General features: G+C 67.9%; 55 protein-coding genes and 1 riboswitch. Of the genes, 18 read left to right on the top strand and 37 right to left on the bottom strand.

Features of this window, described 5'->3' with window-relative positions; translation table 11 throughout:
* Nucleotides 1-194 precede the first annotated feature (194 nt).
* Complete coding sequence (locus FHW85_RS20520; protein ID WP_168649501.1) at nt 195-1,409, bottom strand: beta-ketoacyl-[acyl-carrier-protein] synthase family protein; 1,215 nt, start codon at nt 1,407-1,409, stop codon at nt 195-197.
* An 8-nt stretch (nt 1,410-1,417) separates the two neighbouring features.
* Nucleotides 1,418-1,669 carry a phosphopantetheine-binding protein gene (locus tag FHW85_RS20515; RefSeq protein ID WP_167257806.1) on the bottom strand — a complete coding sequence of 84 codons (252 nt, stop codon included), beginning with the start codon at nt 1,667-1,669 and terminating at the stop codon, nt 1,418-1,420.
* A gap of 277 nt (nt 1,670-1,946) precedes the next feature.
* Between FHW85_RS20515 and FHW85_RS20510 the strand changes: the two genes are divergently transcribed.
* Both FHW85_RS20510 and FHW85_RS20505 read left to right on the top strand, forming a co-directional pair.
* Entirely contained in the window at nt 1,947-3,014 is a 1,068-nt protein-coding gene (locus FHW85_RS20510) for a GNAT family N-acetyltransferase (RefSeq protein WP_343203719.1), read from the top strand.
* Entirely contained in the window at nt 3,001-3,891 is an 891-nt protein-coding gene (locus FHW85_RS20505; RefSeq protein WP_243868216.1) for an arginase family protein, read from the top strand. The genes FHW85_RS20510 and FHW85_RS20505 overlap by 14 nt, the downstream gene beginning before the upstream one ends.
* Nucleotides 3,892-4,765: 874 nt before the next feature.
* Here FHW85_RS20505 and FHW85_RS20500 read toward each other — a convergent pair.
* The 6 genes from FHW85_RS20500 to FHW85_RS20475 are packed head-to-tail and all read right to left on the bottom strand — an operon-like array spanning nt 4,766 to nt 11,078.
* Complete coding sequence (locus FHW85_RS20500) at nt 4,766-7,939, bottom strand: PilC/PilY family type IV pilus protein (RefSeq protein WP_168649500.1); 3,174 nt, start codon at nt 7,937-7,939, stop codon at nt 4,766-4,768.
* 32 nt (nt 7,940-7,971) lie between these two features.
* Nucleotides 7,972-8,511 carry a PilX N-terminal domain-containing pilus assembly protein gene (locus FHW85_RS20495; protein WP_168649499.1) on the bottom strand — a complete coding sequence of 180 codons (540 nt, stop codon included), beginning with the start codon at nt 8,509-8,511 and terminating at the stop codon, nt 7,972-7,974.
* Nucleotides 8,512-8,513: 2 nt separating this feature from the next.
* The gene (locus FHW85_RS20490) at nt 8,514-9,554 is read right to left on the bottom strand and encodes a PilW family protein (protein ID WP_168649498.1); all 1,041 of its coding nucleotides are present in this window, start codon (nt 9,552-9,554) and stop codon (nt 8,514-8,516) included.
* Between the two features lie 14 nt (nt 9,555-9,568).
* Entirely contained in the window at nt 9,569-10,132 is a 564-nt protein-coding gene (gene pilV / locus FHW85_RS20485; protein ID WP_168649497.1) for a type IV pilus modification protein PilV, read from the bottom strand.
* Nucleotides 10,129-10,611 carry a GspH/FimT family protein gene (locus FHW85_RS20480; RefSeq protein ID WP_168649496.1) on the bottom strand — a complete coding sequence of 161 codons (483 nt, stop codon included), beginning with the start codon at nt 10,609-10,611 and terminating at the stop codon, nt 10,129-10,131. The genes pilV and FHW85_RS20480 overlap by 4 nt, the downstream gene beginning before the upstream one ends.
* A 2-nt stretch (nt 10,612-10,613) precedes the next feature.
* The gene (locus FHW85_RS20475; RefSeq protein ID WP_168649495.1) at nt 10,614-11,078 is read right to left on the bottom strand and encodes a type IV pilin protein; all 465 of its coding nucleotides are present in this window, start codon (nt 11,076-11,078) and stop codon (nt 10,614-10,616) included.
* Between the two features lie 644 nt (nt 11,079-11,722).
* On the opposite strand from FHW85_RS20475, the gene FHW85_RS20470 reads away from it, so the two are divergent.
* Complete coding sequence (locus tag FHW85_RS20470) at nt 11,723-13,318, top strand: hypothetical protein (RefSeq protein WP_246866833.1); 1,596 nt, start codon at nt 11,723-11,725, stop codon at nt 13,316-13,318.
* A 60-nt stretch (nt 13,319-13,378) separates the two neighbouring features.
* On the opposite strand, the gene FHW85_RS20465 is transcribed toward FHW85_RS20470, so the two are convergent.
* The 12 genes from FHW85_RS20465 to crcB all read right to left on the bottom strand — a co-directional run bounded on the left by FHW85_RS20465 (nt 13,379) and on the right by crcB (nt 24,787).
* Nucleotides 13,379-14,590 (bottom strand): DegT/DnrJ/EryC1/StrS family aminotransferase, encoded by a 1,212-nt coding sequence (locus FHW85_RS20465; protein ID WP_168649524.1) that lies wholly within the window; start codon nt 14,588-14,590, stop codon nt 13,379-13,381.
* Nucleotides 14,587-15,039 carry an EamA family transporter gene (locus FHW85_RS20460; RefSeq protein ID WP_208399892.1) on the bottom strand — a complete coding sequence of 151 codons (453 nt, stop codon included), beginning with the start codon at nt 15,037-15,039 and terminating at the stop codon, nt 14,587-14,589. Before FHW85_RS20460 ends, FHW85_RS20465 begins: the two co-directional genes overlap by 4 nt.
* Before the next feature lie 4 nt (nt 15,040-15,043).
* Complete coding sequence (locus FHW85_RS20455; protein ID WP_167257799.1) at nt 15,044-15,409, bottom strand: EamA family transporter; 366 nt, start codon at nt 15,407-15,409, stop codon at nt 15,044-15,046.
* Between the two features lie 8 nt (nt 15,410-15,417).
* Nucleotides 15,418-16,260, bottom strand: coding sequence for an alpha/beta fold hydrolase (locus tag FHW85_RS20450; protein ID WP_167257798.1), 843 nt, complete (start codon nt 16,258-16,260; stop codon nt 15,418-15,420).
* A 160-nt stretch (nt 16,261-16,420) separates the two neighbouring features.
* Nucleotides 16,421-16,903 carry a hypothetical protein gene (locus FHW85_RS20445; protein ID WP_168649494.1) on the bottom strand — a complete coding sequence of 161 codons (483 nt, stop codon included), beginning with the start codon at nt 16,901-16,903 and terminating at the stop codon, nt 16,421-16,423.
* A 295-nt stretch (nt 16,904-17,198) separates the two neighbouring features.
* Nucleotides 17,199-17,975, bottom strand: coding sequence for a biotin/lipoate A/B protein ligase family protein (locus FHW85_RS20440; protein WP_168649493.1), 777 nt, complete (start codon nt 17,973-17,975; stop codon nt 17,199-17,201).
* Complete coding sequence (locus tag FHW85_RS20435; RefSeq protein WP_167257795.1) at nt 17,972-18,262, bottom strand: biotin--protein ligase; 291 nt, start codon at nt 18,260-18,262, stop codon at nt 17,972-17,974. Before FHW85_RS20435 ends, FHW85_RS20440 begins: the two co-directional genes overlap by 4 nt.
* Nucleotides 18,263-18,313: 51 nt before the next feature.
* Nucleotides 18,314-20,554 (bottom strand): DNA topoisomerase IV subunit A, encoded by a 2,241-nt coding sequence (gene parC / locus FHW85_RS20430; RefSeq protein ID WP_168649492.1) that lies wholly within the window; start codon nt 20,552-20,554, stop codon nt 18,314-18,316.
* A 605-nt stretch (nt 20,555-21,159) separates the two neighbouring features.
* Nucleotides 21,160-22,029 carry a TraB/GumN family protein gene (locus FHW85_RS20425; RefSeq protein ID WP_243868214.1) on the bottom strand — a complete coding sequence of 290 codons (870 nt, stop codon included), beginning with the start codon at nt 22,027-22,029 and terminating at the stop codon, nt 21,160-21,162.
* A gap of 31 nt (nt 22,030-22,060) precedes the next feature.
* Nucleotides 22,061-23,101: a proline iminopeptidase-family hydrolase gene (locus FHW85_RS20420; protein WP_168649490.1), complete on the bottom strand. Its 1,041-nt coding sequence runs from the start codon at nt 23,099-23,101 to the stop codon at nt 22,061-22,063.
* 75 nt (nt 23,102-23,176) lie between these two features.
* Nucleotides 23,177-24,295 (bottom strand): cyclopropane fatty acyl phospholipid synthase, encoded by a 1,119-nt coding sequence (gene cfa, locus FHW85_RS20415; RefSeq protein WP_168649489.1) that lies wholly within the window; start codon nt 24,293-24,295, stop codon nt 23,177-23,179.
* Between the two features lie 105 nt (nt 24,296-24,400).
* On the bottom strand, nt 24,401-24,787 hold the full coding sequence (gene crcB / locus FHW85_RS20410) for a fluoride efflux transporter CrcB (RefSeq protein ID WP_168649488.1): 387 nt from the start codon (nt 24,785-24,787) through the stop codon (nt 24,401-24,403).
* Between the two features lie 71 nt (nt 24,788-24,858).
* Nucleotides 24,859-24,965, bottom strand: a riboswitch (Fluoride riboswitch).
* Nucleotides 24,966-25,081: 116 nt separating this feature from the next.
* Here crcB and FHW85_RS20405 point away from each other — a divergent pair.
* The gene (locus FHW85_RS20405) at nt 25,082-26,305 is read left to right on the top strand and encodes a multidrug effflux MFS transporter (RefSeq protein ID WP_168649487.1); all 1,224 of its coding nucleotides are present in this window, start codon (nt 25,082-25,084) and stop codon (nt 26,303-26,305) included.
* Nucleotides 26,306-26,389: 84 nt separating this feature from the next.
* On the opposite strand, the gene FHW85_RS20400 is transcribed toward FHW85_RS20405, so the two are convergent.
* The 5 genes from FHW85_RS20400 to FHW85_RS20380 all read right to left on the bottom strand — a co-directional run bounded on the left by FHW85_RS20400 (nt 26,390) and on the right by FHW85_RS20380 (nt 29,574).
* Entirely contained in the window at nt 26,390-26,896 is a 507-nt protein-coding gene (locus FHW85_RS20400) for a hypothetical protein (RefSeq protein ID WP_168649486.1), read from the bottom strand.
* A gap of 85 nt (nt 26,897-26,981) precedes the next feature.
* A complete protein-coding gene (minE, locus tag FHW85_RS20395; protein WP_167257787.1) occupies nt 26,982-27,266 on the bottom strand; it encodes a cell division topological specificity factor MinE in 285 nt (94 codons plus the stop codon).
* Nucleotides 27,267-27,271: 5 nt separating this feature from the next.
* Nucleotides 27,272-28,087 (bottom strand): septum site-determining protein MinD, encoded by an 816-nt coding sequence (gene minD / locus FHW85_RS20390; protein ID WP_167257786.1) that lies wholly within the window; start codon nt 28,085-28,087, stop codon nt 27,272-27,274.
* An 81-nt stretch (nt 28,088-28,168) separates the two neighbouring features.
* Nucleotides 28,169-28,960, bottom strand: coding sequence for a septum site-determining protein MinC (minC, locus tag FHW85_RS20385; RefSeq protein ID WP_167257785.1), 792 nt, complete (start codon nt 28,958-28,960; stop codon nt 28,169-28,171).
* Nucleotides 28,957-29,574: a GNAT family N-acetyltransferase gene (locus FHW85_RS20380; protein WP_167257784.1), complete on the bottom strand. Its 618-nt coding sequence runs from the start codon at nt 29,572-29,574 to the stop codon at nt 28,957-28,959. The genes minC and FHW85_RS20380 overlap by 4 nt, the downstream gene beginning before the upstream one ends.
* Before the next feature lie 259 nt (nt 29,575-29,833).
* Between FHW85_RS20380 and FHW85_RS20375 the strand changes: the two genes are divergently transcribed.
* From FHW85_RS20375 to FHW85_RS20345, 7 genes are all read left to right on the top strand, one after another.
* Nucleotides 29,834-31,057 (top strand): sensor histidine kinase, encoded by a 1,224-nt coding sequence (locus tag FHW85_RS20375; RefSeq protein WP_167257783.1) that lies wholly within the window; start codon nt 29,834-29,836, stop codon nt 31,055-31,057.
* Nucleotides 31,058-31,178: 121 nt separating this feature from the next.
* Nucleotides 31,179-31,820, top strand: a complete 642-nt coding sequence (locus FHW85_RS20370) for a response regulator transcription factor (RefSeq protein ID WP_026635939.1) — start codon at nt 31,179-31,181, stop codon at nt 31,818-31,820.
* Between the two features lie 225 nt (nt 31,821-32,045).
* A complete protein-coding gene (locus FHW85_RS20365; protein WP_167257782.1) occupies nt 32,046-33,392 on the top strand; it encodes a polyketide cyclase in 1,347 nt (448 codons plus the stop codon).
* 178 nt (nt 33,393-33,570) lie between these two features.
* A complete protein-coding gene (locus FHW85_RS20360; RefSeq protein WP_167257781.1) occupies nt 33,571-34,524 on the top strand; it encodes an ABC transporter ATP-binding protein in 954 nt (317 codons plus the stop codon).
* The gene (locus tag FHW85_RS20355; protein ID WP_167257780.1) at nt 34,521-35,255 is read left to right on the top strand and encodes an ABC transporter permease subunit; all 735 of its coding nucleotides are present in this window, start codon (nt 34,521-34,523) and stop codon (nt 35,253-35,255) included. The genes FHW85_RS20360 and FHW85_RS20355 overlap by 4 nt, the downstream gene beginning before the upstream one ends.
* Nucleotides 35,252-37,147, top strand: a complete 1,896-nt coding sequence (locus tag FHW85_RS20350) for a GldG family protein (protein ID WP_167257779.1) — start codon at nt 35,252-35,254, stop codon at nt 37,145-37,147. The genes FHW85_RS20355 and FHW85_RS20350 overlap by 4 nt, the downstream gene beginning before the upstream one ends.
* A 79-nt stretch (nt 37,148-37,226) precedes the next feature.
* Nucleotides 37,227-38,081 carry a cytochrome c oxidase assembly protein gene (locus FHW85_RS20345; RefSeq protein ID WP_167257778.1) on the top strand — a complete coding sequence of 285 codons (855 nt, stop codon included), beginning with the start codon at nt 37,227-37,229 and terminating at the stop codon, nt 38,079-38,081.
* A gap of 62 nt (nt 38,082-38,143) precedes the next feature.
* Here the strand turns inward: FHW85_RS20345 and FHW85_RS20340 are convergent, their stop codons facing one another.
* Nucleotides 38,144-38,614 (bottom strand): copper chaperone PCu(A)C, encoded by a 471-nt coding sequence (locus tag FHW85_RS20340; RefSeq protein ID WP_168649485.1) that lies wholly within the window; start codon nt 38,612-38,614, stop codon nt 38,144-38,146.
* Nucleotides 38,611-39,228, bottom strand: coding sequence for an SCO family protein (locus tag FHW85_RS20335; protein ID WP_168649484.1), 618 nt, complete (start codon nt 39,226-39,228; stop codon nt 38,611-38,613). Before FHW85_RS20335 ends, FHW85_RS20340 begins: the two co-directional genes overlap by 4 nt.
* Nucleotides 39,229-39,300: 72 nt before the next feature.
* Here FHW85_RS20335 and FHW85_RS20330 point away from each other — a divergent pair, with 72 nt between their 5' ends.
* Complete coding sequence (locus tag FHW85_RS20330; protein ID WP_167257775.1) at nt 39,301-39,678, top strand: DUF423 domain-containing protein; 378 nt, start codon at nt 39,301-39,303, stop codon at nt 39,676-39,678.
* 5 nt (nt 39,679-39,683) lie between these two features.
* Here the strand turns inward: FHW85_RS20330 and FHW85_RS20325 are convergent, their stop codons facing one another.
* From FHW85_RS20325 to FHW85_RS20305, 5 genes are read right to left on the bottom strand one after another with little or no spacing between them, the layout of a single operon-like run.
* On the bottom strand, nt 39,684-40,463 hold the full coding sequence (locus FHW85_RS20325; protein WP_168649483.1) for a CPBP family glutamic-type intramembrane protease: 780 nt from the start codon (nt 40,461-40,463) through the stop codon (nt 39,684-39,686).
* Nucleotides 40,464-40,477: 14 nt separating this feature from the next.
* Complete coding sequence (locus FHW85_RS22455; RefSeq protein ID WP_168649482.1) at nt 40,478-40,858, bottom strand: DUF3887 domain-containing protein; 381 nt, start codon at nt 40,856-40,858, stop codon at nt 40,478-40,480.
* A gap of 42 nt (nt 40,859-40,900) precedes the next feature.
* A complete protein-coding gene (locus FHW85_RS20315) occupies nt 40,901-41,098 on the bottom strand; it encodes an Arc family DNA-binding protein (RefSeq protein ID WP_167257772.1) in 198 nt (65 codons plus the stop codon).
* Between the two features lie 11 nt (nt 41,099-41,109).
* Nucleotides 41,110-41,982, bottom strand: a complete 873-nt coding sequence (locus tag FHW85_RS20310; RefSeq protein WP_167257771.1) for an SPFH domain-containing protein — start codon at nt 41,980-41,982, stop codon at nt 41,110-41,112.
* Nucleotides 41,983-42,041: 59 nt separating this feature from the next.
* The gene (locus FHW85_RS20305; RefSeq protein ID WP_168649481.1) at nt 42,042-43,574 is read right to left on the bottom strand and encodes a transglutaminase-like domain-containing protein; all 1,533 of its coding nucleotides are present in this window, start codon (nt 43,572-43,574) and stop codon (nt 42,042-42,044) included.
* A gap of 247 nt (nt 43,575-43,821) precedes the next feature.
* Here FHW85_RS20305 and FHW85_RS20300 point away from each other — a divergent pair, with 247 nt between their 5' ends.
* Nucleotides 43,822-45,336 carry an FMN-binding glutamate synthase family protein gene (locus FHW85_RS20300; RefSeq protein ID WP_168649480.1) on the top strand — a complete coding sequence of 505 codons (1,515 nt, stop codon included), beginning with the start codon at nt 43,822-43,824 and terminating at the stop codon, nt 45,334-45,336.
* An 84-nt stretch (nt 45,337-45,420) separates the two neighbouring features.
* Here the strand turns inward: FHW85_RS20300 and FHW85_RS20295 are convergent, their stop codons facing one another.
* The 4 genes from FHW85_RS20295 to FHW85_RS20280 form a co-directional block, all read right to left on the bottom strand.
* Nucleotides 45,421-46,125: an arginyltransferase gene (locus FHW85_RS20295; protein ID WP_167257768.1), complete on the bottom strand. Its 705-nt coding sequence runs from the start codon at nt 46,123-46,125 to the stop codon at nt 45,421-45,423.
* A 102-nt stretch (nt 46,126-46,227) separates the two neighbouring features.
* Nucleotides 46,228-46,620: a hypothetical protein gene (locus FHW85_RS20290; RefSeq protein WP_168649479.1), complete on the bottom strand. Its 393-nt coding sequence runs from the start codon at nt 46,618-46,620 to the stop codon at nt 46,228-46,230.
* 22 nt (nt 46,621-46,642) lie between these two features.
* A complete protein-coding gene (gene tesB, locus FHW85_RS20285) occupies nt 46,643-47,506 on the bottom strand; it encodes an acyl-CoA thioesterase II (protein ID WP_167257766.1) in 864 nt (287 codons plus the stop codon).
* An 82-nt stretch (nt 47,507-47,588) separates the two neighbouring features.
* On the bottom strand, nt 47,589-48,155 hold the full coding sequence (locus FHW85_RS20280) for an N-acetylmuramoyl-L-alanine amidase (RefSeq protein WP_168649478.1): 567 nt from the start codon (nt 48,153-48,155) through the stop codon (nt 47,589-47,591).
* A gap of 64 nt (nt 48,156-48,219) precedes the next feature.
* On the opposite strand from FHW85_RS20280, the gene FHW85_RS20275 reads away from it, so the two are divergent.
* The 3 genes from FHW85_RS20275 to FHW85_RS20265 all read left to right on the top strand — a co-directional run bounded on the left by FHW85_RS20275 (nt 48,220) and on the right by FHW85_RS20265 (nt 51,485).
* Nucleotides 48,220-48,780 (top strand): alpha/beta hydrolase, encoded by a 561-nt coding sequence (locus tag FHW85_RS20275; protein WP_168649477.1) that lies wholly within the window; start codon nt 48,220-48,222, stop codon nt 48,778-48,780.
* Complete coding sequence (gene rlmKL / locus FHW85_RS20270) at nt 48,777-50,972, top strand: bifunctional 23S rRNA (guanine(2069)-N(7))-methyltransferase RlmK/23S rRNA (guanine(2445)-N(2))-methyltransferase RlmL (RefSeq protein ID WP_168649476.1); 2,196 nt, start codon at nt 48,777-48,779, stop codon at nt 50,970-50,972. Before FHW85_RS20275 ends, rlmKL begins: the two co-directional genes overlap by 4 nt.
* 144 nt (nt 50,973-51,116) lie before the next feature.
* Complete coding sequence (locus FHW85_RS20265; RefSeq protein ID WP_167257762.1) at nt 51,117-51,485, top strand: hypothetical protein; 369 nt, start codon at nt 51,117-51,119, stop codon at nt 51,483-51,485.
* Between the two features lie 66 nt (nt 51,486-51,551).
* On the opposite strand, the gene FHW85_RS20260 is transcribed toward FHW85_RS20265, so the two are convergent.
* Nucleotides 51,552-51,998 (bottom strand): DUF6491 family protein, encoded by a 447-nt coding sequence (locus FHW85_RS20260; RefSeq protein WP_167257761.1) that lies wholly within the window; start codon nt 51,996-51,998, stop codon nt 51,552-51,554.
* 236 nt (nt 51,999-52,234) lie between these two features.
* On the opposite strand from FHW85_RS20260, the gene egtB reads away from it, so the two are divergent.
* Both egtB and egtD read left to right on the top strand, forming a co-directional pair.
* Entirely contained in the window at nt 52,235-53,488 is a 1,254-nt protein-coding gene (egtB, locus tag FHW85_RS20255) for an ergothioneine biosynthesis protein EgtB (protein WP_343203718.1), read from the top strand.
* A 14-nt stretch (nt 53,489-53,502) separates the two neighbouring features.
* Nucleotides 53,503-54,480, top strand: a complete 978-nt coding sequence (egtD, locus tag FHW85_RS20250) for an L-histidine N(alpha)-methyltransferase (protein WP_168649475.1) — start codon at nt 53,503-53,505, stop codon at nt 54,478-54,480.
* The last annotated feature ends 206 nt before the right edge of the window (nt 54,481-54,686 follow it).

Raw genomic sequence — 54,686 nt, 5'->3', positions numbered from 1 at the left:
ACCCTCGTCATCCCGGCGCAGGCCGGGATCCAGTGGCGATGCCATCGGGTTTTCACCGTAACGCTCAAAAGCCGCGTCTTTCGACGCCTCGCTCGTACGCAGCTTGCCGCTGCTGGATCCCGGCCTGCGCCGGGATGACGAGAGTGGGCGGGTGCGCCGCGATCAGGCCTAACCGGCGCACCAGCGCCGGTGGTTCAAGGCATGCGCCGCAGCGCCACCACCGCATTGAGTCCGCCGAAGGCGAACGAATTGCTGATCGCCGCATGCACCGGCATCTTGCGCGCCTGGTGCGGCACGTAGTCGAGGTCGCAGGCCGGATCGGGTTCCAGATAGGCCAGCGTCGGCGGGACGATGCCGTGGCGCAGCGCGCCGATCACGGCGATCAGCTCCAGCGAGCCGGACGCGCCCAGCGCATGGCCGTGCATCGGCTTGGTGGAGGAGATGGCCAGCGCGCGCGCATGTTCGCCGAACACGCGGTGCAGCGCCGCCGTCTCGGTGGCGTCGTTGGCCATCGTGCCGGTGCCGTGGGCGCTGACGTAATCCACTTCGGACGGCGAGAGATTGCCGTCGCGCAGCGCGTTCTCGATGGCGGCAGCCGCGCCCAGCTCGGACGGCGCGGCGATGTCGCCCGCGTCCGAACTCATGCCGGTGCCGACCAGTTCCGCCAGGATGGTGGCGCCGCGCGCCTGCGCCTGTTCCAGCGTCTCCAGCACGAACATGGCCGAGCCTTCGCCCAGCACGATGCCGCGGCGGCCCTTGCTGAAGGGGCGGCAGGTGTCCGGCGCCAGCACGCGCATGGCTTCCCATGCGAGCAGGGTGCCCAGGTTGAGGCAGGCCTCGGTGCCGCCGACCACGGCGGCGTCGACCAGGCCGGAGCGGATCATCATCGCCGCCTGCGCGAACGCGTGGTTGGACGAAGCGCAGGCGCTGGCCACCACGAAGGCCGGGCCGGTGATGCCGTGCGCCATGCTGATCTGGCTGGCCGGCGCGTTCATCATCATGCGGATGATGCCCAGCGGGTGCACGCGCGGCAGCTTGTCGGCGTAGATCCGGTGGTACTGGGTGTCGCGCGTCACTTCGCCGGCCGCGCCGCTGCCCACCACCACCGCCGTGCGCGCGGCGCGTTCGCCTTCGAACGACAGCCCGGACTGCACGATCGCCTCTTTCGCGGCGACCAGGGCGTACTGCGTGGCCAGGTCGAGCTGGCTGAGCTTGGCTTCGTCGAAGTGCTGGCCCGGATCGAAACCCTTGACCTCGGCCACCACGCCGGCGGCGCGCACGCGTTCGGGATCCACGCGGGAAACAGGAGCGATGCCACTGCGGCCCTCGGCCATGGCCTGCCAGACCGAGGGTGCGTCGTTGCCGAGCGCGCAGATCGCGCCCATGCCGGTGATGACGAGACGTTGCATGGAGGAGTTCAGTCGTTCTTCTTGGCGGCGAGCTGGCGCTCGATGGCTTCCACCAGCTGGCCCACGGTGCCGTTGTCGAAGTCCGTGTCCTCGTTGGGGAGGTTGATGCCGAAATGCTCTTCGATGTCGAAGATCACTTCGATGGCGTCGAGCGAGGCGACGCCCAGGTCCTTCAGGGTGGACTCGGGCTTGATGGTGTCGATGTCGATCTTCGCCTGCTTGGCGATGATCTCGGTGGTTTCCTGCTGTACGTTGCTCATGGGTCGTATCCCTGGTCCGTGGCGTTCGCCGCTGGCCGCACCGCGCGGCCGACCCGGCAAGCCTGACCAAGCACGGGGTGCTTGTCCAGACGCGACGGTCCTGTAGTCGGTCGATTCTGCGCGGGTTCGCCTTTCGCCAATCTTTGGGGTGGCCGGGCCAGCCGGCGGCGGCAGGGTAAGCGGCGTGAAAGCCCCGTCGTCCATGCTGCACGGCCCGGCTTGCGGCATCATGCGCGCGGCGTCCGGGACGGCGGCGCCCCACTTGCGGAAACCTTGCGTGCGTTATCTCAACCAACTCGAACCGGATGGCCTGGTCGCGTCGTTCGCGGCGCATCCGCCGCTCGGCTTCCGGGTGCTGGAGGCGCAAGGCACGCCCGCCTTCGTGGCGCCGTTCGACCTGCTGACCACCACCGATGACGCACTGCGCCGCCGCGTGCTGAAGGCGCCCGGCTACCGCTGGTGGGGGCGCCTGCTGCGCTGGCGCACCGCCTTCGTCGGCACCACGGTGTCGGAGTACGCGCTGTTTCCGCGCGAAGCGGACCCCACGGTGCTGCCCGGCGCGCTGCGCCGCGAGCTCGGCGGCGGACAGCGCCTGCTGGTGGTGAAGGACATCCCGCAGGATTCGCCGCTGTGCGACGCGGCCAGCCGCGACTGGTGCGCGCGCTTCGCCGAAGCCTGCCGCGCCGAGGGCTATCTGCTGCTCGAGGGCCAGGCGCTGGCTTACGTGGCGATCGATTTCGCCGACGAGGAGGCGTATCTCGCGCGCCTGTCGTCTTCGCGCCGCAAGGACATCCGCCGCAAGCTGCGCAAGCGCGACGAAGTGGCGGTGGAGACGGTGGCCTGCGGCGATGCGCGCTTTGCCGACGACGCCACCGTCGATGCGTTCTATGCCTTGTACGAGAACGTCTACGCGCAAAGCGAAATCCATTTCGACAAGCTCAGCCGCGTGTTCTTCGCCACCGTGCTGCGCGATGCCGGCAACGGCGGCTTCGCCTTCGTCTACCGCCACCAGGGCGAGCTGATCGGCTGGAACCTGTGTTTCGTCGCCGACGGCAAGCTGATCGACAAATACGTGGGCTTCGCCTACCCGCAGGCGCGCGAGCGGAACCTGTACTTCACCAGCTGGTTCCACAACCTGGCCTGGGCGCGCGAGCGCGGCCTGAGCCACTACGTGGCGGGCTGGACCGATCCGCAGGTGAAGTCCTATCTTGGCGCCAGCTTCACCCTGACCCGCCACGCCATCTGGCTGCGCAATCCGCTGCTGCGCGCCGCGGCGCGCAAGCTGGGCCACCTGTTCGAAAGCGACAGCCAATGGGCGCCGACCCCGACCGATGCGCAGACCTGATTCCATGCGGCCCGGCCCGCTGATCCTGGACTTCGACGGCGCCGTCGGCCCGATCGAGGGCGCCACCACGCTGCCGCTGGGCGACTGGCAGGAAGCGATCCGCTTCGGCTGCACCCTGCGCACCTTCAACCGCCTGCGCCGCCATCTCGCTGAAACCGCTCCGGCCGAGCACGGCACGGTGCTGATGGGTTCGGGCGACTACCACCACCTGACCTGGCCACTGGTCGAGCGCCAGCGCGCGCGCGGCCCGTTCCAGCTGGTGGTGTTCGACAACCATCCGGACAATATGCGCTTTCCCTGGGGCATCCATTGCGGTTCGTGGGTGCGCAAGGTGGCGATGCTGCCTTACGTCAACCACGTGCACGTGGTGGGCATCACCTCCGGCGACATCGGCGCGGCGCATGCCTGGGAGAACTACCTGCGTCCGCTGCGTGCGGGCAAGCTCAGCTACTGGTGCATGGATGTGGATGTGGCCTGGGCGGCGCGCCTGGGGCTGCAGCACGCGTTCCACCGTTTCGAGGATCCGGATGCGCTGACTTGCGCGTTCGTGGAGCAGTTGCGGCGGGCGCCGCAGGCGACTTATCTGTCGATCGATAAGGATGCTTTCAGCGTGGATACTGCGCGGACGAATTGGGACCAGGGCCGGCTGGAGGAGCACCATGCGATGGCGATTATTGAGGCGCTGCGCGGGCGCATTGTGGCCAGCGACATCAATGGCGAGGTGTCGGCTTATCGCTATCGCACTTGGTGGAAGCGCTTGCTCAGCGGGATGGATGGGCAGGAGCCCGTTCCGCAGAGTGAGTTGGATGCTTGGCAGCTGCAGCAGCGCGCGCTGAATTTTAGGTTGTTGGCGGCTATCGCCGATAGCGTGGCGTGAGGCTGCGCTTCTGGCTCGTCATCCCGGCGTAGGCCGGGATCCAGTTTCTGTATCGTCTGGTTTTCGCGTTATCGCGATTTGGCCGCTTATGCAGCGGGCATTTCGGACGCCTGCCGGCGCCCGAGTCACTTTCTCTTTGCTGGCCCAAAGAGAAAGTAACCAAAGAGAGAATGGCCTAAGAGCCAAGGCTCGCGACGCGACTAGAAGGAGCAGTGGACGGCTGCGGTAACCTGATTAACCTGGGTCTACACGAAACGGCAGTGCGTTTACGTAACGCGTGCTTCAACGTGCCGTTGCCGAGAGGACGTTCAAGGAACGAGGCCAGTTTTGGGTCTTCGTTCCTGCCTGCCTCACGACATCACCCCTCTCCCCTCCGGGGAGAGGGCAGGGTGAGGGGGCGGGCGGAGCGCCACGTCAAATCTTGCCGTGGCGTAGGTTGGGGTGAGCCGCAGGCGAACCCCAACGTGGCGAGGCGCGTGAAGGTGCGGGTGTTGGGGTTCGCCTGCGGCTCACCCCAACCTACGCCGTACGCTTACGCAACGAACAGGGCTAAGCCTAAAAGCTGGCCTCAATCACTGAATTTCCTCTCGGCAACGGCACGTTGAAGAAGCCGCTACGTAAACGCACTGTGGTTTCGTGTAGACCCAGGTTAATCAGGTTACCGCAGCCGCCCACCGCTCCTTCTAGTCGCGTCGCGAGCCTTTGCTCTTAGGCTATTTCTCTTTGGTTACTTTCTCTTTGAGCCAGCAAAGAGAAAGTGACTCGGGCGCCGGCAGGCGTCCGAAATGCCCGCTGCATAAGCGGCCCAATCGCGATAACGCGACAAAGAACCTGGATCCCGGCCTACGCCGGGATGACGAGAAGGGGGCGCGACCTACTTCACCCCCTCCACATACCAATAAGTGCGCTTGCGCTTCCCCGTCCCCGGCGGCACAACCTTCTGCGTCCCCAGCGAAGAAGTATTGTTGCCACCCACCAGTCCCAACTGATTACCACCACCAATCAACACCGGCGTCAGCAACGTCCCACCCCCCGAAGTGGGCAACTGCACCAGCCCGAAGATCGGCGACGGCGGCATGCCGCCACCATCGAACTTCACGAAGCGGTTCGAGTTGAGCCCGCTGCCGTCGAGGAAACTGATCGCGTAGCCACGCGCAATACCCAGGTTCGGATAGCACATGTTCGGATTGTTGGTCGGATTCGCCGGCTGATTCGTGCCGAAGTAGGTATAGCCGGCCACCGTCAGCGGCGCATTCACCGCCTTCTCGCCCGCATTGGCCAGCGTGACGTAGAAACCGGGGCCGCTGCCGGTGTACAGCGTATTGGTGGCGTCGGTCAGGTTGCTCTCGGTGATGGCGGTCCAGGTGGGGGCCACGCTGTTGCCGGTGCTGGTGTCGCGCAGGCTGTAGAAACGGTTGATCACGTTGGAGGCCGCGTTCGAAGCCAGCGGGTGTTCGCGGTCGCCGCTCGCTGCCACCACCGCGTCGTAGCTGCCGGTCGGCACCACGTCGGGCGGATAGAAGAACTTGCGTGCATTGGTGCCGGTGCCGCCGAGGCTGGCGAGCTTGGTTACGGTCCAGTTGGACGGCGAGGTGAGCGCATTCGGCTCCAGGTCCACGCGCCAGATATTGCCGCCGAGGTCGCCGGCGTACAGGCGCTCGATCTTGCCGTCGCCGTCGCGGTCGAGCAGGGTGATGTCGGACGGGATCGCATAGGTCATGCCCGGCACCGCGGTGCAGGGGCTGGGCTGGCCGGTGCAGCTGGGGGCGGCGATCCATACCGGCGCGCCGGTGACCGCATCGAGCATGACGACGGCGCGGCCCATGCTGTCGGCGCTCTGCACGGGATCCACGTCCTCGGCGGTGTCGTAGCCGCCGCCCATGATCAGCACAGGGTTGGTATTGCCCTTGATGCGCGCGACCTTCGGCTGCGACCAGGTCATGCCGAGTTCCGGAATATCGGAGCTGGACTTCTTCCACAGGAAGCGCGGCGCGGTCGGCGTGCTCACGTCGAACGCATAGATGAAGCGGCCGCCGCGGCGCGCGGTGAGGTAGATGTAGGTGGTCGCGGGCGTGACGCTCTGGTTCTGGTACACCGTGGTGGTGCCGTCGAAGAAATAATCCTTCGGCTGCGCGGTGGCATCGGTGATGCCGGGCAGCTTGATCACGGGGCTGTTGTCGCGCTGGCGCTTCAGCTTGCCGAAGAACTCCGGCGCGATGAACGACCACAGCTCGCCGCCGGGCCGCACCGTGCCGATGCCGGTGGTCTGGTTGCCGTTGATCGCGCGGAAGTAGCCGTCGTTGGAACCGTAGAACACCACCACGCCGGTGCTGCCGCCGTAGTTGATGATGGCCGGACGCGAATGCAGCACGTCGCCGTGGATGGACGGGCGCACCGTCACCGCGCCGCCGGGGCCGGGTTCGGCCTCGTTGTTCGGGCTGGTGTTGTCGGCGCCGCGCACCCAGTTGATCAGGTTGGGCAGGTCGCTGGCGGTGGTGCCGAGCAGCGCCGCCGTGATGTTGCCGTTGCTGGTGTCGAACTTCGGCATCGCGGTGCCGGTAGGGCAGCTGCCGACGCCGTTGCAGGTGTAGACGGTGCGGCCGGTCTGCGAGGTGAGATAGTCCGCGCGCAGCATTTCGCCCACGCCGCCTTTCTCCACCACTTCGCCGTCCACCGCGTCGTAGGCCAGGGAGATGCCGGAAGGCTTGTTGATCCAGAAGCCGGTCGCCGGCCAGTTGCTCACCACGCTGCTGCCGGGGAAAGCCAGGGGGCCGTTGCGCGGCGTGCCGGCCTGCTGGTCCGAGGTCCAATAGCTCAACGCATTGGGCGAAATGAAGCCGGAGCCGTTATTGCTGATCGCCGAGTTGCCGAGCGAATCCTCGGTGATCACGTTGTTGCCGCTGTCCAGGCCCAGCTGGTACTGCTTCAGATTGCCGACCCAGCGCGGCTGCGCGGTCGGGTCGGGACGGAACACGCCGACGTAGACCTGGTTCAGCGATACGCCCTGGCTGTTCACGCTCACCGGCAGGCTGACCGAAGCGAACACGCTGTTGATCGACTGCACTTCGTTGAAGATCTGCAGCAGGTCGTTCACCAGCGCATTGAGCGCGTTCGGGTCGTTGATGTTCACCACGAAGGCCTTGCCGCCGCCGTGGCTGGACATGCTTTGCAGGAACTGCACGTAGTCCGGGTTGCTGCCGTCGGTGACGGCGATGGTGTAGGTGATGATGTTCTGCGGATTGGTGGACGAACCGCCGGACAGGTCGGTCTGGTACATGAACTGCGCCCACTCGTCGCCCCAGTTGGCCTGGTACTTGTTGTTCGGCGGCGGGATCACGATCTCGGTGGGATTGGACTGCCCGGTGGCCTGCTGCAGCGAGGACTGCGCGCTGGGCGAATTGCCGGCATCCTGCGGCTTGCCGTTCTTCACCGCATTGGCGATGTAGATGACGAAGCTCTTCTGGCACACGCCGGAGAGCGGCGAATGGTAGGTGACGCCGGACAAGCCGGTCTTGCCGGCGAAGTACGCCCACATCTCTTCCATGCCGCCGCCGACGGCGGAGTTGTTGGAGTTGTCGGCCTGGCGGTCCAGCGCCTTGATGGTGGTCTGGAAATTCGCCACGCCCGTGGCGTCCATCAGCGGCAGCGCACCCGGATCCCTGGCGCGGCCCACATTGGGAAAGCGGAACCAGCCGCCGTTGCTCGACGGATCGAACAGCATCAGGCCCATGTTGATCTTGCCCAGCAGCACCGGGTTGGTGCCGATCGCGGTCACGGCCTGGTACAGCGAGCACTGCTCGAAGCCGACATCCTTGCCCGCATTGTTGGCCGATACCACGCCCGCGGTCGGGCAGCTGAAATTCACCGAGCCGTTCCAGGCGCTGGCGTTGTCCAGCAGTATCAGCAGATTCGGCGAGCCGCCGTTCACCGGCGCGCCGGTGTACAGATCGATGTCCTCGCTCAATGCCAGGCCCGGCACCGCCAGCAGGGCGGCGGCGCAGGCCAGCCGGCGCAGGCGGCGGCTCAAGGATGGGCGCGTGTGGAGCATGGCGGCGTCTCCGCGGAGGCTGCTGGGTGTGTTCATGGACAGGGGGTTCCGACGGGGACGCGTACCGACGCGCCCTGGTGCACGGTGACCGAGGTCGCGCTGTTGTTCGGATCGGTGACGGACGACTGGATTTCCCACTGCGTGTCCGAGCACAGCGAGAACGCGGCGGCGCCGCCGCTGGAGCCGACCACGAGGTCGCCGCTGCTGCTGGTGGGCGTGCGGCAGACGTCGCCCAGCGACAGGTCGCGGTTGAGCACCGGCTTGCTGTCCAGGCAGATCGGCGCGGCCACTTGCGCGGTGAAGTCGTTGTTGCCGTCGCCGGTGACGTCGATCGGCACCGAACTGGCGGGAATCGGATTGAGCGTGAAAGCCTGGTTCATCACCGCCTCCACGCCCTGTTGCGCCACCGAGCGGGCTTCCATGCGGTATTGCTGGTTCGACGCCACCTTGGTGTTGATCATGCTGGAGCTGGCCATGGAGATGGCGAACAGCAGGAAGATCACCAGGAACACCAGGGTCATCATCAAGGTGAAGCCGCGCTGGCGCTGCGCTGGATGCCATGAAGGATGCATGCTCAGTTCTCCCGCACGCCGCCGACGTTCCACAGGCGCGCGACCGCGCTGTAGACGTGGCGCTTGTAAGCGTCGTTGTAGGGGCCGTCCGGCGTCGCGCGGCCCAGGTCGTAGGTGCGCGTGTCGTTCCAGCCGGTCGTGGCATCGAGGTTGCGCGCCAGCACCGTCACGCGCACCGCGGTGACGTTGGCCCAGTTGGTGGTGGCATTGGTCCAGGCGTAGCCGCTGCTGCCGGTGCAGGTGGCGGAGTTGTCGATGGCGGGGTTGTCGACGTAGCAGTCGGGCGAGCCGTTGCCGTCGGTGTCCACGCCGTAGCTCAGGTGCACGTCCTGGATGCCGGCGACCAGCGAGGACACCTGGATCGAGCCGTTGACGAATTCCGCCACTTTCAGGGTCGGCGTGCTGTCGCCGCCGCTGGCGCAGTTGTCGCAGGCCGCCAGGTAATAGCTGCGCACCACGTATTTGCGCAGCTCCGCCGGGCTGCCGCTGCTGCAGGTCTTGCCGAGCAGGGTGAAGTTGGCCGAACTCTTGTCGTAGACCAGCTGCTTGGTGTCGGTGGTGCAGCTCGATTGCTGCAGGTAGTACTCGGTACCGGACACCGCCGCCGAGACATTGCCGGAGGCGTAGTGCACGGTCAGCGCCTCGGTGCCGGTGCTCATGCTGGAAAAACACGCGGGCTTCGCGCCGCCGGCGGCCACGCCCGAAAGCGCCACCGGCACGGTGAGCGGCGAGGTGGTGTTGTCGAAGCCCATCGAGGCCTGCGTCGTATTGCAGGCGCCGGGCAGGTTGTACTGCAGCGTGGCGGGCAGGCCGGGGCGGCCGTAGAAGCCGGCCATTTCCACGTCGCGCACCATCGATTCCAGCGCGTAGCGGCCGTTCTCGACCTGCTCGCCGGTCTTGTTGAACTCGGCGCGCGCCTTGGAGGTGGCGACGTACAGCGAACCCAGCGCGGCCAGCATGGCCAGCCCGATGGTGACGCCGATCATCAGCTCGACCAGCGACAGGCCGCGCTGGCGATGGAGGGGCGGGATGGAAGAAGGCATGCGCATGGCGGCGGTCACGAGAGGCTGGCGATGCGGACTTGCACGCTGACGGCGCGGCGCAGGCTGTCGTCGCCGAATTTGTTCTGCCCGCAGGTCACGCCCGGCGCCGCGGTGGGCATCAGGCCCTGCCACACCACGGTGATGCGGTAGACGTTGTTGGTGGCGTCGATACGCTCGACGCAGCCGATCGCGCCGAGCATCGCGCCGACCTTGTTGCCGCCGGAGCTTTCGCCCGCGCCGAGCAGCGCATTGCGCCAGGCAGCGAGGTCGGCATTGGCGGTGGCCGCCTGCAGCGCGGTGGGCGAGGGCGTGCCGGTGGCGCAGGTGGGCGGCGCGGCGTAGCCGGAGCCGGTGGCCAGGCCGGTGGCGCCGTTGGAATAGCAGGCCGCCACCTGCCGGTTCGCGTTGAGGCGCGAGACCATGTCCTGCACCAGGGTCAGGGCCTGCACGCGCTGGTAGGACTCCATCTCGTTGCGGGTGGAGCGCGCCATCATCATCACCGTGCCCAGCAGGGCGACCGATGCGATCAGCATCGACACCAGCACCTCGATCAGCAGAATGCCGCGCTGGCGTTTCATGAGCAGGCTCCCTTGGTGGTCTGCACGCGCCCGGTGGCGCCCACCGCTACGCACAGCGGCTGCTGCCCCTGCGAGGTGACGGTGGGGTTGAGCGTGAACGACATGCCGGTGCCGGACATGCGCCCGTCGCCGCCGAAATTGAACGAGGTGTTGCCGCCGCCTTCGTTGATGCGCAGGCCGTCCAGCGTGCCTTGCGCGCGGATGGTGCTGGCCGGGGTGACGGCGCTGGCGATGCTCACCGTCCAGCCCTTGCTCCAGTCCGTGCCGTTGGCCACCACGTAGACGGTGCCGTTGCGCTTGATCGCCTCGCTGCGCGCCAGCACCACGGTGGAGGCCAGGTCCATGGTGGCGTTCTTCAGCCGCTGGCGCTGCAGGAACGGCGCCATCTGCGGCACGGCGAGCACGGTCAGCACCAGCAGCACCGAGACGGTGACCATCAGCTCCACGGCGGTGAAACCCCTGGCGTATGCGCGGCGCATGGCTATCGCTTCCAGCAGGTGGTGGAGGTGCCCGAGGCGGTCTTGCTGCCGTTGCTGCCGAGCTTGAGCGTGCCGCAGCCGCTGTCGCGGGTCTGGTTGCCGATCGGGGTGGCGGTGATGGTGTAGCTCGGCGGCGGGCCGGAACTGGTGGCCACCGCGATGGTGTAGTTCGGCGAGACCGTATCCGGCAGTGCGCCGTAGCCGAGCAGCGCATTGCTGGTGGTGTACTGGCGGCTGTCGATCATGTAGCGCTCCTGCGCGCTGGACATGTCGAGCATCACCGCCTCGGCCGCCACGCGGTTGGCGCGCAGCATGTAGCGGTAATAACTGGGGATGGCCAGCGCCGCGAGGATGGCGATCACCGCCACCACCACCATCAGCTCGATCAGGGTGAAGCCCTGCACCGCACGGCACCGCGCGGACGTGCCGGGCGGCGTGGCGGTGAATGGCGAGATGGGCGCGACCATGTGAAAGCTCCCCCATGAGTTCACTTGGTCATTCCGCGGCGCGGCCTTAATGCGAAAATCCGCCGGCATCGCTGGGAATGGCAAGTGGAGCGTAGGTATCGGGAATATCCAATGTCAATTTGCCGCACGGCCGTTTTCCTATAATCGCGGCCCTAGGCCATCAGGTGTAACAGCCGGTTATCACCCTGGATGGCGGGGAAATCATATGCATCGGGCGTGCCGGGGAAAGTCAGGCGCAAGCCTGGCGAACGAAAACACGAAAAATCGTCTTCCGGCCGATTTTCCACGAGATAACGGCATTGATTTTCGTTAATCGATCGGGCGTCTCTATATCTTTCGGTCTATGCTTTTTGCGGTTATTTAAAGCGGCCCGACCAAAAAGGTCTTTTGCGCCCCATTTGGTCACCCGCCGGCGCATTGGCCTATGCATTCGGTGCGGGCGTCGTCGTAAGGATCCGCTAAGCAAATTGGGTTACCAAGACGGCCAGCTGGCCGTCCGTGGGTACCAGGCGCTCCGCGCCTCACGGCAGCCATGGCAAAGCGTTGCCGGCAGCGTCGAGCTTCACGGCCGCAGGGGGATGGCGCGAACCGGTCTCGAGAGAGGGCGATCGATCGTTCGTTGAACCTAGACCAGGGAGACCATCATGTTCCTCAAGCAGACCGGCGCCGCGGGCGCCGCGTTGTGTATCGCCGTGGGCGCGTCGTGCATGGCAGGCGCGCATGCCCAGGATTCCTCTGCCGTAGAAGTGACGCCGGCCGCGCAGCACGACACGCTGCATTCGCTGCGCGGGGTGATGCCGCGCCCCGATGACTTTTCCAAGAGCCCGCGCGAGCACGCGGCGCGTCCCTTGCCGTGGATCGACGGCCCCGGCTCGCCGCCCGACGGCGCCGTGCAGGGCAGCGCCACCGGCGCCGCGCCGACGGCCGGCAGCGGCGTGGACGGCGTGGGCCAGGGCTTCAGCGGGCCGCAGGGCAGCTTCACGGTGGACAGCGCGCCGCCGGATACCAACGGCGCGGTGGGCGCCACCCAGTACGTGCAACTGGTGAACACCGGCTTCGCGGTGTTCGACAAGGCGAGCAAGCAGGTGGTGTACGGGCCGGTGCAGACCAACACCTTGTGGTCCGGCTTCGGCGGCCCCTGCGAGACCGACAACGACGGCGACGGCGTGGTGGTGTACGACAAGGCCGCCGGCCGCTGGATCATCACGCAGTTCGCCGTGACCGCGGCGCCGTACTACCAGTGCGTGGCGGTTTCGGCCACCAGCGATGCCACCGGTGCGTATTACCGCTACGCGTTCAACTACGGCAGCGTGTTTCCCGATTATCCGAAGCTGGGCGTATGGCCGGACGCCTACTACATCACCTTCAACATGTTCAGCGGCAACAGCTTCTCCGGCGCCAGGCTATGCGCCTACGACCGCAACGCGATGCTGAGCGGACAGGCCGCGACGCAGCAGTGCTTCCAGCTTTCCAGCAGCTACGGCAGCGTGCTGCCGGCGGACCTGGACGGCGCCACCGCGCCGCCGGCGGGCGCGCCGAACTACCTGATGAACTTCGGCACCAACAAACTCAATCTGTGGAAGTTCCACGTCGACTGGAGCAACAGCGCCAACAGCACGCTGAGCGGGCCGACCGCCATCCCGGTCGCCACGTTCTCGGCGGCGTGCAGCGGCGGCACCTGCATTCCGCAGTCGGGTACGAAGCAGAAGCTGGACTCGCTGGCGGATCGCCTGATGTTCCGCCTGGCTTACCGCCATTTCGCCGACCACGAATCGCTGGTGGTCAGCCATTCGGTGAAGGTCGGCACCAGCAAGCAGAACCCGTATACCGGCGTGCGCTGGTATGAAGTCCGCAGTCCTGGCGGTACCCCGGTGGTGTACCAGCAATCGACCTATTCGCCGGATACCACCTATCGCTGGCTCGGTTCGGTGGCGATGGACAAGCAGGGCAATATGGCGCTCGGCTACAGCGCGTCGAGCAGCACCATCCATCCGGCCATCCGCTACACCGGCCGCCTGGCCACCGATGCGCTCAACACCATGCAGGCCGAGGCGAGCATCGTCGAGGGCACCGGTTCGCAGAGCGGCAATAACTTGTCGCGCTGGGGCGACTACAGCGCGATGACGGTGGACCCGGTGGACGACTGCACGTTCTGGTACACCAACGAGTATCTGAAGACGACGGGTTCGTTCAACTGGAGCACGCGGCTGGCTTCGTTCAAGTTCCCGTCCTGCCAGTAAGCCTGGTGTCCGTTGCGCCACGCAAAACCCCGCTTGTGCAAGCGGGGTTTTGTTTTGCCTTCAGCCGCGCAGCGTGCGCCGCAGCGTGTCGACGATGCGTGCGAACTCGTCGCCGCGCAGCCACGGGCTGTTGCCGATGGTGAGCGAGCGCGCGGCGAAGTCGCGCGCGTTGGGCAGCTCGGTGGCCGGCACGATGTCGCGCAGGTAGCCGTAGTCGGGCAGGGCGTGGATGAACAGGCGGCTGACGCCCAGGCCCGCGGTCCACAGCGTGCCGAGCGCGGCGTCGCGCGCGGCGGCGGTGGGCAGGGTGAGCAGCAGGAAGGGCCATGCGCCCTGCGTGCCCGGTGCATCGTCGAACACGGTGACGCCGGGCAGCGCGCGCAAGGCGTCCAGACGCGACAGCGCCTGCTTGCGCGTGAAATCGAGAAAGGCGGGCAGGCGGGCGAATGCGGCGGTGCCCACGCCCTGGCGCCAGCGGCCGAGCGGATGCAGCGGAATATCGGGGCCGAAATCGTCGCCCACCGCGGCCACGGGATCGCCTTCGGCCAGCGCTTTGCGCAGCGGCTTGCCATACACCGCGTAGAGCAGCGAGGGCCGATAGGCGACCGCATAGCCAAGCAGTTCCGCCGCGCGCTGCAGGCTCCAGCGCAGGCTGGAACGGATCACCTCGCGGCGGCTCGCCATGAAGGCCTCGCGCAGCTCGGCATCACGCGTAATCAGCACGCCGCCTTCGTACAGCGTGAGTCCCTTGCCCACCGCCAGGCTGAAGAAGCCGGCGTCGCCCTGCAGGCCCACGCTGGCGCCGCCGCGGCGGGCGCCCAGCGCCTGCGCGGCGTCTTCCAGCACATAGGCGCCGCAGCCGCGCGCGATCGCCATGGCGGCCGGCACGTCGACCACGCGGCCGGCCAGGTGGGTCGGCACGATGGCCAGGGTGCGCGGGCCGCACAGCGCGCGCAGCTGCGCGGCGTCCATGTCGATGCTGCCGGGGGCGAGATCGCACAGCTTGAGTTTCAGCCCCGCGCGATGGATGGCCAGCGCGACCAGCGGGCAAGTCCAGGCCGGCACCACCACTTCGTCGCGCTGCGGGCGCAGGCGGTGCATGGCATGCAAGGCCACCACCATGGCGGCGGTGCCGGAGCATTCGAGTTGCGGCTGCGCCACGCCGAGCCAGCCGGCCAGCTGCGCGGCGAAGCGTGCGCGGCGCGGCAGCAGGTCCGACAGGCGCAGCGGCAGGCCGGCAGTGGGCGGCAGCTCGCGGCGCATGCGGCTCAGTCTCCGGCGGCAACGCCGAGCGCGCCTTTGGCCTCGGTGGGCGCATCGCCTTCGGGATGCGCGCCGCTCTCGGCCAAGGCGAGGCAGACGATGCCGGCCACGATCACCAGCGCGCCGATCGCGCGCGCCCAGGTCAGCGGCTCGTTGAACAGCCAGATGGAAAACAGCATCACGCTGACCACTTCCAGATGGGTCACCGCGAAGGCCGGGCCGATCGGCGCGTGCTTGAGCAGGGTCATCCAGGTGAAGAAGTTGCCGACGTAGCCGACCACCGCCAGGTAGATCCACGGATGGCCGAACACGCGCACGATCCAGGCCCAGTTGGCCTCGGGCGGAAACGCGTGGTTGCCGGCGTACTTGAAGGCCAGCTGCACCACGGTGTCGAACGCCACCAGGATCAGGAAGCCGAAGAAATAGAAGCGCCCCAGGCGCTGCGGCGTCGATGCCATGCGCTCAGCCTCCACCGGCGATCCCCACGATGCAGACGCCGGCGGTGACCAGCAGGATGCCGGTGACGCGCAGCGGGGTGAGCTTCTCGCGGAACAGGATGCGTCCGGCGATCATGATCACCACGATGTTGATGGAACCGAGCAGCACGCCCTCGGACAGATCGACCAGCGAGAGGAAGGCGATCCACACCAGGAACTCGGCCACGTAGGAGCCGATGCCGATCCAGATCCACGGCCGCGCGGCCATGTAGCGCCAGCGCGCCAGGCCGTCGCCCGCGTTGGGGTCGCCGGCGGCGGCCTTGAAGGACAGCTGGCCGACCGTGTCCAGGGTGACGTTGAGCAGCCACAGCGTGACGGCGAGCGGGCTCATCGGCGCGCTCAGGCCGCGGCGCGCGCGGCGGCTGCGGCGGCCGGGTCGGCGATGCGGCCGAAGAAATCGGCGGAGCGGTCGATCAGCAGGCGGCGTTCGCGGTCGATGGTGATCATGTGATAGCTGTCTTCCAGCAGCAGCATCTCCACCGGACCGGACACCCCGCGCTCGACCAGGTGCGCATTCCCGACGCTGGCGATGTCGTCCTCGGTGGCGTGCGCGATCAGGCAGGGCGCGGTGACCTTGGGCAGGTCGCGCTTCACCACCGCGGCCATCTTGTACATCTCGGCCAGCGACGGCCACGGGTTGCCGGGCAGGCCGGCCGCGGCGCTGTCGCCGCCGAGCATCAGCGAGCTGATCTGGGCGCGGATGCGCTCGTCGCGCAGGCCGTAGGGTTCTTCTTCCTGCACCATCCACTTGCGGCCGATGCCCAGGCGGGTCACCAGCGGCAGCAGGAAGGAAAACTTGCCGTACCACGGCGTGGCCCAGCCGTCGTAGCGGAAGGTGGCGCCGTACACGCCCACGCCCTTGACCAGGTCGGGGCGGTCGGCGGCGAGCTTGAGCGCCAGCACGGCGCCCATCGACAGGCCGGCCACGAACAGGTGGTCGAGCTGGCTGGCGTAGCGCTCGGCGGCGGTCTTTACGCTCTCGTACCAGTCGTGCCAGCTGGTGGCGAGCAGGTCGTCGGCGTCGCCGCAGTGCCCGGCCAGCTGCATGCCGTAGACGTCGAAGCCGGCGCGGTTCAGGCCCTTGCCGACCAGGCGCATTTCGGCCGGGGTGCCGGTGAGGCCGTGGATCAGCATGACGCCGGCGCGCCCGCCTTCGAAGCGGAATTCGACGTTCTGGATCACGGCTGGGAGCCCAGGCTGGGAGAGGTTTGAAGCGTAACGGCTGGGCGCATGATTTCGCGAGAAAGGCTGAGACTGACCGTGCCAGTCTGGCCGGGAGCTCTTTCTAAAAACTTTCGACCTGCTTGCGGATCCAGGACTTAGCGCCGCCGGATCGTACGCCTCAGCGCCCGTTGAAGCGGCTGACGCCGATCGACAGGCCGATGCTGCCGGTGGGGTGCGAGCAGTCGCCGGTGCGCTGGGTGATGTTCACCGCGCCGCTGTTGTAGGTGCCGGAGCCCCAGTGATTGCCGGTGACCACGCCCATGCCCACGCTGCCGTGCACCTGGGGCTGGTTGTAGGTGGCGTCGTCGCAGTGCGGGCGGCTGGCCTCGGCTTCGGCCTCGTCCTGGGCGGCGGTGCGGCCGCTGGTGTCGCCGTAGTAGACGCCGGGGGCGGGACGATTGGCGTTGGCGCTGGAGCGGGGGTTGACCGGATCCATCGCCGGCGGGGCGTCGCCGGGCCTGGCCGGCGCGGCGGCCGTGCTGGCGCTGGCCGGGACGCTGCCCGGCGGGAGCTTGAGGTTGAGGCTGCCGGCGGTCTGCGCCTGGGTGGCGGCGGCGAGCAGGGCGGTGGCCAGCGCGATGGGGATGAGCTTGGTGTTCATGGGGTGGCTCCGGGGGCGCTGCCGATAACGGTTGGGGCGGGGGAAGCGTGCACAACGGGGTTGGATGGCCGGACATGCGGCGAAGTTCCAGTTCGAAATTCTTCTCCCCTCCGGGCGACCCGAAGGTAGTCCCAGTGGGAGAGAAGATGCCGGCAGGCAGATGAGGGGCCAATCTTGCGACCCCGTTGATACGGAGCGAAGAAAAGCTCTTGAGTTTCTATCGACCCTCCGCTCATCGCTCCGCCCGGCCCCTCACCCCGGCCCTCTCCCCGGAGGGGAGAGGGGGAAGAGCGGGTTACGGCACTTCGGCGGTCCACTCCTGCTTGTGGAACTTGTTCGCCGCCAGTTCGCGCGCGCGAGCCAGCTCGTCCGGCGTCAGCGCCCCGTCGCGCAGGCCGTGCAAACGCCGGAACGTGTCGATCATCCGCTGGATCACCGCCTCGCGCGGCAGGCCGGTCTGGCTGCGCAGCGGGTCGACGCGCTTGGCTGCGCTGGCGGTGCCCTTGTCCGAAAGTTTCTCGCGGCCGATGCGCAGCACGTCCAGCATCTTGGCCGCGTCGATGTCGTAGGCCATGGTCACGTGGTGCAGCACCGCGCCGGCATGGCGCATCTGCGCGGCGCCGCCGATCTTGCCGGCGGCGGAGGCGATGTCGTTGAGCGGCTGGTACCAGGCTTCGATGCCCAGTTCGCGCAGCGCCTCGATCACCCACGCATCCATCAGCGCGTACGACTCCTGGAACGACAGGCCTTCGACCAGGCCCAGCGGCGCATAGATGGAATAGGTGATGGTGTTGCCCGGCTCGATGAACATCGCGCCGCCGCCGCTGATCCGCCGCACCACTTCGATGCCGTGGCGGCGCGCGCCGTCCAGGTCCACTTCGTTGCGCAGCGACTGGAAGCGGCCGATCACCACCGCGGGCGACGCCCATTCCCATATGCGCAGGGTCGGCGCGCGGCGGCCGGCGGCGACTTCGTCGGCCAGCACCTGGTCCAGCGCCATGTGCAGCGCAGGGGGCTGCGGGTCCTGGTGGATCAGCTCCCAGCCGTGCGCGCTCCACTCGCTGCGGCTCATGCCTGCGCGCCCTCGTGCAGGGCGCGGCGCACCGCCACGGCGATGGCCTCGGGCGAGATGCCGTACATCAGCACGTCGGCGCTCAGCGCGCTCTGGATGGCGAAGGCCAGGGTGGCTTCGTCGGCGCTGGCGCTGCGGCCTTCCAGCGCGGCGTTGATGTCGCGCAGCGCGCGGTCCGGCTCCAGGAAGAAATCGCCGCTGACCTGCACGCGGCACAGGCGCCCGGCGTGGACGTCCAGATCCACCACCACCAGCTTGCCGCCGGGCATCTTGTATTCGCCGTGCATGTGCAGCCTCCGGCAGACCGCCGCCCCGGCGCACCGGGGCGGCGCGATGGATCAGCCCGTGGTTTCGATCCGCTCCACGCGGCGCAGGCCGCGCGGCAGCACGCCGCCGCGGCTGGCGCGGTTGCCGCCGAACTCCACCAGGTCGGACCAGCGCAGGGTGAGCTTGCGCTGGCCGGCGTACAGCGTGACCTCGCCCTTGCCTTCGGTCACCACCGCCACGCCGGCGACGCGCTCGTCGCCCGAGCTGAGCTTGCTCTTGGGAATCTCGATCAGCTTGTTGCCCTTGCCCTTGTCCAGCTCCGGCAGCTCGGCCACCGAGAACATCAGCAGATGGCCTTCAGTGGTGACCACCACCAGGCGGTCGCGCGAAGGATCGGGACTGACCTGCGGCGGCAGCACGCGCGCGCCGTCGCCCAGGGTGAGCATCTGCTTGCCGGCCTTGTTGCGACCGGTGAGCGCCTCGAAGCGGGTGACGAAGCCGTAGCCGAAGTCGGTGGCCAGGATCAGGCGCGTGTCGTTGTCGCCCGCGCACAGCGCGTCGAAGCTGGCGCCGGCCGGCGGGCTGAAGCGGCCGGTCAGCGGCTCGCCGTTGCCGCGCGCGGAAGGCAGCGTGTGCGCCGCCGTGGAATAGCTGCGGCCGGTGGAGTCGATCACCGCGATCTGCTGCGTGGTGCGCGTCTTCACCGCGGCGAGCAGGCTGTCGCCCTCGCGGTAGGAGAGGCCCTCGGCGTCCACGTCGTGGCCCTTGCCGGCGCGGATCCAGCCCTTCTGGCTGAGCACCACGGTGACCGGCTCGCTCGCCACCAGGGCGCTTTCGTCCAGCGCCTGCGCGGCTTCGCGCCTGACCAGCGGCGAGCGGCGCTCGTCGCCGAACTTGGCGGCGTCGGCGCGCAGTTCTTCCTTGATCAGGCCCTTGAGCTTGGCCGGCGACTTCAGCAGCACGTTGATGCGGGCGCGTTCTTCTTCCAGCTGGTCGCGCTCGGCATTGATCTTCATTTCCTCGAGGCGGGCCAGCTGGCGCAGCTTCGTTTCGAGGATGTAGTCGGTCTGTTCTTCGCTGAGCTTGAAGCGGGCCATCAGTACCGGCTTGGGCTCGTCCTCGGTGCGGACGATGCGGATCACCTCGTCCAGGTTGAGGTAGGCGATGCGCAGGCCTTCCAACAGATGCAGGCGGCGCTCCACCTTGGCCAGGCGGTGCTCCAGGCGGCGCGTCACGGTGGCGGTGCGGAAGCTCAGCCACTCGGTGAGGATGCGCTTGAGGTCCTTCACCTGCGGACGGCCGTCCAGGCCGATCATGTTGAGATTGACGCGGTAGCTCTTTTCCAGATCGGTGGTGGCGAACAGGTGCTGCATCACCTCGTCCGGATCGATGCGGTTGGAGCGCGGCACCACCACCAGGCGGATCGGGTTCTCGTGGTCGGACTCGTCGCGCAGGTCCTCGATCATCGGCAGCTTCTTCGCGCGCATCTGCGCGGCGATCTGCTCCAGCACCTTCGAAGGGCTGACCTGGTGCGGCAGCGCGGTGATCACGATGTTGCTGTCTTCGCGCTGGTACACGGCACGCGCGCGCAGCGAGCCGGTGCCGCTCTGGTAGATCGCGAGCAGTTCGTTGCGCGGGGTGATGATCTCCGCTTCGGTCGGATAGTCCGGACCCTGGATGTGCTCGCACAGGTCGGCCACCGTGGCGTCCGGATCGTCGAGCAGGCGGATGCAGGCGCTGACCACTTCGCGCAGGTTGTGCGGCGGGATGTCGGTGGCCATGCCCACGGCGATGCCCATCGAGCCGTTGAGCAGCACGTGCGGCACGCGCGCCGGCAGCCAGCTGGGTTCTTCCAGGGTGCCGTCGAAGTTGGCCACCCAGTCCACCGTGCCCTGGCCCAGCTCGCCCAGCAGCGCCTCGGCGATGGGGCTGAGCTTGGATTCGGTGTAGCGCATCGCCGCGAAGCTCTTCGGGTCGTCGGGCGAGCCGAAGTTGCCCTGGCCGTCGACCAGCGGATAGCGGTACGAGAACGGCTGCGCCATCAGCACCATGGCTTCGTAGCAGGAGCTGTCGCCGTGCGGATGGAATTTGCCGATGACGTCGCCGATGGTGCGCGCGGATTTCTTCGGCTTGGAGGTGGCCGAGAGGCCGAGTTCGCTCATCGCGTAGACGATGCGGCGCTGGACCGGCTTCAGGCCGTCGCCGACGAAGGGGAGGGCGCGGTCCAGGACCACGTACATGGAGTAGTCGAGGTAGGCGCGCTCGGCGTATTCCTTGAGTGGGATTTGTTCGAAGTTGGCTTGCAGGTTCATTTAGTTATGGGGGGGGCGAGGTGGCGCGCGGGGCGCGCGGGTAGGCTCGGGATGGTGCCAGATTGGGCGTTTGGCGTCATTTTCTGTGGTCGTTATCCTGGCGTAGGCCGGACGAGCGCGTAGCGCGAAGAACGCCCGTAGGGCGGCCCCGAAGGGGTGGGCGAAGCGAATCATCCAGTGGCGACTAGGTGTGGTTGGCGCGACTTGGCCGCTTATGCAGCGGGCATTCCGGACGCCTGCCGGCGCCCGGGTCACTTTCTCTTTGCTGGCCCAAAGAGAAAGTAACCAAAGAGAAATGGCCTCAAGTCAAAGGCTCGCGACGCGACTAGAAGGAGCGGTGGACGGCTGCGGTAACTTGATTAACCTGGGTCTATACGAAACATCAGTGCGTTTACGTAGCGGCTTCTTCAACGTGCCGTGGCCGAGAGGACGTTCAAGAACTGAGGCCAGCTTTGGCTCTTCGTTCCTGCCTACCTCACGCTTTCACCCCTCTCCCCTCCGGGGAGAGGGCAGGGTGAGGGGACGGGCGGAGCGTAACGTTAAATCTTGCCGTGGCGTAGGTTGGGGTGAGCCGCAGGCGAACCCCAACGTGGCGAGGCGGTGGGTTACTGCCGCTGCACTTCGATTCCCAGCTTCTCCAGCTGCTTCTGCAGGCTGTCGGGGCCGGCGAGGTGGCCTGCGCCTACGGCAACAAACGTCACGCCGGGCTGCTTCATCCGTTCCGCGATGTTTTTTGCCCAGGCCTCGTTGCGCTTCACCAGCATGCGGTCGTACAGCTCGGGGGAGCCTTTGCGCAGGTCTTCGTCTTCGATGCGGGCGATTTCGTCGGTGTCGCCGCGGCGCCAGGCGTCGATCAGGTCGCGGAGGCGGGCGGGGCCTTGGGCTACTTCGTCGAGGCTTTGGCGGAGGAAGGAGAGCTGGAGGGGTTCGGGCATGTCGGCGAGCATGCGCAGCTGCTGCTCGGCGGTTTCCAGGCCTTCGACGGGTTTGTTGGCTTTTTCCATCAGGGCGCGCAGGGTCTTGTCGACGCCCTGGGCGGGGTCCATGCCGGCGCGGACCAGCGGGCCGACGGCCAGGGAGACGGCGGCGAGCCAGGGGCGCATGGCCTGGAGGGTGGCGGCGCCGCCGGGGAGCTGGGCCTCTTCGGCGGCGCGTTCCAGCCGGCGGCGGTCGCGTTCGGACAGCTTGCTGGACAGCGGATGCGCGGGGTCGAGGCCGTACTTCATCACCAGCGCCTGCATGTTGGCGGGGTTGTCGTCGGTCAGTTCGATCACCAGCCGGCTGCTGGCGTCCAGGGCCTGGTCCAGCTGCCTCGACGACCAGTTGGCATCGGACGGCAGCAGGTGCACGGTGCCGAACAGGTAGACGGTGGCCTGATCCTTCTTCGCCACCCACAGGCCGGGGTTGGCGAAGGCGGGAGCGGCGAGCAGCAGGCACAGCGCGAACAGGACGCGGATACGGCGGAACGGCTTCAACGGCAACTCCAGGTGGGACGGCGGGCGGGTGTCAGTGCGCGGCCTGGCCGGCTTCGACGTCGTGCAGGAAGCGGGTGAGGCCGTCGAAGTAGGTGCGCTGGTCATCGTACATCGCCATATGGCTGCCCTTGGGGCACAGCAGGAAACGGCCCTGCGGCAGCTTCTTCGCCATCGCGGCCATGTAGGCGGGGTCCATGGTGTCGTACTGCGCGCCGATCACCAGGGTGGGCACGCGGATCCGGTGCAGGTCCTTGCTGCGGTCCCAGTGCTCCAGGCGGCCGCTGGCGCCCAGCTCGCTGGGGCCCTGCATCAGCGTGTAGACGCGCTCGTTCAGATGCGCGAAGGCGCGCTGCACCGGGTCCGGCCATTGCGCCTCGGGCATGCGCAGCACGTGCTGCTCGTAATGCATGGGGGTGAGGATCTGCATGTAGCGCGGGTCGGCGGTGCGGCCGCTGGCCTCGAGCTGCTTGGCCTCGGCCAACAGCTTGGGATCCATCGCCGGCTCCAGCACTTTTTTCGCGTACACGTTATAGGCGGGAATCGAATCCACCATGTTGGAAATCACCAGGCACTTCAGGTGCTGCTGGTATTTCAGCGCGTACTCCATGGCCAGGATGCCGCCCCAGGAATGACCGAGCAGGCAGAAGTTGTCCTGGTCCAGGTGCAGCGCCTGGCGCACCTGCTCCACTTCCTCGACGAAGCGCGCGGTGGTCCACAGCGAGTCGTCCTTGGGCTGGTCGCTGTAGGCCGAGCCGAGCTGGTCGTAGTAGTAGTACTCGACGCCGGCGGCGGGCAGGAAGCTGTCGAAGGCTTCGAAGTATTCGTGGGTGGCGCCTGGGCCGCCGTGCAGCAGCAACAGCTTCAGCTTCGGGTTGTTGCCCACGCGCTTGGTCCACACGCGGAACTTGCCCTTCGGGGTGTCGATCACGATGGTCTTGACGCCGCCGCTGAGCACGTCGTCGCGGCCGCTGTTGTCCAAATAGCTGGCGGGGTTGCGTTGGGCGGGCGCGTCGGCGGCGTGCGCGGCGCACAGGCACAGCAGGGCGGCCAGGGTGGCAAGCAGGCGTTTCATCGCGACTCCCCTCATCGACGGCGCTTGGAATGCGGCACTATCCCGCGCCCGTTGCACGGCGGCAAGCCGCGGGATTCAGCGCGGCACGCGGTAGCCGCCTGGCACGCCCTCGGGACTGAGCGTGAGCTGCCACAGCTGGTCGCGCCGGCTGCGGAACACGGCCGCCGACACCGACAGGTAGAACTGCCACATGCGGCGGAAGCGGTCGTCGTAGTTGGCGGCCAGGCGCGGCCAGGCCGCGTCGAAGTTGGCGCGCCAGGCGTCCAGGGTGCGGGCGTAGTCGGCGCCGAAGTTGTGCCAGTCCTCCACCACGAACAGGTCCTGCAGCGCCTCGGCCACCTGCTGCGCGGAGGGGATCATCGAGTTGGGAAAGATGTATTTCTCGATCCACGGGTCCGGCCGCGAGGGCGCGCCGTTGCTGCCGATCGAGTGCAGCACGAACAGGCCTTCGGTCTTGAGGCAGCGGCGCGCCACTTCGAAATAGGTGCGGTAGTTGAGCGCGCCGACGTGCTCGAACATGCCGATCGAGAACACTGCGTCGAAGGGTTCGTCCAGTTCGCGGTAGTCCTGCAGGCGGATCTCCACCGGCAGCCCGGCGCACAGCTCGCGCGCGAACTCGGCCTGCTCCTGCGAGACGGTGACGCCCACGCCCGCCACGCCGTAGCGCTCGGCCGCGAACTTCAGCGCCTCGCCCCAGCCGCAGCCGATGTCCAACACGCGCTGGCCCGGCTGCAGGCGCAGCTTGCGGCAGACCAGGTCGAGCTTGGCGGCCTGGGCGTCGTCGAGGTTGTCCGCCTCGGCCCAGTAGCCGCAGGAATACACCAGCCGCTTGCCCAGCATGGCCTGGAACAGGTCGTTGCCCAGGTCGTAGTGGACGCGGCCGATCTCGTAGGCATGCTCGCCGCGCTGCAGGTTGATGAAGCGGGCTTTGAGGTGCGCCAGCAGCGTGTCCAGCGTCTTCAGTTCCTGGTCCACGTGCGAGCGCAGCAGGCGGGTGAACATGCCGGGCAGGTCTTCGGCATCCCACCAGCCGTCCATATAGGCCTCGCCCAGGCCGAGCGAGCCGTGGGCGAACACGCGGGCGTAGAGGCCGTCGTCGTGCACGCGCAGGTCGGTGGGAGCGCCGCCGTCGAGATGGATGCCGGCGTGTTCCAGCAGGGTGACGGCGCGTTGCTTCAGCGAATCCCGGCTCATGCTTGCCCCTGAATGGTGTGGATGTCGATCAGTGTCTGCCGAGCACTCGAAGCCTGCCGCCAGCGATGCATAGATCATGTCGACGCGGGCGTGGCCGGCCTCTCCTCAGGCGCGCAGCAGCAGGCGGGTAAGGGCGATCCCGGCGACGGTCATCGCGATCGAACCCGCCAGGTGGAAAGCGACGTGGCCGGCGAACCACAGGTATTGCTGGCGCAGCAGCAGGGTGGTCGCCTCGGCCGAGAACGTGGAGAAGGTGGTCAGGCCGCCGAGGAAGCCGGTGGCGACGAACAGGCGCAGCTCCGGCGGCAGGGTCTGGTAGTGGTCGAACACGCCCAGCACGCAGCCCATCAGCAGGCCGCCGACCAGGTTGGCGGCGAGCGTGCCCAGCGGCACGGTGGGGAACAGAGGGTTCAACAGCACGCTCAGCACCCAGCGTAACCAGCAGCCCAATGCGCCGCCGACGCCAACGACCAGGAATCCGGAATAGCTCACTTGCCAAGTCTCCTAAAGGGATCAGGCCCACCCCTCTGGAACCAGGCACGCGCCTGCGCCCCGGCGCGGGCCGGTGTGCAGGCATCATCAGCGCCGGGTCCGAAGCGAATGCAGCGGGCGGCGGCGCGGTTCGTCCGTATCGGCACGGAACGGGAGGCATGCCATCTCCCTTGGGTTGGGCATGCTAGCCGAAGGTGTCGGCATGGCGCCAACCCCGAGCTGACGAGTGGACCATGCGGCCCGGATGGCGCGCCCCTATACTCGCAAGCCTCGCACCCCCCTCCGTTGCACGCCATGAATGCCACTCCCCGCGCCGTGCAGCGCAGCCTGCCGGTGCTGCTCGCGGGCCTGTCGATGATCGGCCCGTTTTCCATCGATGCGGTGTTCCCCGCGTTCCCGCTGATCGGGGCGCAGTTCGGCGTGGACAACGCGCAGCTGCAGCAGCTGATCAGCGTGTATCTGCTCACCTACGCGGCGATGAGCCTGTTCCACGGCGCGCTGTCGGACGCGGTGGGCCGCAAGCCGGTGCTGGTGGCCGGCATCGCGGTGTACGCGCTGGCTTCGGCGGGCGCGGCGCTGGCCACGTCGTTTCCGATGCTGCTGGCTTGCCGCGGCCTGCAAGGCATGTGCGCGGGCGCCGGCCTGGTGGTGGGGCGCGCGATCGTGCGCGACTGCTACGAAGGCGCGGCGGCGCAGCAGCTGATGTCGCGGGTGATGATGATCTTCAGCATCGCGCCGGTGGTCGCGCCGATGGTGGGCGCGCAGATTCTTTATTTCGGCAGCTGGCACGGCATCTTCTGGGTGCTGATGGGTTTCACCGCGGTGCTGGCCGCGGCCCTGGTGCTGCTGCTGCGCGAAAGCCATCCGCCACAGGCGCGCACGCGTTTCGCGCCGCGCGAGCTGCTGGCCGGCTATGCCGGCTTCGGGCGCGACCGGCCGTTCCGGCCGCTGCTGGTGTCGTGCTCGGTGAACTTCGCCGGGCTGTTCCTCTACATCGCCTCGGCGCCGCGCATCGTGCGCGACCTGCTGCACCTGTCGGCGCAGGGCTTTCCCTGGCTGTTCCTGCCGGTGGTGGCGGGACTGATGACCGGCGCGTGGCTGTCCGGCCGGCTCGCGGTGCGGCGCAGCCAGGTCTATACGGTGAACCTGGGGTACCTCTCGATGCTGGCGGCGTGTGCGCTGCATCTGCTGCTGGCGCTGGTGTCGCCCGAGCCGGTGCTGCCGTGGTCGATGCTGCCGCTGATCCTGCATGGCATCGGCGTGCAGCTGGCGTTCCCGACGCTGACCCTGCTGCTGCTCGACCGCTTTCCGCATCACCGCGGCGGTGCGTCCTCGGTGCAGGCTTTCGCCAGCCTGCTGTTGTGCAGCGTGGTGGCCGGCGTGCTGTCGCCGCTGCTGGCCGGCCACATGCTTTATCTGGCGCTGGGCGCGTCGGGGCTGACGGTGCTCGGTTGGTTGTCGTGGCGGTGGTATCGGCGCGCGGTAGAGACGCGCGAAGCGGTAGGCGAAACGGCGTAGGTTGGGGTGAGCCGCAGGCGAACCCCAACGATGCGATGCATTTGAAGGTGGCGATGTTGGGGTTCGCCTGCGGCTCACGCCAACCTACACCGTGTCGAAGATCGGGTGTCCCTGCGCATCGAGCAGCGCATGCTCGACCAGCCATTGCCGCGCGTTCTCGGCATCCTCGGCGAACCACGCCGCGGTGGAACCCAGGCGGAAGCTGTAGCCCCAGGCCTCCATGTCCGCCATCAGGCGCACGCGGCCGACGCCGGGCAGTTCGTCGGCCAGCACGATCTGCAGATAGCAGGTGGCGTCTTCTTCGGCGATCGAATCGGTGGCGTCGGTGTGCACCTGCGCGCGCCGCTCCGGCGGCAGCACGATCAGGTGGCCGGCCTCGTGCAGCAGCGAATGCACCGGCGTGTCGCCGCGTGCGTAGACCATGGTGCCGATGATGCCGGCCTCTTCGTCGCCCCAGAAGCTGCCGGGAATCGGCTGGCCGTCGGGCACGCGCTGCAGGCTCAGGCCGTAGCGGGCGAGCAGGGCGCGCGCGCGTTCTTCCTGGATGTCGGCCAGGCGCAGCACGTGGGGCGGGGCGGGGGTGTCTGGCATGCGTCGCTGCGCTAGGGGCGGGCGCCCGGCGCGGAAGTCGATGAGGAAGAGACGCCGGCGGGCGCGCTGGCCCGCCGGCGGTGCATCAGCCGGCGACCGGAGCGGTCGAACCGGGCTTGTCGTTCTCGGGCAGGGCGACGGAGAGTTCCAGCACCTCGTGCCCGCTGTCGCGCTCGACGTTGATGTTGATCGCTTCGATGTCCACGTGGACATATTTCTTGATCACTTCGAGCAGCTCGTTGCGCAGCAGCGGCAAGTAGTCGGGCGCTCCGCGGGTGGAGCGCTCCTGCGCCACGATGATGCGCAGGCGCTCCTTGGCCACCACGGCGGACGGCTCCGGCCTGCGCTTGAGGAAATCAAGAATACCCATCGCGTTCAACCTCCGAATACGCGCTGGAAGAAGCCCTTCTTCTGCACTTCGAGGAAGCGCAGCGGGCGCTCTTCGCCCAGCAGGCGGGCCACGGTGTCGGTATAGGCTTGGCCGGCATGCGAGGTCTCGTCGAGAATCACCGGCACGCCCGAGTTCGACGCAGCCAGCACGTTTTCCGATTCCGGAATGACGCCGACCACCGAGATGCCGAGGATGTCCTCCACGTCCTTGACGCTGAGCATTTCGCCCACCGCCACGCGCGCGGGGTTGTAGCGGGTCAGCAGCAGGTGCTGCTTGATCGCGTCCTCGCCCTTCTCGGCGCGGCGGGTCTTGCTGGACAGCAGGCCCAGGATGCGGTCGGAATCGCGCACCGAGGAGACTTCCGGATTGACCACCACCACCGCGTGGTCGGCGAAATACATGGCCAGGTGCGCGCCCTTCTCGATGCCGGCGGGCGAGTCGCACACCACGTAGTCGAAGCCTTCCTCGGACAGGCCCTGCAGCACCTTCTCGACGCCCTCCTGGGTGAGCGCGTCCTTGTCGCGGGTCTGGCTGGCGGCCAGCACGTAGAGGGTTTCGTAGCGCTTGTCCTTGATCAGGGCCTGCTTGAGCGTGGCCTCGCCGTGCACGACGTTGACGAAGTCGTACACCACGCGGCGCTCGCAGCCCATGATCAGGTCGAGGTTGCGCAGGCCGACGTCGAAGTCGATCACGGCGACCTTCTTGCCCTGGATGGCCAGGCCGGTGGCGAGCGAGGCGCTGGTCGTGGTCTTGCCCACGCCACCTTTGCCCGAGGTGACTACGATGATCTCTGCGGTCAAGGGTTCATCTCCCAGAATTTGTTTTTTGTAATGGTGTTGCGATTAGTAATGTCGCGATCGTTGCAGGCGGGCGCTGCCGCGTCAAAGTTTCGCGATCAGCAGTTTTTCACCGTCGAGCCAGCATTGCACAGCCTGGCCTTCGAGGTCCTTCGGCAACTGTTCAAACACGCGGTAGTGGCCGGCGATGGCCACCAGCTCCGCGCGGAAATCGGACACGTAGATGCGCGCCTTGGCATCGCCCTGGGCGCCGGCCATGGCGCGGCCGCGCAGGCCGCCGTAGATATGGATGCTGCCGTCGGCGATCACCTCGGCGCCGTTGGCCACGCCGCCGGTGACGATCAGGTCGCGGTCGCGCGCATAGACCTGCTGGCCCGAGCGCACGGTGCCGTCGTGGTACTGGCCGCCGGGCCCGGCGGGCGCCGGTTCCGCCTCGCGCGCGGCGGGGGCGGGTGCTGGCGCGGGAGCCGGCGCGGCGGCGGGCGCTGCCGGCGCCGGCGCGGCGGCCGGCGGGGCGATGCTGCCGCCGTCGGCGGGTTCGTAGGCGGCGCGGAACTTGGCCAGCAGCGGCAGGCCCATGCGGCGCGACAGCGCCTCGGTCTCGCTGGTGCCGTAGGCCAGGCCCACCGGCAGCATGCCGGCGCTGCGCACCGCTTCGAGCAGGGCGTCGACGATGCCGTCGTCGGGCAGGTTGAGCAGGTGGCTGAGGTCCAGGATCACCGCGGCGCGGGAAAACAGCTGCGGCGCGGCGCGCACGCGGCGCTCCAGTTCCTCGAACAGCGCGGCGGCGTCGGCACGGCGCACGCGCACGCTGGCAATACCGACCTGGCCGAAGCGCAGGTCGCAGACATCGGTGGTATCCATGCGGGCATTCACGGGCGCCGCTCTCCAGCGAGGCGGCGCTTGTCATTGTTATGGGTGGGGCGGGGACGCTCGGCCAGCCAGCTCACGTCGGGCAGGCCGCCGCGCTCCAGGTAGGTCTCGCGCACATAGGGGTAGCTGGGCAGTTCCTTGGCCAGCAGGCTGACCTGCGGACCTTCCTCGCCCATGCGCTGCTGGCCGACTTCCTGGAAGCCGTAGGTGCCGTGGAACAGCAGCACCTTGTCGTCGCGCGGCTCCAGGAACACCTCGCAGGTGAGCAGCGGCGCGCGCACCTCGGCGTAGCTGGTGACGTCGCAATAGAAGATGCGGCCCAGGCCGTGGCGGCGGTAGGCATTGGCGATGACGATGCGGTCGATATAGACGAACTGCGCGTAGCGCTCGCCGAACCACAGGTAATTGGTGCTGTCGTACCCGCCGCCCTCGCGCAGGGCGATCAGGAAACCGGCGATGTGGCCGTCGATTTCGGCCACGCGGAAATAATCGGCGTGGTCGTAGAAGTAACGCAGGTGCCCGGCGTCCAGGGCGAGGATGGTGCGCCCGGCGGCGTTGTTGAGCGCCAGCACGGCATCCAGGTCGTGCTCGCGCACGTCGCGGATGGCAAGGGCCATTCGTTGCTCCGCAATAGATGTTGCCAAAGAGATTGCTCGGGACAGACCGGCTGACGGCCCCACGTATCGGGGCGCATTATGGCACGGGGGCAGGGGGCGCACATATCACGGCGCACCATGTAAAACCTTTGTAAAGCGCACAGTGCGGTGGCCGCGGGCCTGCCTGCCATGGCTTCTGGCAGGCCATGGCTTCTGGCAGGGATGGGCCAGTGACTTCTCGCGCATTGCACCACCGGACCTCCGGCCTATGATGCTTCGCATGCGATGGTCCAACTTCAACCATATCCGGCTGCTGCGCCTGACCGGCCTGTTCGCCTATGTCTGCTCCGGCACGCCGCTGATCATCCAGTGGGCGGTCGAGCGCATGGACCGGCTGCACCAGCCCAATTTCGCCCTGCTGCTGTGGTCGCTCTTCTATCTGCTGTTCGGCGTGCTGTACCTGCTGCTGACCAGCAACCTGGGCTCGCGCCGCAACCTGGGGGCGCGCCTGGTCGGCCTGACCCTGATCACCGCCTCGGCCCTGGCCGTGGGCTGGTACAGCCACAGCGGCCTGTCGGCGATCCTGATGGTGGTGTCCTCGGTGATCCTGCCGTGGCTGCTGCCGTTCTGGCTCAGCGTGGCGTGGATCCTGCTGCAGTGCCTGGGCCTGGCCGTGCTGTTCTCGACCTTCCCGGAATTCAACTACAGCGTGACCCTGGCCCTGCTGCAGGCCTGCATCTATACGGGTTTCTCGGCGGTGGGCTTCGTCGCCTCGGTCATCGCCAGCCAGCAGGCCGAGGAGCGCGAGATGCAGCGCCGGCTCAATTCCGAGCTGCGCGCCACCCGCGCCCTGCTGGCCGAATCCACCCGCATCGCCGAGCGCATGCGCATCGCGCGCGACCTGCACGACCTGGTCGGCCATCACCTCACGGCCCTCACTTTGAACCTGGAAGTGGCCAGCCACCTGAGCAACCCCGCCGCGGCCGAGCACGTGCTCAAGGCCCAGGCCACCGCCAAGCACCTGCTGAGCGACGTGCGCGAGGTGGTCAGCGAGCTGCGCCAGGACGACGCCATCGACCTGACCCAGGCGCTGCGCAGCCTGGTCGAAGGCGTGCCGGGCCTGAACGTGCACGTGGAGACGCCGCCGCGCTTCAGCGTGGAAGACCCGCGCCGCGCCCAGGTGCTGCTGCGCGTGGCGCAGGAAATCATCACCAATACCGCCCGCCATGCCGGCGCGCGCAACCTGTGGCTGGACTTCTGCTACGACGAAGCCGGCGTGCTGCAGCTGCGTGCGCGCGACGACGGCCGCGGCGCCGACCAGTTCCGCCCCGGCAACGGCCTGTCGGGCATGCGCGAGCGGCTGGCGGAATTCGGCGGCACGGTCCAGGTGGACACCGCCGCCGGCCAGGGCTTCGCCCTCAACGTCAGCCTGCCGCTGGGCGAGGAATCGGCCCTGGCGCATGCGCCGACCCGCTTCGAGCCGCCCGCCCTGAGCGTGTCGTGAGTCCGCACCGCCTGCCTTCAGCCATGCCAGAATGGGCGGCCGGCCTGGAAGGCCGCGCCGCTGTCTATCCCGTCGTCCCCGGCGATGGCGCCGGGGAACGCAATCGCTCCGAGGAACCGCGATGATTTCCGTGTGTCTTGTCGACGACCAGAACCTGGTGCGCCAGGGCGTTCGCTCGCTGCTGGATCTGGCTGAGGACATCCGCGTCGTGGCCGAATGCGCCGACGGCGCCCAGGCCGTGCAGGACATCCCCCGCATCAAGCCCGACGTGGTGCTGCTGGACCTGCGCATGCCGAACATGAGCGGCCTGGAAGTGCTGCAGGCGCTGTCCGCCCGCAACGAACTGCCGCCGACCATCATCCTCACCACCTTCGACGACGACCAGCTGGTGCTGCAGGGCCTGAAGGCCGGCGCCCGCGGGTATCTGCTTAAAGATGTGTCGCTCGAGCAGCTGGTGGAAGCGGTGCGCACCGTCGCCGCCGGCGGCTCGCTGGTGGCGCCGATGGTCACCCAGCGCCTGCTGGCCGGCGTCGGCCGCATGCAGAACCAGTTCACCAGCCTCGAGCAGCCGGATCCGCTGACCGAGCGCGAGACCGAAATCCTGCGCCTGCTGTCCGGCGGCTACAGCAACAAGGAGATCGCCAACTCCCTGAAAGTGGCGGAGGGCACGGTGAAGAACCACGTGTCCAACATCCTCTCCAAGCTCGGCGTGCGCGACCGTACCCGCGCCGTGCTCAAGGCGCTGGAACTGGGCATCGTCTAAGGCCCCGCGCAGGCTCCGGAAGGCCTGTTCCGGGGCCTTTCGGGGCGCCCTCCGGGGCGGATAGCGTTCCAGGCCATGAACCGGTACCATCGGTGGCTTCGGCGCTGGCCGACCCCTGTCACGAATGCGATTCCTTCGGGCTTTTCATAAGGAAGCGCATCCGTGCCGGACCGGTCTCCGGCGACGCACTCGTGCCGCCAAGAGAGATGTTCGGAGAGCCCTGGAATGATGCGTGTTCTTGAATTCATTGTTGCCCTAGTCATCGTCGTCGTGGTCGGCGTCGTGGTGGGCGTGATCATGCCTGGCAGTGGCCATGTGGAGAGGTCGCTGGTGGTCGGCAAGGACATGCGTCAGGTGTACGACGTGCTCGCCAATTTCCGCCGCTACCCCGATTTCACGGTGCAGCGCAAATACGACCGCAATACCCAGTTCACCTTCTCCGGCAAGGCCTATGGCCCGGGCGCGGAGCTGAGCTGGAGCAGCAACGACGACAAGGTGGGCAAGGGCAAGCTGACCGTTGCCACCGCCGAGCCGTCGTTCGACAAGATCGACTCGACCGCCAAGTCCGCCAAGATCGTCTGGAACCTGGACAACGACTGGCGCGGCCAGGACAAGCACTTCACGCTGGACCTGGATCGCCAGGGCAGCCGCGGCCAGCTGACCAAGATCACCTGGTCGTATGACGTGGCCTACGGCTTCAACCTGATCGACCGCTACTCGAACCTGTACATCCACGGCGACCCGGATGCCTTCATCCAGTTCAGCCTGAACGACCTGCAGAACGTGCTGGCCTCGGTGCAGAACATCGACTACGGCAAGCTGGTCCCCTACATCGAGCAGACCCAGCCCACGCCGATGCTGCTGGTGTCCAGCTCGATCGAGCGCAAGGGCGGCCTCGAGGCGCTGAACGAAGCGACCGACAAGGCCGAGGCCCAGCTGCAGGCCGCCGCCAAGAAGCTGGGCGTGACCGTGACCGGTCCGCGCGTCATCTTCACCACCAACTACGGCGACCAGACCTACACCTTCGACGTGGGCCTGCCGATCAGCGCCACCAGCCTGACGGTCAATGGCCAGAGCCACGAGCTGGCCGCCGCCAAGGCGCCGGACCTCACCGCTCCCGCCAGCAGCGGCACCGCTGCCGCGCCGGCCAGCGACAACACCCCCGGCAACACCGACCGCTTCGGCCGCCTGATCGTCGACAACGACGTGCGCGGCGTGCTCGCCTTCGGCGGCCCGGCGCTCAAGGGCATCTGGAACGGTACCGCCGCCGGCGTGCCGCAGACCCGCGACATGCTGAAGGCCTACTCGCAGACCCACGGCTACAAGTTCGACGAGGTGGTCAACCGCCCGTACGACATCCTGGTCAAGCCGGAAGTGAAGCAGGGCGACCAGGTCACCAGCTACGCGCAGTTCGCCATCTACCTGCCGCTGACCGGCGACGCCCCGGAGAAGACCCCGGAGCAGGAAGCCAACCTGCAGCCGCCGTCGCTGGACGCGGGCGCCTCGGAGGCTCCGGCCTCGTCGGGCACCGCTGCCGCTCCGGCCTCGGCCGCCAGCGCCGGCCAGCAGTAAGCCTCAGCGCTGCGCAAGATCGGAAAGGCCCTTCGTTCGCGAAGGGCCTTTTTCTTTGCGCGAGGTTTTTTGCGCAGGCGCGGCGGCGCGAACTTTTCCGCTTCGATGGGGTACATTGCTTCGTCGCTGCGCCGCTCGGGCCCACGACCATTCCGCCGTTTTTCCTTCCGCTCCGGACATGATCGAAACCGAACAGCTCACCCGTCGCTACGGCACGCTCACCGCGGTCGACGCGCTCAGCTTCCGCGCCGAACCGGGACAGGTGCTGGGCCTGCTCGGTCCCAACGGCGCCGGCAAATCCACCGTGATGCGCATGATCGCCGGCTTCCTGCGGCCCACCGCGGGCACCGCGCGCGTATGTGGCCACGACGTGCGCAAGGAATCGCTCAAGGCCAAGCGCGCGCTCGGCTACCTGCCCGAAGGCGCGCCCAGCTACGGCGAGCTGACGGTGCGCGAATTCCTCACCTTCATCGTGCGCTCGCGCGGTCTCCCGGCCGACCAGGGCTTCCGGCGCTTCGAGGAAGTGGTCGGCCATCTGCAACTGGAGGAAGTGCTCGACACCTGCATCGAGACCTTGTCCAAGGGCCTGCGCCGCCGCGTCGGCCTGGCCCAGGCGATCGTGCACAACCCGCCGGTACTGATGCTGGACGAACCCACCGACGGTCTGGACCCGAACCAGAAGCACGCCGTGCGCCAGCTGATCGACACCATGGCGCGCGAGCGCACCATCCTGATTTCCACCCACCTGCTGGAAGAAGTCCACGCGCTGTGCAACCGCGTGGTGATCATCGCCAACGGCCGCCTGCTCGCCGACGCCACGCCGGCGGAACTGGAAGCGCGCTCGCGCTATCACGGCGCGGTGTCCTTCAGCGCGCCGGGCAGCGGCGTGTCGCAGGAGATGCTGGGGCGCCTGCCGCAGGTGGCCTCGATCGAAGTGGATCCGCTGGACGGCCGCATCACCGTGTTTCCGCGGCCGGGCGAACGCATCCTGGAACCGGTGGAATCGCTGCTGCGCCAGCAGGGGCTGGAGGTGTCGGAAATCCAGCTCGAACGCGGCCGCCTGGACGAAGTGTTCCGCCAGATCACCACCGGCCAGTCCAGGCCCGGGCCCGTGCGCGAGGCCGGCGCATGAGTCCCGTGATGGCGGTCGCACGCCGCGAACTGCGCAGCTTCTTCGTCACGCCGGTGGCTTATGTCTTCCTGGTGATCTTCCTGGTGCTGGCCGGCATCCTCACGTTCTATGCCGGCGATTTCTACGATCGCGGCCAGGCCGACCTGCAGCCGTTCTTCGTGATGCATCCGTGGCTGTACCTGCTGCTGGCGCCGGCGGTGTCGATGCGCATGTGGGCGGAAGAGGCCAAGGGCGGCACGCTGGAGCTGCTGCTCAGCCTGCCGATGACGCTGGCGCAGGCCATGCTGGGCAAGTTCCTGGCCGCGTGGTTCTTCATGGGCATCGGCCTGCTGCTGACCTTCCCGATCTGGATCACGGTGAACTACCTGGGGTCGCCCGACAACGGCGTGATCGTCGCCGGCTATCTCGGCAGCTGGCTGATGGCCGGCTCCTTCCTGGCCATCGGCGCCTGCCTGTCGGCGCTGACGCAGAGCCAGGTGGTGGCCTTCATCCTCACCATGGTGGTGTGCTTCCTGCTGCTGCTCGCGGGCCAGCCGCAGGTGCTGGATTTCCTGCAGGGCTCGGTGCCGCGGCGCCTGCTCAACGGCGTGGCGCACCTGAGCCTGCTGCGCCACTTCGAGGCGATCGCGCGCGGCGTGCTGGACGTGCGCGACGTGCTGTACTTCGTGCTGTGCATCGCCTCCTGGCTCACCGCCGGCGTGCTGGTGCTCGACCTGAAGCGCACGCCATGAGCCTGCTGCGTCCCACTTTTTCCCGCCGCGTGCGCGTGATCGGCCTGCTGATCCTGCTGGTGGCCGTGTCGGTGACCCTGGCCGTGGCCGGCAGCCGCTGGATGCGCGCCACGCGCTTCGACCTCACCTCGGACCGCCTCTACACCCTCACGCCCGGCACCGTGCGCATCGTGGACAAGCTGCGCGCGCCGCTGCGGCTCACGCTGTATTTCTCCGAGCACTCCACCCGCGACCTGCCGCAGCTGCGCAGCTACGAGCAGCGCGTGCGCGAGCTGCTGCAGGAAATGGTGGCGCGCTCGCACGGCCGCCTGCGCCTGCAGGTGGTGGACCCGGTGCCGTATTCGGACGACGAAGCCGCCGCCGAAGGCAGCGGGCTCAGTCCGCTGAGCGGCGGCACCAACGGCGAGCGCGTGTTCTTCGGCCTGGTCGGCACCACCTTGGCGGGCCTGCAGGACGGCGAGGCCGACACCGAGACGCGTCCCGGCGCCAAGAACCTGGCCATCCCGCTGTTCGATCCGGGCCGCGAGACCTTTCTCGAATACGACGTGGCCAAGCTGCTGTACGAGCTCAACGAGCCGGCCAAGCCGCATATCGGCGTGATCAGCAGCCTGCCGGTGCAGGGCAATCCGGTGCTGGGCGAAGAACCGTGGACGGTGATCCGCCAGCTTGGCCAGCTGTTCGAAGTGAAGTCGCTGGACCCGAACAAGCTCGATCGCGTGGGCGACGACATCCAGGTGCTGCTGCTGATCCATCCCAAGCACCTGTCCGACGCCGCGCTGTATGCGATCGACCAGTACGTGCTGCGCGGCGGCCACCTGGTGGCCTTCGTCGATCCATATTCGGAACTGGACACCACGCCCTTCGTCGACAGCAACGGCGTGATCGACGACCACGACTCCGACCTGCAGCGCCTGTTCGAGGCCTGGGGCGTGCAGTTCGATCCGCAGAAAGTGGTGCTGGACCGCTCGCGCGCGCTGCGCATCGAGCTGGCCGACAACAGCGCGGCCAACCATCCGGCCATGCTCGGCCTCACCGGCCAGGAGCTCAACCACGGCGACGTCACCACGGCGAGCCTGCAGCGCATCAATCTGTCCAGCGTGGGTTACCTGGATCTCTCGCCCAAGGCCACGACGCGCCTGCTGCCGCTGATGCAGACCACCACCGACGCCGAAGTGGTGCCGGCGCAGCGCGTGCGCGAAGCCACCACCGACCCCAATGCCCTGCTGGACGGCTACAAGGCCGACAACACCCGCTACGTGGTGGCCGGGCGCGTGCGCGGCAGCTTCCCCTCGGCTTTCCCGGAGCGCGCCAAGCAGCCGGGCTTTATCGCGCAGGCCAATGCCGAAGTGATCCTGGTGGCCGATACCGACCTGCTCACCGACCGCCTGTGGGTGTCGTACTCGCAGAGCCTGCTCGGGCCGCTGCAGCTGAGCGCACTGGCCAACAACGGCGACTTCGTCACCAACCTGGCGGACAACCTCAGCGGCTCCTCCGAGCTGCTGTCGATCCATGGCCGCACCAGCTCGCAGCGCCCGTTCACCCGCGTGCTGGCGCTGCAGGCGGCGGCGGACCAGAAGTTCCTGGCCAAGAAGCAGGAGCTGCAGCGCGAGCTGGCCGTCACCCGCAGCCGCCTGTCCGAGCTGCAGCCGGCCAAGGCAGCGCGCGGCGACAACGCCGGCACCGAGCAGCGCGCGGAGATCGAGCAGTTCCTGCAGCGGCAGCTGGCGATCAACAAGGAGCTGCGCGACGTGCAGCACCAGCTCAACGCCGAGATCGACGCGCTGGGCCTGCGCCTGAAGTTCCTCAATATCGTGCTGGTGCCGGCCCTGGTCACGCTGTTCGGCCTGGCCTACGGCTGGCGGCGCTCGCGCCGTAACCGGCGCCGCGCATGATGCGGGCATCTGCCGCAGTCCCGCCGGCAAGGGGCGGGACTATGCTTGGCGCCTGCCGTGCGCCGGGATCCGAACCGCGATGATGTCCAGCCTGCTCAAGTGGATCGTGCCCTGGGAGTTCTCCTGGGTCTTTCTGCTGAGCTTCCTGGCGATCTGCGCGCTGTATCTGCGCGGCAGCCGCCGGCTGCCGGTGAGCTTCAGCCGCAGGCTCTCGTTCTGGACCGGCATGGCCATCGTCTACGTGTCGCTGCACACGTACTTCGATTACTACGCCGAGCACGAATTCTTCATGCATCGCATCCAGCAGGTGCTGCTGCATCACCTGGCGCCGCTGCTGCTGGTGGCTTCGTATCCGGGCACGGTGCTGCGCGCGGGCCTGCCGCTGGCGTGGCGCGCGCGTGCGCTGCGGCCGCTGGAGCGTTCCTGGCCGTGGCGCGCGGTGACCGGCGTGCTGCTCAATCCGGCGGTGGCCACGGTGCTGTTCGTCGGCTTCATCCTGATCTGGCTGATCCCGGCGATGCAGACGCTGGCGATGCTGGACTGGCGCATCTACCGCTTCATGAACTGGTCGATGATGCTCAGCGGGCTGAGCTACTGGTGGCTGGTGCTGGACCACCGTCCCCGTCCGCCGGGGCGGATGACGCCCGGCGTGCGCGTGCTGTCGCCGGCCATCACCATGAGCCCGCAGATTCTCGCCGGCGCCATCGTCACTTTTTCCAAGAGCGATCTCTATCCGATCTTCGAGATCTGCGGCCGCGCCTTTACCTTCAACGTGCTGACGGGTCAGCTGGTGGGCGGCGTGATCATGTGGGTGCCGGCGGCCCTGATCGAATCGATCGGCGGCCTGCTGGCGCTGCGGCAGTGGGTGCGCCTGTCGCGCAACGGGCGGATCAAGTCCAAGCGGCAGCTGCAACTCGAGCGTAGGTTGGGGTGATAACCCCAACCATGCGGTGCCCATGCAGATGAGCGATGTTGGGGTTGCCACCCCAACCTGCGTCAGTGGTGGTGCATTTCCGGCATCTCGCCGCCATCCACCGTATTCGCCGGCTTCGCCTCGAACTCCGTATCCAGCGTGCTGCCATCGGCGAAGCGCAGCGTGACGCGCACCTTGTCGCCCACCTTCACCGGCGCGGCCGCCTTCATCAGCATCAGGTGATAGCCGCCGGGCGACAGCGCCGCCTTGCCATGCGCGGGAATCGGCAGCGCATCGACGCTTTCCATGCGGCCCATGCCGGTGTCGGTGCTGCTCTTGTGCAGCATCACGTCGGCGTAGGCCGGGCTGCTGGCCGAGCGCAGCGACACCGCGTGGTCGCCATGATTTTCCAGCACCACGTAGCCGCCGGCGGGCAGGGCGCCGGGCATCACGCGGATCCAGCCGCGGCTCGCCGCGACATGCTCGGCGTCGCCGGCACTGGCCGCGCCCGCGAACAGCAGGCCGGCGAGCAGGAAAGCGCAGCGTGCGTTCATGGCTTGGCTCCGGGGTCGAGCAGCAGATGCAGGTCGTGGACCAGGTCGTCCTGGGCGTCGGCGGCGGTGGAGAGCAGGCGCGCCTTGCCGTCGCGGTCGAACAGATAGATGGCCGAGCTGTGGCTCACTTCGTACTGGCCGTCGGCCTTGTCCGGTTCGCGCGTGTACGCGGAGCGATAGCGCTTGCTCAGCGCCTCCAGCGCGCGCGGTTCGCCGGACAGGCCTACGGCGCGCGGATCGAAGGCATTGACGTAGGCGTGCATCACGTCGGGCGTGTCTCGCGCGGGGTCGACGCTGACGAACAGGATGCGCGCGCCATCGGCGAGCGGACCCAGGCGCTGCATCACCACGTGCAGCTGCGCGAGCGTGAGCGGGCATACGTCGGGGCAATGCGTGTAACCGAAGTACAGCAGCACCACCTTGCCGCGGTAGTCGGCGCCGGTGACCGGCTTGCCTTGGTCGTCGACCAGCTTGAAGTCCAGGTCCGGCATATGGCCGGTGACATTGGTGAGCTTCCACGGCAATTCGTCGCCGCGCTGGCAACCGGCCAGCAGCAGCGCAGCGAGCAGCAGAGGGAGCAGGAACAGGCTGCGGACGAGGCGTCGGGGCTTCATGCGAGAATCCTGGAGCGGCATCGCGCCAGCATACGACACCGGCACGGCCGCCAGCCCGAGGACGCCTTTCCCATGCGACAAAGTGTCAGTTCCGCCGCCGGCCTGCTGGCCGGTTTCGCCGGCGCCAGCGCGGTAATCCTCGGTGCCTTCGGCGCGCACGCCTTGCGCGGTGTGCTGGACGAACGCGGCACCGAGCTGTGGCACACGGCGGTGAATTACCACGTGTGGCATGCGCTGGCCTTGTGCCTGGCGCTCTTCGTGCTCGACGCACCGCACCGGCGCCGCGCGGTGATCGCCTTCGCCATCGGCATCGTGCTGTTCAGCGGCAGCCTGTATGCGCTGGCGCTGGGCGCGCCGCGCTGGTTCGGCGCGATCACGCCGCTGGGCGGCGTGGCGTTTATCGCGGGATGGTTGCTGCTGGGCTGGGGTGCCGCGAAACGCAGTGGCTGAGGGTGTCAGGCCAGCGCTGCCAGCACCAGTTGCGAGCCGACGTGCAACACGAAATCTCCGGCGAAGTGCGCGACCATCGCGTGTTCCAGTCCGTATTTCCAGAACAGCCAGCCGCAGGGCAGGCCCACGATCAGATTGGGCAGCACGATGCGGACGATGGCCAGCGGGCTGCCGGCCATGCCGAGGCTGACGGCGGCAGGAAGATGCAGGGCGCCGAACAGCAAGGCCGCAACTACGATGGCGACGATGAACATCCATGGCCGTACGCCGCCACCCAGGCGCGCCATCAGCCACACCAGCAGGCTCATGGTGAACAGGCGGCACATGATCTCTTCGGTGATGCCGCCCTGGAACATCGCCAGTGCGCCGCGCCATGCCCAGTCCAGCATCCGCGCCGCGGATGGATGGCCGAGCTGCTGCCAGTCGGTGGTGATGGCGATGGTGGGCAGGGCGCTGAGGATGCCCAGCAGGATCGCCCACCACCACCGCTGCGGTGACCGCGGCGGCGGCTGGCGATAGACCCAGGCGCGCAGCCAGGGCGCGGTCAAGCCGTAGCGCTCGCCGAACCACAATCCGAGCCAGGCAAAGATGAAGCTGGGTGGGCCGTACTGAAGCAGTACCAACCCCGCTACGGTGAGGTGCGACATGTGCGCGCCGCCACGCTGCAGCGGCATCAGCACGCCGAATACGTAGGGCAGCAGCGCGAGCGTTGCGATGACCGCTGCCAACCCCAGCAGCAAGGCCAGCTTCAAGCGTGGTAGCGGTGCAGCGGGCAGGGCGGTCATGGCGATGTCCTCGCTCAGTGATGCGGTTGGATAAAGAACCCGGCCACCTTGCCTTGCGCATCGCAGGTGACCTTGGAGTCGATCGTGCTCTGGCCGTAATGCAGCGGCGTGAGCACGACGGTGAGATCGCCGGCCGGTACCACGGTCGCCGCGTCCCGCGCCCCGCGCTCGCCGAACTGCTGCGTCACCGCCGGCCAGATCTGGCCGAGTTTTTCCGGCAGCAGCTTGGCCTTCATGGTGTCGTTGAAATCGCCGGTGGCGCCGGCGTAGTCGCCTTTGTCGAGCGCGTCGAGCAGATGCGCCGAGGCGGTTTCGCACGGCGATTCGGCACGCGCGCCCGCCGCGGCGGACAAACAGATACCCAGGCAGACGATGACTGCCAGCGACTTCTTCACGGTGCGGTTCCCCTGTTCCTGTCGGTGTCGGATTGCGTGGATTTAGGTGGGATCGTCCTGGTCGTCCGCCACCGGCGCGGCCTGGCCGGCCTTGAGGCGTCCGCTCTTGCGCAGCGCTTCGCGCAGTACGTATTCGATCTGCGCGTTGACGCTGCGCAAGTCGTCGTCGGCCCAGCGCTGCATCGCCTCCAGCACGGCGGGGCTGATGCGCAGCGGATAGGCTTTCTTTTCGGCCGGCACGCGCGACTCGCTCAGCCGCCGTAGAGCGTGCCGGCGTTGACCACCGGCTGCGTGGCGCGGTCGCCGCACAGCACCACCAGCAGGTTGCTGACCATGGCCGCCTTGCGCTCTTCGTCCAGTTCCACCACGCCCTGCTGGCGCAGGCTGTCCAGCGCCATGGCGACCATGCCGACGGCGCCTTCCACGATGCGTCCGCGCGCCGCCACGATGGCGCTGGCCTGCTGGCGCTGCAGCATGGCCTGGGCGATTTCCTGGGCGTAGGCGAGGTGGCTGATGCGCGACTCGATCACGCTGACGCCGGCCTTGTCCAGGCGCGCCTGGATCTCATCGCGCAGATGGTTGTTGATCACTTCGCCGTGGCTGCGTAGCGAGGGCTTGCCGTCGTCGTGCGCGTCGTAGGGGTAGTTCTGCGCCATCTGGCGCAGCGCCGACTCGCTCTGGATATGCACGAAGTTCTCGTAGTCGTCGACCTGGAACACCGCCTCGGCCGTATCCACCACCTGCCACACCACCACCGCGGCGATCTCGATCGGATTGCCGTCGCTGTCGTTGACCTTGAGCTTGCCGCTCTCGAAGTTGCGCACGCGCAGCGAGACGCGCCGGCGGGTGAAGAACGGATTGGTCCAGCGCAGCCCTTCCGTGCGCACCGTGCCGGCGTACTTGCCGAACAGCTGCATGACCTGGCCTTCGTTCGGCGCGACCTGGAAGAAGCCCTTCAGCAGGAACGCGGTGAACACCAGCACGACCACGCCGCCGAAGAAGCCGGCCAGCGGCGGCTGGTGGCCGGCCGAGCTGAGTACCAGCCAGATGCCGAAGGCGCCCAGCAGCAGGCAGAAACCGACGAACGGGATACCGGCAAGCGAAAAACCCTGACGCTCATTCATGGTGATACCTCCCTTGGATGGGAGGTATCTGATATCAAAATGATGTCACTTGCAAGTGCCTAGTGGCTGCCACCGCCCCCGTTGCCCACCGGGGCGGCCGGTGCCGCCACCACCGGGGCCGTGCTCATGAACTCCCACGAGGGCATCACGTCGACGATCTGCATGGCGTTGAACAGATTGGTGATGGCGAAGAAATGCCAGGGGTCGCCGTCGCCGGTGTCCAGCGCGATATGCGTGCTGTCGAAGCGGCGCAGCGCCGCGTCGTAGCTTTGCCAGCGCCCGTCCACCCAGGCCTGCACCCATTCGTGCGGCACGAACACGCGCGAGGTGCTGGCGTAGCGGTCGGCGTAGACCATGCCGGTGACTACCCGCGCCGGAATACCCTGGGCGCGCGCCATCGCGGCCAGCAGCACGGCGTATTCGGTGCAGTCGCCCTGGCGCGTGTTCACCACTTCCAGCGCCGAGGCGTAGCCGATGTCCAGGCCGTGCTGGGTGATGTAGTGGCTGACGAAGCTGCGCAGCCGGCGCATCTTCTGCCGGTTGTCGACCGCCGTGCCGACGGCTTCGGCGGCCAGCGCGCGGATCGCCGGCGCGTCGGACTGCAGCCAGTCGTTGGCGCGCAGGTCTTCCGGCTGCGGCGGCGCCTGGCCGCCGGCGTAGGCGTTGCCGATGTCGATCTGCCAGTCGTGGCCGCCCAGGTGCAGCACGCGCTGTTCGTCGGTGTTGATGATCGGCGAGGCGATGTCGCCTTCGATGGTCAGCCGGTAGCGCAGGAAGGAATCGCGCAGGTTCGGCGTGAGCGGCCGCGGCGAATCGACCATGGCGGCGCGGAACATGTCCACGTCCTGCTCCGGCGCCAGCGCGCAGGCCTGGTCGCAGGCGATCATTTCCAGCTGCCGTCCGAGCATCGAGATGATGCCCTTGCGGGCGCGGCCCTGGCTGTCCAGCCACAGGTCCAGGATCTGGTCGCCGCGGTCCTGGTGCAGGCGCTGGCGCTGGTGGCTGAGCGTCTCGGTGCCGCCGGGCAGGTCGACCGGCTCGTTGCCCATCACTTCCACCGCCACGTCCATCACCTGCTGGGTGGCGGGGTCGAACATCGCCATGCGGTAGCGCAGCCCCGGCTGCTTCGCGGCATCGAGCATGGTGCGGCGCTGGGCGTCGTTGAGCAGGGCCTGGCCCGGCCAGGGGATATAGGCGTAGCGCGTGGCGCCGCCCACCGTGGTGGTGATGCGGAACGAGCCGTCGGCCTGGCGCTCGCCGTTCACCGTGCTGTCCATGGCGGACATCGAGGTGCGGGTGGAAAAGCCCAGCGGCTGGCCGGCGGTGCTTTCCACGCTGCGGATCATGTTGCTCAGCGGGATGCTCTTGCCGCTGCGGTTGAGCAGGATCGACAGTGTCTGGGTGGTGGTCACCGTGCCTTGCGCGGTGGCGCGGTCGATGCGCAGGTGGCCGATCTTGCGGCCGCCCAGCAGGACGCTCATCCAGGTGGTGTCGGCGGAGTTGCCGGGCGCGCTGTCGGCGGCCATGGTCCCGGCGACGGGACACGGCAACAGCAACAGCACCAGCAATAGCTTGGCGGTCTTCAGTCGCATATGCGTATCCGTGGGGACGGCTTGGATGACAGTGAATGCCGACTTAAGGCTGTCGTCAATGCGCAATGCAGCGAGACCGGAAATGGGCTGGGGCAAGGCTTGCGGGGCGCTTACGGGCGGCGCGGCTTTTTGCGTTTCCGGGCCGGTGGCCGGAAGCGTTTTTCCGCCCGGCGATTGTGCGAGGATCGGCGGATTCAACCAACCCGACAGTGCGGCGCCGGCCGCACCAACCAGGCAGGGAGCAGGCATGCAGTCCTCGGCATTTGCGCATTGGCTGGTAGTGATCGTGGAGACCTTCGCGGCGCTGTTCCTGCTGCTGCTGGCGATCGGCGTGATGGTGGTGCTGGTGGTGTGGCTGGTGGACCGCAACCAGACTTCCAACTCGGTGTTGCGCAACTTCCCGGTCATCGGCCACTTCCGCTACTGGTTCCTGCACCTGGGCGAATTCTTCCGCCAATACCTGTATTCCAGCGACCGCGAGGAAATGCCGTTCAACCGCGCGCAGCGCATGTGGGTGTACCGCGCGGCCAAGGACGTGGAAAACACCAACGCCTTCGGCTCCACCCGCGACCTGCACGCCGAAGGCCTGCCGTTCTTCGTCAACGCGCCGTTCCCCTCGCTGGGCCAGAGCCACGTCGTGCCCAAGCCGATCACGCTCGGCCCGTATGCGCGTGAGCCGTACAGCCATTCCTCGTTCTTCAACATCTCGGCGATGAGCTTCGGCGCGCTGTCCGCGCCGGCGGTGCGCGCGCTGTCGATCGGCGCGGCCAAGGCCGGCATCTGGATGGATACCGGCGAGGGTGGACTGGCGCCGTACCATCTGGAAGGCGGCTGCGACATCGTGTTCGAGATCGGCACCGCCAAGTACGGCGTGCGCACGCCGGAGGGCAAGCTGGACGACCAGAAGCTGCTGGACATCTGCAGGCACCCGCAGGTGAAGATGGTCAGCATCAAGCTGGGCCAGGGCGCCAAGCCCGGCATGGGCGGCCTGCTGCCGGGCGCCAAGGTGACGCCGGAGATCGCGGCGATCCGCGGCATCGCGGTGGGCGAGGACTCGCAAAGCCCCAACCGCCACCTCGACATCGGCAACGTGCGCGAGCTGATGGATGCGATCGCGCATATCCGCGAACTCACCGGCAAGCCCACCGGCTTCAAGGCGGTGTTCGGCGGCATGGAATGGATCGACGAGCTGTGCGAGGAGGTGCGCCGCCGCGGCATCGAGAGCGCGCCGGACTTCATCATCGTCGATGGCTCCGAAGGCGGCACCGGTGCCGCGCCGCAGACCCTGATGGAAGGCGTCGGCCTGCCGCTGCGCGAAGCGCTGCCGGCGCTGATCAACACGCTGATCACGCAAGGCCTGCGCGAGCGCATCAAGGTGATCTGCTCGGGCAAGTGCATCACCGCCTACGACGTGGCGTGGGCGTTGTCGATGGGCGCGGACTTCGTCAATTCGGCGCGCGGCTTCATGCTGGCGCTGGGCTGCATCCAGTCGCTGCAGTGCAACCGCAATTCCTGTCCCACCGGCATCACCACGCAGAACCCCAAGCTGCAGCGCGGCCTGGTGGTGACCGACAAGAGCGAGCGTGTCTATCACTACGCCACCAACGTGATGCGCGAGGTCGGCATCATCGCGCACAGCTGCGGCGTGGAAGAGCCGCGCGAACTGGACCGCACGCATTGCCGCGTGATGGGCGACGACGGCATCTCGGTGCCGCTGGTGAAGCTGTTTCCGTATCCGGAGGGCTACGTCCCGCAGGCGTAGGTTGGGGTGAGCCGCAGGCGAACCCCAACGATACGATGCGTTTGAACGTGACGATATTGGGGTTCGCCTGCGGCTCACACCAACCTACGGCATGTCCACCCAGCCGTCGACGGTGCGGATCTGCAGCGGCTGGAAGTGGCGCTTGTAGTCCATCTTCGGATGGCCTTCGATCCAGAAGCCCAGGTAGATCCACGGAATGCCGCGGCGGCGCGCCAGTTCCACCTGCTGCAGGATGGCGAAGGTGCCCAGGCTGCGCTCGGTCTCGTCCGGCTCGAAGAAGGTGTAGACCGCCGACAGGCCGTGCAGCGACACGTCGGTCACCGCCACGCCGAGCAGGCGCGGGCCCTGGCGCAGTTCCAGGAACAGGGTGGGGCTCCACGGCGCGGTGAGGAAGCGGCGGAAGTCGCTGGCATCGGCCTCGTCCATGCCGCCGCCGGGATGGCGCTGGCGCAGGTAGCGCTCGTACAGCGCGTGGCGCTCGCTGTTGTAGCCGGCCATGGATTCCACTACCTGCAGGTCGGCATTGCGCTTCAGGCAGCGCCGCTGCGAGCGGCTGGGGCGGAAGCGTTCCACGTCGATGCGGCAGGGCGTGCAGGCCCGGCAGCTGCTGCAGTAGGGAAAGTACAGATGCCCGCCGGCACGGCGGAAGCCGCGTTCCAGCGCCGGCCCGTACAGCTGGTCCAGATGCGGGGCCGCCGGATCGATCACCAGGTTCTGCGCCGTGCGGTCGGGGAAATACCCGCAGGCGTGGGGCAGGGTCTGGAAGAGGCGGACGCGATCGGAGCGCATGGCAGATTCTACGTCCGAGGCGGCTTGCCGTGACAAGCGTCTCAAATCCGCTGCACCGGGCCCGTCCATACGGTGTAGGACGGTGCCTAGGCCGCTACCGGGTCAGATCACCCCCATGTAGCGCAGCATCACCACCACGAAGGCGCCGGCCACCGCCAGCATCACGATCCGGCGCACCCGGTTGGCCACGCTGCCGCGGCGCGCGTCGGGGCTGGGGTTGCGGGCCAGGGCCAGTTCCTCGGCGTGGCGGATCACCGGTTCGATGCCCAGCTCGCGCAGCAGGGTGCGGGCGCGGGTGTAGTCGTCGGCCTTGCTGATCCAGACCTGTTCCCAGCGGTCGCGGTTTTCCTTGCGCTGGGAGTAGCTGAAGCGCTCGTAGCTGCGCTTGTTCCAGTTGGAGCGGTTCTCGATCGAGCATTCGATGCCGTGCTCGCCGAGCATGGAGGCGACGCGGTCGATGTTTTCGGGACGGGGCGAGGTATAGATCTGGCGCATGGGGCGATGTTACTCCGTCGGCTCAGGGGCGCAGCCGGATCAGGCCTTCCTGCGCGGTCGAGGCCACCAGCCGCCCGTCGCGGCTGAAGATCTGCCCGCGCGCCAGCCCGCGCGCGCCCTGCGCGGTGGGGCTGTCGAACGAATACAGCAGCCACTCGTCCACGCGGAACGGGCGGTGGAACCACAGCGCGTGGTCCAGGCTGGCCATCTGCACGTTGTGCGTGTAGTACGAAATGCCGTGCGGCAGGGTGGCGGTGCCGATCAGGTTGAAGTCCGAGGCGTAGGCGAGCAGGGCGCGGTGCAGCACGTCCGAATCGCCCACCGGCGCGGCCACGCGGAACCAGATGTGCTGGTAGGGCGGGCGCTTGCTCGGGTGCAGCTTGTCCTGCGGCCACACGTGGCGGAATTCGATCGGCGCTTCCAGGCCCAGCCAGCGCTGCAGTTTCTCCGGCAGCTTGGCCAGCTTGTCCGGCGGCAGCGGCTGCATCGGCGCGATGTCTTCCGGCGCCGGCACTTCGGGCATGGCGGTCTGGTGCTCGAAGCCGGTTTCCTCGATCTGGAACGAGATCGAGCCGTTGAGGATGGGCTGGCCGTGCTGGATCGCCACCACCCGGCGCGAGGAGAACGTGCCGCCGTCGCGCGTGCGCTCCACGCTGTAGACGATCGGCGCGTCGATATCGCCGGCGCGCAGGAAATAGGCGTGCAGCGAATGCGCCGCCCGCGAGCCGTCGACCGTCTGCTGCGCGGCCGACAGCGCCTGGCCCAGCACCTGCCCGCCGAACACGAAGCGCGTGCCGATGTCGCGGCTCTGGCCGCGGAACAGGTTGTCTTCCAGGCGTTCGAGCTGCAGCAGGTCGACCAGCTCGCGGACGTGGTTTTCCGTCATGTCTAAGCAATCCAAGGGGGAATCGGGCCGGCGGCCCGCGCCGCGAATTATAGCCGCGCCGGGCCCTTCACCCCTTCCCTCTTCACTCCTGGACCGGCCGCGCCGGCAGGCGGTGCAGGCCGCTGCCGGCCAGCACCTGGTCCCAGGGGAACATCGGACCGGGGTCGAGCTTGCGCGGCACTTCGCGGCCGGGGTCGTCGCTGGCCGGCAGGCGGGCCAGGTCGAGGTCCTCGTGGCCGGCGATATCGCGCAGCCGGGGGAATTCGCTGCGCAGCTGGGCCAGCAGGGCGCGCAGGGCGTCGATCTGGGCGGCCGGGTAGGGTTCGGTCATGGTCTGGTTGCCGGCATGCCACCAGTCCGGATAGCGGCCCCGGTTGACCAGCTCGATGCCGATCGAATGCGGATTGAAGCCGCGCACGTGGTGCGCCACGCGGGTGCCGGGCACGTAGCGCCAGGTCGAGCCGTCGCGGTCGATGTAGTAGTGGCCGCTGTTGCCGGTGCCGCTGTCGTGCACGATGCGCTCGCCGTATTCGCGGGCGGTGGCCAGATCCGGCAGTTCGGTGCAGTGGATGACCACCAGTTCGACGGCGTCGGCGGGGCGTTCGGGGAGGAGATCGACGTACGGAAGAAAGTGGTCGCGGATGCTCATGCCGGCGAGTCTCGCATGCGGCCCGGTATCATGGGCGCCTTGTACCTGCTCGTTGGAGACCGCGATGCGCGGCCAGATCATTCTTTCCCACGGTTCGGATTCCGGCCCGGATGCCACCAAGGTCAGCGCGCTGGCCGCCATCGCCGAATCGCTGGGCTGGTCCACGCAGCGGCCCGATTACCGCGAAGACGACCACCACGGCTACGCCGCCTCGGTGGCGCCGCGGGTGGCGCGCCTGCGCGCGGCCATCGACGCGCTGGAGGCGCCGCCGGTGCTGGTCGGCTCCAGCATGGGCGCGTTCGCTTCGGGCCTGGCTTCGCTGGAGCGGCCGGTGGCCGGCCTGTTCCTGCTGGCCACGCCGGTGGCCATTCCCGGCTACCAGGCGGCCTTCGACCTGCGCCAGGACGTGCCGACGCTGCTGATCCACGGCTGGCACGACGAACTGTGCCCGCTGGACGACCTGCACGACTTCGCCCGCCGCCGCAGCCTGCCGCTGCTGGTGCTGGACGGCGACCACCGCCTGAGCTCCAGCGTCGACACCATCGGCGCGCAGTTCCGCCTGTTCCTCGACGGCCTGACCCTCGGTAGCGTGTCGTCCCTCGACCGCATGGCGGGCGTCCAGTGAGCGCCTACTTCGCCACCTGCCCCAAGGGCCTGGAATACCTGCTGCGCGACGAGCTGGCCGCGCTGGGCGCCGAAGACGTGCGCGAGGCGCTGGCCGGCGTGTACTTCTCCGGCCCGCTGGAGATCGCCTACCGCGCCTGCCTGTGGTCGCGCCTGGCCAGCCGCGTGCTGCTGCCGCTGGCGGAATTCGACGCGGCGGACGGCGACGCGCTGTACGCCGGCGTGGAAGCCATCGACTGGTCGAAACACCTGGCCGCTCACGGCACCCTGGCGGTGGAGGCGGTGACCGCGCAGAGCAAGCTCACCCACAGCCAGTTCATCGCGCTGCGCGTAAAGGACGCCGTGGTCGACCAGTTCCGCCAACGCGACGGCTCGCGTCCGGACGTGGATACGGACGAACCCGACGTGCGCATCCACCTGCGCCTGCGCCGCGACCGCGCCACGCTGTCGCTGGACCTCGCCGGCGCGCCGCTGCACCGCCGCGGCTGGCGCGAAATGCAGGGCGACGCGCCGCTGAAGGAAAACCTCGCCGCCGCGATGCTGGTCCGCGCCGGCTGGCCCGCCATGTATGCGCAGGGCGGCGCGCTGCTCGATCCGATGTGCGGCTCCGGCACTTTGCTGATCGAAGGCGCGCTGATGGCCGCCGACGTGGCGCCGGGCCTGCGCCGCGAATATTTCGGTTTCCTCGGCTGGCTCGGCCACGACATCGCGGTGTGGCGCAGCTTGCTGGAAGAAGCGCGCACCCGCGCCGAAACCGGCCTGCGCGCGCTGCGCCCGTGCTTCTTCGGCAGCGACTCCGACCCGCGCATGGTGCAGACCGCCAAGCGCAACGCGCAGGAGGCCGGCGTGGCCGGCTTCCTCACCCTGGACCGCCACGACGCGCTGCACGTGGCGCCCCCGCCCGGCTATGAGCGTGGCCTGGTCATCACCAATCCGCCCTACGGCGAGCGCCTGGGCGAGCGCGAGGCGATGCCCAAGCTGTACCGCGCGCTGGGCGAAACGCTGAAGCAGCGCTTCGCCGGCTGGCATGCCGCCGTGCTGGCCGGCGATGCCGAACTGGGCCAGGCCATTCCGCTGCGCGCGAACAAGAAATACGCGCTGTACAACGGCGCGCTGGAAACCGTGCTGCTGCTGTTCGAGTTGCGCGCGGCCGGCGACACGCCGCGCGAAGCCAAGCCGCTGTCGGCCGGCGCGCAGATGCTGAAGAACCGCCTGGAGAAGAACGTCCGCCATCTGCGCAAGCGGCTGGAACGCGAAGCCATCCATTGCTGGCGCGCCTACGACCAGGACCTGCCGGAATACGCGGCGGCCATCGACGTCTACGGCGACGCCAAGGGCGGCCAGTGGCTGCACGTGCAGGAATACCGCGCGCCGGCCGACATTCCCGCCGAGACCGCGCGGCTGCGCCTGCGCGAGATCGTGCGCGTGGCCGGCGAAGTGTTCGGCGTGCCGCGCGATCGCGTGGCGCTGAAGACGCGCGAGCGCGGCAAGGGCGGTTCCAAGTACGGGCAGTTCGACCAGCGCGGCGAGTTCGTCCCGGTGGAGGAGGGCGGCCTGCAGTTCCTGGTCAATCTCACCGACTACCTGGATACCGGACTGTTCCTGGACCACCGCCTGGTCCGCGCGCGCCTGCGCGAGCTGGCCGAGGGGCGGCGCTTCCTGAACCTGTTTGCTTATACCGCCACCGCCAGCGTCTACGCGGCGGCGGGCGGGGCGCGCGACACCACCAGCGTGGATCTGTCCGGCACCTATCTGGACTGGGCTTCGCGCAATCTCGCCCTGAACGGATTCACCGGGACGAAGCACCGGCTGATGCAGGCCGACGCGATGGAGTTCCTGCGCCACGAACGCGAGCGTTACGGGCTGATCTACGTCGATCCGCCGACCTTCTCCAATTCCAAGCGGGCCGACGACTTCGACGTGCAGCGCGACCACGCCCGCCTGCTGCTGGCCTGCGCGGACCGGCTGGCGGGCGACGGGGTGATCGTGTTCTCCAACAATTTCCGCCGCTTCACGCTGGATCGCGCGGCGCTGGAAGAGCGCTTCGAGATCGAGGACTGGAGCGCTGCCAGCATCCCGTTCGACTTCGCCCGCCGGGCCGATATCCACGGCTGCTGGGTGCTGCGCCTGCGCGCCGAAGAGTCGCCCTGGGGCGACAGCGTGCGGCATATTCACAACCGGGGTAAACGCTAGGAAAACGGGGTGAAAATGCTCAGTCCGGATTCAGCCCTCCGGCCCGAGCATGAGCACCGGCAGACAACGCCGGAACGGCCCTCCGCACCACCCTTTCCCGGACCGCCCGCACCGTTGCCGCCGCTCTCTCGGAGACCGAAAGCCATGAACAAGTCGAAGCCTTCCAGCCTCAAGCGCGTGGTCCTTGCCGCCGCCGTGCTGCTGGGTTGCGCGGCCGCCGCCCCGTCCTTCGCCCGCAGCCACGTCAGCGTGGGCATCGGCGTCAATCTGCCGGGTGTCAGCATCGGCTACTCCGACGGCTACCGTGGTCACTATCGCCACCCGTATTACGGCGGCGGCTATTACGCCGGCGGTTACTACGCGCCGCCTGTCTACTACCGTCCGGCGCCGCGCGTGGTGTATTACGACGAACCGGTGGTGGTGGAGCGCCCGGTGTACGTGCGCCGCGTGTACGAAGAGCGCGGCTACTACAGCGACGGCTATCGCACCAGCCGCTATTACGACGGCGATTGATTCCGCCGCGATGCGCAAAAAGAGAGCCCGGCCTAAGCCGGGCTCTTTCGTTTCATGGCGCGTCCGTCATGGCCGCGTCGGCGGCGTGCCGCCGTTGCTGAGGAAGCCGTGCTGCGACGCGTGCTTTTCGAGCTTCTCGAACTTCGCCTTGTCGATCTTGCTCACCGACTGGATCGCGCAGGGCGGCTGGTCGCGCGAGATCACGCTTTCGCCCACCTCGCCGCATACCGCGCCCAGGCCGGCCGCGCGGTTGGAGTCGTTGGCGCGGAACAGCAATTGCTGGCCGATGCCTAAGCGCGGGCAGTCGGCGGTGAGCTTGACCAGGTAGCGGTCCGGACCGGTGCGTGCGATCACGGTGCGGTTGTCCACGACATACCATTCGTTGACGCGATCCGGACGCAGGCATTCGCTGACCGGACGCATCGGCTGGCGCTCGGGTGCCGGACCGTCGGCATGAGCCATGCCGGTGGCGGTGGTCATCGCAAGCAGCAACATGGCGGTGACGGTTTTCATAGGGGTACCTCTAGGGGTGACAGTGCTGCCCGTTGCCGGGGCCCTTGCCTGGTGAAACCACCGACGTCGTGCGCGCGCATTTGAGCGCCGCCCGGCCGCCGCGTGTCAAGCCTTTGCCATCGCCGGATCACGGAAATTGAACGGTTGCTACGGCAAGGTATCTGGATGCGGGTCCTCGAGTCGCCAAGCCCTTCCTATAACGTTCGACGGGGCATTTCGTTGCAACGGAGGCCCGCGTGAGCCTGTCGGATCTCGCCTCGCGCGCCGAGTCGCTGGCGCAGCGCTTCCATCGCGTGCGCAGCCGCACCCTCGGCTTGTCGGCCGGCCTCAGCGCCGAGGACATGATGGTGCAGTCGATGCCCGACGCCAGTCCGGCCAAATGGCATCTGGCGCACACCACGTGGTTCTTCGAGCAGTTCCTGCTCGCCCGCGATCCGGCCTGGCATCCGCCGCATCCCGAGTGGCACTACCTGCTCAACTCCTACTACCAGACGGTAGGCCCGATGCATGCGCGTCCGCGCCGCGGCCTGCTGTCGCGTCCCAGCCTGGACGAGGTGCTGGACTATCGCCGGCGCATCGAAGACGCGGTGGCGCAGCGCATCGAAGCCGGCCTCGACGCCGCAGGCGCAGCCATCGTCGAACTCGGCCTGCAGCACGAACAGCAGCATCAGGAACTGCTGCTCACCGACATCCAGCACGCGCTGTGGTGCAACCCGCTGCATCCGGCCTACGACGCAGCGCTGCCGTCCGCGCAACACCGTGTGCCCGTCGAATCGATGCGCTACATCGACGGCCGCGAGGGCATCGTCGAGATCGGCCACGACGGCCATGGCTTTTCCTTCGACAACGAAGGCCCGCGGCACCGCACCCTGCTGCAGGCGCATGCGCTTGCCAACCGCCCGGTGACGAACGAGGAATTCCGCCTGTTCGTGCAGGACGGCGGCTATCGCGAACCCGCGCTGTGGCTTTCCGATGGCTGGGCCACGGTGCAGGCGGAAGGCTGGCAGCATCCGCTGTACTGGCAGGACGACCTCGACAGCGCCTACGGCCTCGGCGGCATCCGCGCGCTCGATCCCGCCGCGCCGGTGTCCCAGCTCAGCTATTTCGAAGCCGACGCGTTCGCGCGCTGGGCCGGCGCGCGCCTGCCCAGCGAAGCGGAATGGGAAAGCGCGGCCTCCACCCAACCGGTGCACGGCAACCTGCTCGACGAGCGCGCGCAAGCGCCGCGCGCCGCCAGCGGCGAAGGCCTGCTGCAGATGTACGGCGACGTGTGGGAATGGACCGCCTCGCCTTACGTCAGCTATCCCGGCTTCCAGCCGTTGCCGGGTGCGCTGGGCGAATACAACGGCAAGTTCATGAACGCTCAATGGGTGCTGCGCGGCGGCTCCTGCGCCACGCCGCGCGAGCATATCCGCGCCAGCTACCGCAACTTTTTCCCCGCCCAGGCGCGCTGGCAGTTCGCCGGCCTGCGCCTGGCACGCGACCGGTAAGCGAGATAACAACAATGAGCCTGCAAGCCCTGGAACCCCGCGACGACGACCGTCGCCCACCCGCCAGCGAACTGCTGGAAATCGTGCAGCGCGGATTGCGCGCGCAGCCCAAGCGCCTGCCGTCCTGGCTGTTCTACGACGAGCGCGGCAGTGAGTTGTTCGAGCAGATCTGCGAGCAGCCGGAGTACTACCTCACCCGCGCCGAGATCGCCCTGCTCGAAGCGCATGCCGGCGACATCGCCCACACCCTGGGGCCGGACGTGCGCCTGGTCGAATACGGCAGCGGCAATGCGGTGAAGACGCGCCAGCTGCTGGAGCACCTGGTCTCGCCGGTGTGCTACGTGCCGGTGGAAATCGCCTCCGAAGCGCTGGCCGCCAGCGTGCAGCGCCTGGCCGCGCGTTTCCCGTCGCTGCCGATGCAGCCGCTGCATGCCGACTTCACCCGCCCGCTGCGCCTGCCGATCCCGCCGCGCGCGCCGCGCCGCACGGTCATCTACTTCCCCGGTTCCACCATCGGCAATTTCGAGCAGCGCGAAGCGATCCAGCTCCTGCGCACCATGCGCGACGAAATGGGCGAGGCCGGCGGCGTGCTGATCGGCGTGGACCTGAAGAAGGACGCCGCGCGCATCGAGGCTGCCTACAACGACGAGGCCGGCGTCACCGCCGAGTTCACCCTCAATATGCTGGCACGCCTCAACCGCGAGCTGGGCAGCGATTTCCGCCTCGACGCATATCGCCACCGCGCGCATTACAACCCGTTGGCCGGGCGCATCGAGACGCACATCATCAGCACCTGTGATCAGAAGGTGCGGGTGGGGCGGATGCTGGCCAGTTTCGGCGAGGACGAGGCGATGCTGGTGGAGTACAGCTGCAAGTATTCGCCGGAGGATTTCGCCGCGATGGCGCATAAGGCGGGGCTTGAGGTGGCCAAGGTTTGGCTGGATCCGGAGGAGTTGTTCTCCGTGCAGTATCTGGTGCGTCGCGCTGGCTGATTTGATCGGGTTTTCGCGGTGGCGCGATTTGGGCGCTTATGCAGTGGGCATTTTGGGTTGCTCGCTATTTCGGCGTAGGGCGGGATCTTTTTGCGGGATCGCCTGGTTTTGGCGGTGACGCGAACTGGCCGCTTATGCAGCGGGCATTTCGGACGCCTGCCGGCGCCCGAGTCACTTTTTCTTTGCTGGCCCAAAGAAAAAGTAAC

It is taken from the genome of Dyella sp. SG609, from assembly GCF_012275375.1.
Classification (GTDB): Bacteria; Pseudomonadota; Gammaproteobacteria; order Xanthomonadales; family Rhodanobacteraceae; genus Dyella_D; species Dyella_D marensis.
This window is presented reverse-complemented; position numbering and strand designations above follow the sequence as displayed.

Coding starts and splice junctions, on each gene's coding strand:
- FHW85_RS20520 (WP_168649501.1), bottom strand. CDS start 1,409: ATGCAACGTCTCGTCATCACCGGCATGGGCGCGATCTGCGCGCTCGGC.
- FHW85_RS20515 (WP_167257806.1), bottom strand. CDS start 1,669: ATGAGCAACGTACAGCAGGAAACCACCGAGATCATCGCCAAGCAGGCG.
- FHW85_RS20505 (WP_243868216.1), top strand. CDS start 3,001: ATGCGCAGACCTGATTCCATGCGGCCCGGCCCGCTGATCCTGGACTTC.
- FHW85_RS20500 (WP_168649500.1), bottom strand. CDS start 7,939: ATGCTCCACACGCGCCCATCCTTGAGCCGCCGCCTGCGCCGGCTGGCC.
- FHW85_RS20495 (WP_168649499.1), bottom strand. CDS start 8,511: ATGCATCCTTCATGGCATCCAGCGCAGCGCCAGCGCGGCTTCACCTTG.
- FHW85_RS20490 (WP_168649498.1), bottom strand. CDS start 9,554: ATGCCTTCTTCCATCCCGCCCCTCCATCGCCAGCGCGGCCTGTCGCTG.
- pilV (WP_168649497.1), bottom strand. CDS start 10,132: ATGAAACGCCAGCGCGGCATTCTGCTGATCGAGGTGCTGGTGTCGATG.
- FHW85_RS20480 (WP_168649496.1), bottom strand. CDS start 10,611: ATGCGCCGCGCATACGCCAGGGGTTTCACCGCCGTGGAGCTGATGGTC.
- FHW85_RS20475 (WP_168649495.1), bottom strand. CDS start 11,078: ATGGTCGCGCCCATCTCGCCATTCACCGCCACGCCGCCCGGCACGTCC.
- FHW85_RS20470 (WP_246866833.1), top strand. CDS start 11,723: ATGTTCCTCAAGCAGACCGGCGCCGCGGGCGCCGCGTTGTGTATCGCC.
- FHW85_RS20460 (WP_208399892.1), bottom strand. CDS start 15,039: ATGGCATCGACGCCGCAGCGCCTGGGGCGCTTCTATTTCTTCGGCTTC.
- FHW85_RS20455 (WP_167257799.1), bottom strand. CDS start 15,409: ATGAGCCCGCTCGCCGTCACGCTGTGGCTGCTCAACGTCACCCTGGAC.
- FHW85_RS20445 (WP_168649494.1), bottom strand. CDS start 16,903: ATGAACACCAAGCTCATCCCCATCGCGCTGGCCACCGCCCTGCTCGCC.
- FHW85_RS20440 (WP_168649493.1), bottom strand. CDS start 17,975: ATGAGCCGCAGCGAGTGGAGCGCGCACGGCTGGGAGCTGATCCACCAG.
- FHW85_RS20435 (WP_167257795.1), bottom strand. CDS start 18,262: ATGCACGGCGAATACAAGATGCCCGGCGGCAAGCTGGTGGTGGTGGAT.
- parC (WP_168649492.1), bottom strand. CDS start 20,554: ATGAACCTGCAAGCCAACTTCGAACAAATCCCACTCAAGGAATACGCC.
- FHW85_RS20420 (WP_168649490.1), bottom strand. CDS start 23,101: ATGAAACGCCTGCTTGCCACCCTGGCCGCCCTGCTGTGCCTGTGCGCC.
- cfa (WP_168649489.1), bottom strand. CDS start 24,295: ATGAGCCGGGATTCGCTGAAGCAACGCGCCGTCACCCTGCTGGAACAC.
- FHW85_RS20405 (WP_168649487.1), top strand. CDS start 25,082: ATGAATGCCACTCCCCGCGCCGTGCAGCGCAGCCTGCCGGTGCTGCTC.
- FHW85_RS20400 (WP_168649486.1), bottom strand. CDS start 26,896: ATGCCAGACACCCCCGCCCCGCCCCACGTGCTGCGCCTGGCCGACATC.
- minE (WP_167257787.1), bottom strand. CDS start 27,266: ATGGGTATTCTTGATTTCCTCAAGCGCAGGCCGGAGCCGTCCGCCGTG.
- FHW85_RS20380 (WP_167257784.1), bottom strand. CDS start 29,574: ATGGCCCTTGCCATCCGCGACGTGCGCGAGCACGACCTGGATGCCGTG.
- FHW85_RS20375 (WP_167257783.1), top strand. CDS start 29,834: ATGCGATGGTCCAACTTCAACCATATCCGGCTGCTGCGCCTGACCGGC.
- FHW85_RS20370 (WP_026635939.1), top strand. CDS start 31,179: ATGATTTCCGTGTGTCTTGTCGACGACCAGAACCTGGTGCGCCAGGGC.
- FHW85_RS20365 (WP_167257782.1), top strand. CDS start 32,046: ATGATGCGTGTTCTTGAATTCATTGTTGCCCTAGTCATCGTCGTCGTG.
- FHW85_RS20360 (WP_167257781.1), top strand. CDS start 33,571: ATGATCGAAACCGAACAGCTCACCCGTCGCTACGGCACGCTCACCGCG.
- FHW85_RS20355 (WP_167257780.1), top strand. CDS start 34,521: ATGAGTCCCGTGATGGCGGTCGCACGCCGCGAACTGCGCAGCTTCTTC.
- FHW85_RS20350 (WP_167257779.1), top strand. CDS start 35,252: ATGAGCCTGCTGCGTCCCACTTTTTCCCGCCGCGTGCGCGTGATCGGC.
- FHW85_RS20345 (WP_167257778.1), top strand. CDS start 37,227: ATGATGTCCAGCCTGCTCAAGTGGATCGTGCCCTGGGAGTTCTCCTGG.
- FHW85_RS20340 (WP_168649485.1), bottom strand. CDS start 38,614: ATGAACGCACGCTGCGCTTTCCTGCTCGCCGGCCTGCTGTTCGCGGGC.
- FHW85_RS20335 (WP_168649484.1), bottom strand. CDS start 39,228: ATGAAGCCCCGACGCCTCGTCCGCAGCCTGTTCCTGCTCCCTCTGCTG.
- FHW85_RS20330 (WP_167257775.1), top strand. CDS start 39,301: ATGCGACAAAGTGTCAGTTCCGCCGCCGGCCTGCTGGCCGGTTTCGCC.
- FHW85_RS20325 (WP_168649483.1), bottom strand. CDS start 40,463: ATGACCGCCCTGCCCGCTGCACCGCTACCACGCTTGAAGCTGGCCTTG.
- FHW85_RS20310 (WP_167257771.1), bottom strand. CDS start 41,982: ATGAATGAGCGTCAGGGTTTTTCGCTTGCCGGTATCCCGTTCGTCGGT.
- FHW85_RS20305 (WP_168649481.1), bottom strand. CDS start 43,574: ATGCGACTGAAGACCGCCAAGCTATTGCTGGTGCTGTTGCTGTTGCCG.
- FHW85_RS20300 (WP_168649480.1), top strand. CDS start 43,822: ATGCAGTCCTCGGCATTTGCGCATTGGCTGGTAGTGATCGTGGAGACC.
- FHW85_RS20295 (WP_167257768.1), bottom strand. CDS start 46,125: ATGCGCTCCGATCGCGTCCGCCTCTTCCAGACCCTGCCCCACGCCTGC.
- FHW85_RS20290 (WP_168649479.1), bottom strand. CDS start 46,620: ATGCGCCAGATCTATACCTCGCCCCGTCCCGAAAACATCGACCGCGTC.
- tesB (WP_167257766.1), bottom strand. CDS start 47,506: ATGACGGAAAACCACGTCCGCGAGCTGGTCGACCTGCTGCAGCTCGAA.
- FHW85_RS20280 (WP_168649478.1), bottom strand. CDS start 48,155: ATGAGCATCCGCGACCACTTTCTTCCGTACGTCGATCTCCTCCCCGAA.
- FHW85_RS20275 (WP_168649477.1), top strand. CDS start 48,220: ATGCGCGGCCAGATCATTCTTTCCCACGGTTCGGATTCCGGCCCGGAT.
- FHW85_RS20265 (WP_167257762.1), top strand. CDS start 51,117: ATGAACAAGTCGAAGCCTTCCAGCCTCAAGCGCGTGGTCCTTGCCGCC.
- FHW85_RS20260 (WP_167257761.1), bottom strand. CDS start 51,998: ATGAAAACCGTCACCGCCATGTTGCTGCTTGCGATGACCACCGCCACC.
- egtD (WP_168649475.1), top strand. CDS start 53,503: ATGAGCCTGCAAGCCCTGGAACCCCGCGACGACGACCGTCGCCCACCC.